General features: G+C 65.1%; 50 protein-coding genes (2 of these 50 cut by a window edge). 18 read left to right on the forward strand and 32 right to left on the reverse strand.

The genetic code is table 11. The features are described from left to right. The 4 genes in view from PCK14_RS12900 to PCK14_RS12915 are tightly spaced (at most 56 nt apart) and all read right to left on the reverse strand, a layout consistent with a single transcriptional unit that may run on beyond the window. Positions 1-209: the start of an ATP-dependent DNA helicase RecG gene (locus PCK14_RS12900; protein ID WP_269938910.1), read on the reverse strand. The gene continues 2,053 nt to the left of window position 1, outside the view; only the first 209 of its 2,262 coding nucleotides appear in the window; the start codon lies at positions 207-209; its stop codon lies off the left edge, out of view. Further along, positions 196-1,134: a DAK2 domain-containing protein gene (locus PCK14_RS12905; RefSeq protein ID WP_269938911.1), complete on the reverse strand. Its 939-nt coding sequence runs from the start codon at positions 1,132-1,134 to the stop codon at positions 196-198. Before PCK14_RS12905 ends, PCK14_RS12900 begins: the two co-directional genes overlap by 14 nt. Before the next feature lie 40 nt (positions 1,135-1,174). Further along, positions 1,175-2,191, reverse strand: a complete 1,017-nt coding sequence (gene thiL / locus PCK14_RS12910; RefSeq protein WP_269938912.1) for a thiamine-phosphate kinase — start codon at positions 2,189-2,191, stop codon at positions 1,175-1,177. 56 nt (positions 2,192-2,247) lie between these two features. Beyond that, positions 2,248-3,042 (reverse strand): alpha/beta fold hydrolase, encoded by a 795-nt coding sequence (locus PCK14_RS12915; RefSeq protein ID WP_269938913.1) that lies wholly within the window; start codon positions 3,040-3,042, stop codon positions 2,248-2,250. 57 nt (positions 3,043-3,099) lie between these two features. On the opposite strand from PCK14_RS12915, the gene PCK14_RS12920 reads away from it, so the two are divergent. Both PCK14_RS12920 and PCK14_RS12925 read left to right on the forward strand, forming a co-directional pair. Beyond that, entirely contained in the window at positions 3,100-3,465 is a 366-nt protein-coding gene (locus PCK14_RS12920) for a hypothetical protein (protein ID WP_269938914.1), read from the forward strand. Between the two features lie 64 nt (positions 3,466-3,529). Next, positions 3,530-4,318, forward strand: coding sequence for a GNAT family N-acetyltransferase (locus tag PCK14_RS12925; protein ID WP_269938915.1), 789 nt, complete (start codon positions 3,530-3,532; stop codon positions 4,316-4,318). A gap of 82 nt (positions 4,319-4,400) precedes the next feature. On the opposite strand, the gene PCK14_RS12930 is transcribed toward PCK14_RS12925, so the two are convergent. Genes PCK14_RS12930 through arsB form a run of 3 tightly spaced genes read right to left on the reverse strand, consistent with a single transcriptional unit; the run spans position 4,401 to position 7,421 of the window. Further along, a complete protein-coding gene (locus tag PCK14_RS12930; RefSeq protein ID WP_269938916.1) occupies positions 4,401-5,879 on the reverse strand; it encodes an FAD-dependent oxidoreductase in 1,479 nt (492 codons plus the stop codon). A gap of 31 nt (positions 5,880-5,910) precedes the next feature. Continuing rightward, the gene (locus tag PCK14_RS12935) at positions 5,911-6,324 is read right to left on the reverse strand and encodes an arsenate reductase ArsC (RefSeq protein ID WP_269938917.1); all 414 of its coding nucleotides are present in this window, start codon (positions 6,322-6,324) and stop codon (positions 5,911-5,913) included. Continuing rightward, positions 6,321-7,421 (reverse strand): ACR3 family arsenite efflux transporter, encoded by a 1,101-nt coding sequence (gene arsB, locus PCK14_RS12940; protein ID WP_269938918.1) that lies wholly within the window; start codon positions 7,419-7,421, stop codon positions 6,321-6,323. Before arsB ends, PCK14_RS12935 begins: the two co-directional genes overlap by 4 nt. A 115-nt stretch (positions 7,422-7,536) precedes the next feature. Here arsB and PCK14_RS12945 point away from each other — a divergent pair, with 115 nt between their 5' ends. From PCK14_RS12945 to PCK14_RS12955, 3 genes are read left to right on the forward strand one after another with little or no spacing between them, the layout of a single operon-like run. After that, positions 7,537-7,929 carry an ArsR/SmtB family transcription factor gene (locus PCK14_RS12945; RefSeq protein WP_269938919.1) on the forward strand — a complete coding sequence of 131 codons (393 nt, stop codon included), beginning with the start codon at positions 7,537-7,539 and terminating at the stop codon, positions 7,927-7,929. Continuing rightward, the gene (locus PCK14_RS12950) at positions 7,926-8,357 is read left to right on the forward strand and encodes an arsenate-mycothiol transferase ArsC (protein WP_333474358.1); all 432 of its coding nucleotides are present in this window, start codon (positions 7,926-7,928) and stop codon (positions 8,355-8,357) included. Before PCK14_RS12945 ends, PCK14_RS12950 begins: the two co-directional genes overlap by 4 nt. Next, the gene (locus tag PCK14_RS12955; protein ID WP_269938920.1) at positions 8,302-9,648 is read left to right on the forward strand and encodes an MFS transporter; all 1,347 of its coding nucleotides are present in this window, start codon (positions 8,302-8,304) and stop codon (positions 9,646-9,648) included. The genes PCK14_RS12950 and PCK14_RS12955 overlap by 56 nt, the downstream gene beginning before the upstream one ends. Positions 9,649-9,700: 52 nt before the next feature. Here the strand turns inward: PCK14_RS12955 and hutU are convergent, their stop codons facing one another. The 3 genes from hutU to PCK14_RS12970 form a co-directional block, all read right to left on the reverse strand. Next, positions 9,701-11,380: a urocanate hydratase gene (hutU, locus tag PCK14_RS12960; RefSeq protein WP_269938921.1), complete on the reverse strand. Its 1,680-nt coding sequence runs from the start codon at positions 11,378-11,380 to the stop codon at positions 9,701-9,703. A gap of 304 nt (positions 11,381-11,684) precedes the next feature. Then, positions 11,685-12,416, reverse strand: coding sequence for a hypothetical protein (locus PCK14_RS12965; RefSeq protein WP_269938922.1), 732 nt, complete (start codon positions 12,414-12,416; stop codon positions 11,685-11,687). 103 nt (positions 12,417-12,519) lie between these two features. Further along, positions 12,520-14,031 carry an AAA family ATPase gene (locus tag PCK14_RS12970; RefSeq protein WP_269938923.1) on the reverse strand — a complete coding sequence of 504 codons (1,512 nt, stop codon included), beginning with the start codon at positions 14,029-14,031 and terminating at the stop codon, positions 12,520-12,522. A 1,416-nt stretch (positions 14,032-15,447) separates the two neighbouring features. On the opposite strand from PCK14_RS12970, the gene PCK14_RS12975 reads away from it, so the two are divergent. Further along, positions 15,448-16,710, forward strand: coding sequence for a HupE/UreJ family protein (locus tag PCK14_RS12975; RefSeq protein WP_269938924.1), 1,263 nt, complete (start codon positions 15,448-15,450; stop codon positions 16,708-16,710). Positions 16,711-16,931: 221 nt separating this feature from the next. After that, positions 16,932-20,597, forward strand: coding sequence for an outer membrane protein assembly factor BamB family protein (locus tag PCK14_RS12980; RefSeq protein ID WP_269938925.1), 3,666 nt, complete (start codon positions 16,932-16,934; stop codon positions 20,595-20,597). Positions 20,598-20,716: 119 nt separating this feature from the next. Here the strand turns inward: PCK14_RS12980 and PCK14_RS12985 are convergent, their stop codons facing one another. Beyond that, on the reverse strand, positions 20,717-21,928 hold the full coding sequence (locus PCK14_RS12985) for an acyl-CoA dehydrogenase family protein (RefSeq protein WP_269938926.1): 1,212 nt from the start codon (positions 21,926-21,928) through the stop codon (positions 20,717-20,719). A gap of 207 nt (positions 21,929-22,135) precedes the next feature. On the opposite strand from PCK14_RS12985, the gene PCK14_RS12990 reads away from it, so the two are divergent. Together PCK14_RS12990 and PCK14_RS12995 are read left to right on the forward strand one after the other, a co-directional pair. Beyond that, complete coding sequence (locus PCK14_RS12990) at positions 22,136-23,596, forward strand: purine-cytosine permease family protein (protein ID WP_269938927.1); 1,461 nt, start codon at positions 22,136-22,138, stop codon at positions 23,594-23,596. Positions 23,597-23,711: 115 nt separating this feature from the next. Next, a complete protein-coding gene (locus PCK14_RS12995; protein ID WP_269938928.1) occupies positions 23,712-24,812 on the forward strand; it encodes a histidinol-phosphate transaminase in 1,101 nt (366 codons plus the stop codon). Between the two features lie 91 nt (positions 24,813-24,903). On the opposite strand, the gene PCK14_RS13000 is transcribed toward PCK14_RS12995, so the two are convergent. Next, positions 24,904-25,809 (reverse strand): DUF308 domain-containing protein, encoded by a 906-nt coding sequence (locus PCK14_RS13000; protein ID WP_269938929.1) that lies wholly within the window; start codon positions 25,807-25,809, stop codon positions 24,904-24,906. Positions 25,810-26,060: 251 nt separating this feature from the next. Between PCK14_RS13000 and PCK14_RS13005 the strand changes: the two genes are divergently transcribed. Beyond that, positions 26,061-27,362 (forward strand): SdrD B-like domain-containing protein, encoded by a 1,302-nt coding sequence (locus PCK14_RS13005; protein WP_269938930.1) that lies wholly within the window; start codon positions 26,061-26,063, stop codon positions 27,360-27,362. A gap of 37 nt (positions 27,363-27,399) precedes the next feature. Here the strand turns inward: PCK14_RS13005 and panB are convergent, their stop codons facing one another. Together panB and PCK14_RS13015 are read right to left on the reverse strand one after the other, a co-directional pair. Continuing rightward, positions 27,400-28,248: a 3-methyl-2-oxobutanoate hydroxymethyltransferase gene (gene panB / locus PCK14_RS13010; RefSeq protein ID WP_269938931.1), complete on the reverse strand. Its 849-nt coding sequence runs from the start codon at positions 28,246-28,248 to the stop codon at positions 27,400-27,402. A gap of 73 nt (positions 28,249-28,321) precedes the next feature. Further along, positions 28,322-28,939: a LysE family translocator gene (locus PCK14_RS13015; RefSeq protein ID WP_269938932.1), complete on the reverse strand. Its 618-nt coding sequence runs from the start codon at positions 28,937-28,939 to the stop codon at positions 28,322-28,324. Positions 28,940-29,068: 129 nt separating this feature from the next. On the opposite strand from PCK14_RS13015, the gene PCK14_RS13020 reads away from it, so the two are divergent. Beyond that, a complete protein-coding gene (locus PCK14_RS13020; protein ID WP_269938933.1) occupies positions 29,069-29,521 on the forward strand; it encodes an Lrp/AsnC family transcriptional regulator in 453 nt (150 codons plus the stop codon). 84 nt (positions 29,522-29,605) lie between these two features. On the opposite strand, the gene PCK14_RS13025 is transcribed toward PCK14_RS13020, so the two are convergent. The 3 genes from PCK14_RS13025 to PCK14_RS13035 are packed head-to-tail and all read right to left on the reverse strand — an operon-like array spanning position 29,606 to position 32,593. Then, a complete protein-coding gene (locus PCK14_RS13025) occupies positions 29,606-30,475 on the reverse strand; it encodes a PRD domain-containing protein (protein ID WP_269938934.1) in 870 nt (289 codons plus the stop codon). A gap of 57 nt (positions 30,476-30,532) precedes the next feature. Next, a complete protein-coding gene (locus PCK14_RS13030; RefSeq protein ID WP_269938935.1) occupies positions 30,533-31,006 on the reverse strand; it encodes a PTS sugar transporter subunit IIA in 474 nt (157 codons plus the stop codon). A 39-nt stretch (positions 31,007-31,045) separates the two neighbouring features. Continuing rightward, positions 31,046-32,593 carry a PTS transporter subunit EIIC gene (locus PCK14_RS13035; protein WP_269938936.1) on the reverse strand — a complete coding sequence of 516 codons (1,548 nt, stop codon included), beginning with the start codon at positions 32,591-32,593 and terminating at the stop codon, positions 31,046-31,048. Positions 32,594-32,928: 335 nt separating this feature from the next. On the opposite strand from PCK14_RS13035, the gene PCK14_RS13040 reads away from it, so the two are divergent. Next, positions 32,929-33,798 carry an AlbA family DNA-binding domain-containing protein gene (locus PCK14_RS13040; RefSeq protein WP_269938937.1) on the forward strand — a complete coding sequence of 290 codons (870 nt, stop codon included), beginning with the start codon at positions 32,929-32,931 and terminating at the stop codon, positions 33,796-33,798. A gap of 24 nt (positions 33,799-33,822) precedes the next feature. Here PCK14_RS13040 and PCK14_RS13045 read toward each other — a convergent pair whose 3' ends face one another. From PCK14_RS13045 to PCK14_RS13055, 3 genes are all read right to left on the reverse strand, one after another. After that, the gene (locus PCK14_RS13045) at positions 33,823-35,535 is read right to left on the reverse strand and encodes an ABC1 kinase family protein (RefSeq protein ID WP_269938938.1); all 1,713 of its coding nucleotides are present in this window, start codon (positions 35,533-35,535) and stop codon (positions 33,823-33,825) included. A gap of 5 nt (positions 35,536-35,540) precedes the next feature. After that, positions 35,541-36,083 (reverse strand): PadR family transcriptional regulator, encoded by a 543-nt coding sequence (locus PCK14_RS13050; protein ID WP_269938939.1) that lies wholly within the window; start codon positions 36,081-36,083, stop codon positions 35,541-35,543. A gap of 84 nt (positions 36,084-36,167) precedes the next feature. Further along, entirely contained in the window at positions 36,168-37,556 is a 1,389-nt protein-coding gene (locus tag PCK14_RS13055) for an FAD-binding oxidoreductase (protein WP_269938940.1), read from the reverse strand. Positions 37,557-37,739: 183 nt separating this feature from the next. Between PCK14_RS13055 and PCK14_RS13060 the strand changes: the two genes are divergently transcribed. Continuing rightward, a complete protein-coding gene (locus PCK14_RS13060) occupies positions 37,740-38,537 on the forward strand; it encodes an alpha/beta fold hydrolase (protein ID WP_269938941.1) in 798 nt (265 codons plus the stop codon). On the opposite strand, the gene PCK14_RS13065 is transcribed toward PCK14_RS13060, so the two are convergent. Beyond that, entirely contained in the window at positions 38,487-39,053 is a 567-nt protein-coding gene (locus PCK14_RS13065) for a GNAT family N-acetyltransferase (RefSeq protein ID WP_269938942.1), read from the reverse strand. The genes PCK14_RS13060 and PCK14_RS13065 overlap by 51 nt on opposite strands. Positions 39,054-39,176: 123 nt before the next feature. Beyond that, the gene (locus PCK14_RS13070) at positions 39,177-40,016 is read right to left on the reverse strand and encodes an IclR family transcriptional regulator (protein WP_269938943.1); all 840 of its coding nucleotides are present in this window, start codon (positions 40,014-40,016) and stop codon (positions 39,177-39,179) included. 144 nt (positions 40,017-40,160) lie between these two features. Here PCK14_RS13070 and PCK14_RS13075 point away from each other — a divergent pair, with 144 nt between their 5' ends. The 4 genes from PCK14_RS13075 to PCK14_RS13090 all read left to right on the forward strand — a co-directional run bounded on the left by PCK14_RS13075 (position 40,161) and on the right by PCK14_RS13090 (position 44,068). Further along, a complete protein-coding gene (locus PCK14_RS13075; protein ID WP_269938944.1) occupies positions 40,161-41,351 on the forward strand; it encodes a CaiB/BaiF CoA transferase family protein in 1,191 nt (396 codons plus the stop codon). Positions 41,352-41,371: 20 nt separating this feature from the next. Beyond that, positions 41,372-41,860, forward strand: coding sequence for a DUF3515 family protein (locus tag PCK14_RS13080; RefSeq protein WP_269938945.1), 489 nt, complete (start codon positions 41,372-41,374; stop codon positions 41,858-41,860). 136 nt (positions 41,861-41,996) lie between these two features. Then, positions 41,997-43,073, forward strand: a complete 1,077-nt coding sequence (locus PCK14_RS13085) for a hypothetical protein (protein WP_269938946.1) — start codon at positions 41,997-41,999, stop codon at positions 43,071-43,073. 377 nt (positions 43,074-43,450) lie between these two features. Beyond that, complete coding sequence (locus PCK14_RS13090; protein ID WP_269938947.1) at positions 43,451-44,068, forward strand: hypothetical protein; 618 nt, start codon at positions 43,451-43,453, stop codon at positions 44,066-44,068. 100 nt (positions 44,069-44,168) lie between these two features. Here the strand turns inward: PCK14_RS13090 and PCK14_RS13095 are convergent, their stop codons facing one another. The 9 genes from PCK14_RS13095 to murA form a co-directional block, all read right to left on the reverse strand. Beyond that, complete coding sequence (locus PCK14_RS13095) at positions 44,169-45,323, reverse strand: class I SAM-dependent methyltransferase (RefSeq protein WP_269938948.1); 1,155 nt, start codon at positions 45,321-45,323, stop codon at positions 44,169-44,171. A 126-nt stretch (positions 45,324-45,449) separates the two neighbouring features. After that, entirely contained in the window at positions 45,450-46,457 is a 1,008-nt protein-coding gene (locus PCK14_RS13100) for a hypothetical protein (protein WP_269938949.1), read from the reverse strand. Further along, entirely contained in the window at positions 46,438-47,706 is a 1,269-nt protein-coding gene (locus PCK14_RS13105; RefSeq protein WP_269938964.1) for a sensor histidine kinase, read from the reverse strand. Before PCK14_RS13105 ends, PCK14_RS13100 begins: the two co-directional genes overlap by 20 nt. A gap of 5 nt (positions 47,707-47,711) precedes the next feature. Continuing rightward, complete coding sequence (locus PCK14_RS13110) at positions 47,712-48,383, reverse strand: response regulator transcription factor (protein WP_269938950.1); 672 nt, start codon at positions 48,381-48,383, stop codon at positions 47,712-47,714. A 225-nt stretch (positions 48,384-48,608) separates the two neighbouring features. Next, entirely contained in the window at positions 48,609-50,816 is a 2,208-nt protein-coding gene (locus PCK14_RS13115; RefSeq protein WP_269938951.1) for an alkaline phosphatase family protein, read from the reverse strand. Positions 50,817-51,236: 420 nt separating this feature from the next. Next, the gene (locus tag PCK14_RS13120; RefSeq protein WP_269938952.1) at positions 51,237-52,373 is read right to left on the reverse strand and encodes a D-alanine--D-alanine ligase family protein; all 1,137 of its coding nucleotides are present in this window, start codon (positions 52,371-52,373) and stop codon (positions 51,237-51,239) included. 3 nt (positions 52,374-52,376) lie between these two features. Then, positions 52,377-53,414: an NAD(P)H-dependent glycerol-3-phosphate dehydrogenase gene (locus tag PCK14_RS13125; protein ID WP_269938953.1), complete on the reverse strand. Its 1,038-nt coding sequence runs from the start codon at positions 53,412-53,414 to the stop codon at positions 52,377-52,379. Then, positions 53,411-54,214, reverse strand: a complete 804-nt coding sequence (locus tag PCK14_RS13130) for a lysophospholipid acyltransferase family protein (protein ID WP_269938965.1) — start codon at positions 54,212-54,214, stop codon at positions 53,411-53,413. Before PCK14_RS13130 ends, PCK14_RS13125 begins: the two co-directional genes overlap by 4 nt. A 44-nt stretch (positions 54,215-54,258) precedes the next feature. After that, positions 54,259-55,602, reverse strand: a complete 1,344-nt coding sequence (murA, locus tag PCK14_RS13135) for a UDP-N-acetylglucosamine 1-carboxyvinyltransferase (RefSeq protein ID WP_269938954.1) — start codon at positions 55,600-55,602, stop codon at positions 54,259-54,261. A gap of 351 nt (positions 55,603-55,953) precedes the next feature. Here murA and PCK14_RS13140 point away from each other — a divergent pair, with 351 nt between their 5' ends. Then, positions 55,954-57,159 carry a S1C family serine protease gene (locus PCK14_RS13140; RefSeq protein ID WP_269938955.1) on the forward strand — a complete coding sequence of 402 codons (1,206 nt, stop codon included), beginning with the start codon at positions 55,954-55,956 and terminating at the stop codon, positions 57,157-57,159. Between the two features lie 105 nt (positions 57,160-57,264). On the opposite strand, the gene leuD is transcribed toward PCK14_RS13140, so the two are convergent. Next, positions 57,265-57,671, reverse strand: the 3' portion of a protein-coding gene (leuD, locus tag PCK14_RS13145; RefSeq protein ID WP_269938956.1) for a 3-isopropylmalate dehydratase small subunit. It continues 193 nt past the right edge of the window; 407 of the gene's 600 nt are visible here — the last part of the coding sequence; the start codon falls outside the window, past its right edge; its stop codon occupies positions 57,265-57,267.

A 57,671-nucleotide genomic window follows, 5' to 3' on the forward strand; every position in this document is an offset into this window, starting at 1 on the left:
TCGCCCACCTCCAGCTGGTCCAGGTCCGTCAGCTCGCCGCGGGGAATGTAGCGGCGGGGGAACTGGTGGATCATGCCCCCCACAGTGGTAATTTCCAGTGCCTTGGCCACCTTCGTGGCCGAGGACTTGCCCACCAGCCGCGACAGATCCTGGTCCAGCGCGTGGTAAGGCTGTGCCGGCCCGGGCGCGGGGTTGCTAGAGGAGGTCATGGGCGTCCTCTGCTGCGTGTGCGGTCAGGGCCGAAATGCTCACGTTGCTGGGATCACCCACAGCCTGGATCGCATCCAATGCCACGGCGGCCGTGGGCACATGGACGTGGAGGCGCCACGGGTAGGCGCCCATGGCGTCTGCCTGCTCGGAGACAGCGCTCATGATGACCGAATCCCCCAGGCTGTCCAGCTCCAGGCGCAGCCCGGCGGCCGCGAGCGGGGTGAGGGTGATGGAGCACATGACTTCGACACCTTCCTGCTCGGGCATGTCCAGGGCAATGTTGGGGTCCTGGACCTTGTAGCCGGAGAGCCCGTCCAACAGGTCCTCCTGCATGGGGTCGCCCAGGATGACGGAGCGCAGGCAGTCCAGGATGAGCAGCAGGCCCACGCCGCCGGCATCCACCACGTGCGCGTCGGTCAGGACGCCCAGCTGGGATTCGGTCAGCACCACGGCCTCGCGGGCCGCGGCGACGGCGCCGTCAATGGTCTCGGCCAGGGCCAGGTTGGATTCATCCCCGTGCAGATTGGACTCCACGGACGCGGCGCCGCGGGCTGCCGCCTCGAGCACGGAGAGGATGGTGCCGGGCATGGGCTCGCTCAGCGCGCTCCAGGCCCGCAGCTGGGCACGGTGCAGTGCGGCAGCCAGCAAGGGGCCGTTGAGGCGCTGGGCGCCGAGCAGGGGTTCGGCCATGGCGGCGACGGCCACGGCCACGAGGGTGCCGGAATTTCCGCGGGCCTGCTCCATGGCGGCCCGGCCGGCAATGGACAGGGTGGCGCCCACGTCGGTGGGGTCGGATTCGGCCACTGCGTGGGCGGCCGCGCGGACCGTCAGGTACAGGTTGGTGCCCGTGTCCGCGTCTGCCACCGGGTAGATGTTGATGGCATTGAGGCGGTCGCTGTGGTTGGCCAGTGTTTGTTCGGCCATGGCCAGCCAACGGCGAACCACGGGTGCAGTTGCGGTGATCTTAGACTGCAAAGTGATCCCATCCCAGGGCGCCCTCGAGGGCACCTTTTACGTTCTGTCCATCCACCGTCACGGGCTCGCGGCCTGCTTCCGGGGACACTACTGAGCCTATCCCAATGAAGCCTTCCGGGAGTGTTGCGCCCGCCGGGAATGTGGATAACAGGCCGTGGTCCTCCCCGCCTGTGAGCACCCATTCCAGCGGATTTTTGCCCAGCGCCGCGGCGGTGTCCCCCAGCTTGGCAGCCAGCCCCGCCAGGACCGCGCCGTCCAGGTCAAGGCCCGCACCGCTGGCCCCGGCAATGCGGGTGGCGTCGCGCAGCAGGCCGTCGGAAATGTCCATCATGGATGTTGCGCCGGCCTTGGCTGCGGCGGGCCCGGCAGCCAGCGGCGGCTCGGGCCGTGCGAACAGTGCCGCGGCGGCGGCCATGGCGGGGGTCTGTGCAGCGGGGACAATGGAGCTCTCCTGCACGGCCCAGCCGGCGGCAGAAACCCCAACGTTCCCGCAGACAGCCACCTGGTCGCCCACGCGGGCGCCGCTGCGCAGCACGGGGTCCAGGCCCTCGAGGGAACCGGTGACGGCCACCGTGACAACAATTTCACTGCCGCCGGACAGGTCCCCGCCGGCGATCGAGCACTGGGGCGCACCGAGCGCAACTGTTGCCGCGCTCAGGCCCTCGGCGAACTCCTCAACCCAGCGCACCGGCGTCGTGCCCGGCAGGGTGAGGCTGACAACCATGGCGGTGGCGACGGCGCCCATGGCATTGATGTCGCTGAGGTTCTGTGCGGCTGCCTTCCAGCCCACGTCATGGCCGGAGGATGCGGTGCCGTTGGGCCAGAGAAGGCGGAAGTCGCGGTCCTGCACCTGGGTGTCGATCGAGATGACGGTGCGGGAGTCGGGTGCGGCGATGATGGCGGCGTCGTCCCCGGGGCCCAGGAGTGTGGTGGTGCCGGCGTTCAGGCGCGGGAAAATCCGTGCCAGGAGCTCGGATTCGGAGAGTTGGGCCACGGTGAGGGTCATGCTTCAACCGTAGCGGAGGCGTGCGACATTGCTGGTGCCGGGCGGCCTGGACTGCATCAGGCGAGAGCGCGCAGGAACGCCACGGTGTCCGCGGCCACCCGGTCCGGGCATTCCCAGAGGACCAGGTGCCCCACGCCGTCGTAGACCTTCAGCACTGCGCCGTCGAGCTTCTCCAGCAGGGCGTCCTGCTGCGAGCGCGGTAGGACGTTGTCCGCGCCGCCCCAAAGGACCAGGGTGGGCGCCCCGATGGACCCCGCCTCCGTGGGCGGGATGGCGGCACACAGCCCGGCCATGATGTTTTTCCAGGCGTGCGCCGGCATGGCGGTCCCGTCCCGCACCCGGTCCTCGAGAAACCACTGCGGGATGTGGTGCAGCAAGGGAAACCAGGCGAGCGATGCCCTGACCCAGTCCTCCGAAATGGGGTCGGCCAGGGCCTCGACTTCTGCCGCCATGCCGGGCCTGCCGTTGAGGGTCTGCGGTGCACCGACCAGGACAAGTCCCGCCACCATCCCGGGGTGCATGACGGCCAGCTGCTGCGCCACATAGCCGCCGCTGGAGGAACCCAGGACAAAGGCGCGCGGCACGCCGAGGGCGGAAAGGATGGCTGCGGCGTCTTCGGCCTGCCCGGCCAGCGAATATCCGCCGTCGGGCTTGTCTGCCCCGCCCTGCCCGCGCAGGTCCGGCGCAAGGATGCGGAAACCGCGCAACAGGGGCACCAGGCGGTCAAAGCTGCGGCCGGACTCACCCCACGCGTGCAGCAGCAACAGTGGCGGAGCACCGGGGTCGCCCACCTCGAGGCACGGGACGGTGATACCGGTCCCCAGCTCCAGCCTCCTGACAGCGGATTCCATGCAAACAGGCTACGCCTGCGGCCTGCCGGGCGCCCGCGGCGGTGCTAGTCTCCCAGCATGACGAGTTCACCGCGCCGCTACACCATGAACCACAGCTGGGTGTGGGGGCCTGACAACCCCCTGCTGGAGAAGGCGGCAAGCCTGGAAATGGAGCTCAGCGGCGCAGACGAGTCACAGCTTGGGCCGCTGCTGGACGGGTGGCTGGCAGGGCTCAGTCTCGACCCCGACACCGGCCACTACTTCTGGGGCGGCTGGAGCGTGGAGGTGGTGGCCCGGGGCGGCGGATCGGCGTCTATGGTGTTCACCTCCGGCGGGCAGGACGTGGCCGAGTCCCTGGAACACGGCGTCGACACTTTCTTTGAACAAGTACTTGAGCCGCTCTCAATGGGCAGGGTGGAGTGGACCGAACTGCCGCTGCGCTGAACACAGCGGCGACGGTGGCGCGGGTCACTTGCCCCGGGCGTCCGTGCCTGACAGGCTGAACCCAATGACTATCAAAGAGCGCTACCTGCAGGCCTACGACGAACAACTCCGCACCGAGGCTGAAACGCCCAGTGCGCTCAGCGTGACACTGCTGGGTCCCCTGCGCCTGGCCACGTTTGCCGGCGGGCTCGGCTTCATCACCTACCGGGACCTGGGCGGCGCCCAGGCCGCGGACATGCCAGCCCTGGTGTCCGGCGCCCTGGAGCACTACCGGGCCGATCCCGGGATCGAAAAGGTTGAGTGGAAGGTCCGCCTGCACGACGACTCCCCCGGTCTGCCGGAGGCCCTGGTGGCGCACGGCTTTTCCGCTGAGGAGGCCGAATCCATCATGGTGGGACCGTTGGAGGGCCTGTGCGCCGATGTTCCCGAGCCCGACGGCGTGGTGCTGAGAAAGGTCACCTCCGACGCCGATGTGCGGGCCATGAGCGCCATGGCCGATGAAGCCTTCGGCGAGGCAGTCGACATGCGCCAGGCCGATGCCCTGATCGCCAGGCTTGCCCGCAACGACGGCATGGAACTCTGGGTGGCCGAGATTGACGGACAAATGGTCAGTTGCGGACGGCTCGAACCCGTCCCGGACTCCGACTTTGCCGGCATCTGGGGCGGCGCCACTCTGGAGGCCTTCCGGGGCCGCGGCATCTACCGCGCCCTGACCGCCGCCCGGGCCCGCTCCGCCATGGCCCAGGGCAAGACGCTGGTCCACAGCGATTCGTCCGAATTTTCACGCCCGATCCTGGAACGCTCGGGCCTGCTGAAGGTCTCCACCACCGTCCCGTACTTCTGGCGCCGCTAAACCACTACGCCGGCCTGGCCGTGACGTCGCATTCGTTGCCCTCCACATCGCCTCAGGTGGGCAACGAATGCGACGTCACGGACTAGGACCCCTCTGTTGCCAATTCCTTGAAACCGTGGAGGGTGCCCGTGGCGAAGCCGATGGTCACCGGTTCCGGGGTGCCGCAGCAGCCGGACTCTGCAACGGGAGCAGGCTCCGCACCGCAGCCGGTGGGTTCGGGCTCCGCGCCGCAGCCGCCTGCCGCAGAGGCCGGGGCTGCAGCCGGGGCGTCGCAGGAACCGGCAAGGTCGGTGGAACAGACACCGGTTTCGGGCAGCTCCAGCTCAACAGCATCTGCCGCCGCGCGGTCCCCGGCCAACGCCGCTGCGATGGAGCGAACCTGCTCGTAGCCCGTGGCCATCAAGAACGTGGGTGCACGGCCGTAGCTCTTCATGCCCACAATGTAGAAACCTTGTTCCGGGTGGGCCAGGACGCGTTCGCCGTGGGCCTCCACTGTTCCGCAACTGTGGAACTCGGGGTCGATCAATGGCCCCAGTGCCCGCGGTGCCTCAACGTCGGGGTCCAGGCCCAGGCGCAGTTCGGCCAGGGGCGCCAGGTCGGGGCGGAAGCCCGTTGCCGGCACCACGAGATCTGCGGCCAGGCTGCGCCCGTCGGCAAGGTTCAACAGCAGCTGCTCGCCCTGTTCCATGGAGGCAACGGCAACGTTTTCGACAATCGTGATGTCGCCGTTTTCCACGAGCCGGCGCAGGCTGGAGCCCAGTTGCCCGCGGGCCGGGAGCTCGTCCGCGGCACCTCCGCCATACAACCGGACCGGGTTGGCAGTGCCGCGTAGTCCCCACAGCACGGTTGTGCCAGGTTCCTGCTGGCGCAGCCGGCCCAGGCTGATCAGGGTGTTTGCGGCCGAGTGCCCGGCGCCAAGCACCAAGACGGTCTTCCCGGCAAAGCGCTCGCGTTCGGCGCCCAGGACATCGGGCAGGGGTGAGGTAACCACACCGGCTGCCCGGGCCTCGGACTCACCGATGGCCTCGATGCCTGAGCGGCCCACGGGGTTGGGGGTGTTCCACGTTCCCGAGGCGTCGATGACGGCCCGGGCAACCATGTCCCGGGGACCCGCGGCGGTGTCGGCCCGCACCAGGAACAACGACTCGCCTCGCCCAGCGGTGCGGGTCTTGTCCACCCCGGCCCCGTCTTCGTCGATTCGGCTGACATTGGTGACGTGGTGGCCGTAGCTGATCCTGCCTGCGAGCGCAGGGTGGGCAGCGAGCGGCTCAAGGTACTCATCGACCATTTCTGCACCCGTGGGCAGGCGGGTTTCGCGCGGTGCCTGCCAGCCGCCGTCGTACCCGGGAACACGGGTCTCCAGCAGGCGGCGGGCCGCGGCGTCGATGTTGTAGCGCCACGTGGAGAACAGCTTGATGTGGCCCCACTCGCCCATGGCGGCGCCGGCACTGTCGCCTGCTTCGAGGATGCGGACGTCCTGCCCTCGCTCGATGAGCTGGGCGGCGGCTGCCAGGCCAATGGGTCCGGCGCCGATGATGATTACGGGGTGTTGGGAATTCATGGTGTTGCAGCTCCTGGTGTGGATGGAAGTGTTACGCGGCGCCTGGCAGCAGTTCGGAGATGAGCGTTTCGATGCGGGCACGGATCTCGTCGCGGATGGGCCGTACAGCCTCCACGCCCTGGCCGGCCGGATCCGCCAGTTCCCAGTCCTCGTAGCGCTTGCCGGGGAAGATCGGGCAGGTGTCGCCGCAGCCCATGGTGATGACGACGTCGGATTCCTGGACGGCCGCCGTCGTGAGGATCTTCGGGACCTCGGCTGACATGTCGATGCCCACCTCCGCCATGGCGGCCACGGCAGCGGGGTTCACGGAGTCGGCGGGGGCGGATCCGGCGGAGCGGACTTCGATCTGTCCGGCCGAGAGGTTGCCCAGGAAGGCGGCTGCCATTTGCGAGCGCCCGGCGTTGTGGACACAGACGAACAGGACGGAGGGCTTGGGGTTGCTCATGCGGAGGCCTTTCGATTGGGGAGGGCAGGGCGGGTGAAGAACTTGCGGGACCACAGGGCCACATAGACCAGGGCAACCAGGACGGGCACCTCGATGAGCGGGCCCACCACGCCGGCCAGCGCCTGGCCACTGGTGACGCCGAAGGTTGCAATGGACACGGCAATGGCGAGCTCAAAGTTGTTGCCGGCGGCGGTGAACGCCAGCGTCGTGGTGCGGGCGTAGCCCATCTTCAGGGTCCAGCCAATCACCATGGACGCGCCAAACACCACCACGAAGTAGACCAGCAGGGGCAGGGCAATGCGCACCACGGAGAGCGGCTGGGCCAGGATGGCGTCACCCTGCAGCGCGAACAGCAGAACAATGGTGAACAGCAACCCGTACAGCGCCCACGGCCCGATCCGGGGAAGGAATGAGCCCTCGTACCAGTCACGGCCCCTGGCCCTCTCCCCCAGCGTGCGGCTCAGGTATCCGGCCAGCAGCGGGACGCCCAGGAACACCAGCACTGAGAGCGTGATGGCCCAGAAGGAGAAGTCGGCACTGGTGGTAGGCAGTCCCAGCCATGACGGCAGCAGTTGCAAGTAGAACCAGCCCAGCGTACCGAAGGCGACCACCTGGAAGACCGAGTTGACTGCCACCAGCACTGCCGCAGCCTCACGGTCGCCGCAGGCAAGGTCGTTCCAGATGAACACCATGGCGATGCAGCGTGCCAGCCCCACAATAATGAGCCCTGTCCGGTACTCCGGGAGGTCCGCCAGGAAGATCCACGCCAGCACAAACATGAATGCCGGCGCCAGCAACCAGTTGATCACCAGGGAGGTGACCATCAACTTCCTGTCGCGGAGCACGTTGCCGGTCTCGTTGTAGCGGACCTTGGCCAGGACCGGGTACATCATGACCAAAAGTCCCACGGCGATGGGCAGCGACACTCCTGCCACCTGGATGGCTCCCACCACCTCGCCCAATTGCGGGACAAGGGCGCCCAGCCCCAGGCCAAGCGCCATGGCGGCCAGGATCCAGAGGGCCAGGTATCGGTCCAGGGTGGACAGCTTGGCTGTCAGTTGGCCCGTATCCGCAGATGCGGCGGTGGTGGTGGTCACGGCGAGTGTTCTCCCAGTTCATACATCGACGACTTTCGATGTTTCGAGTATGGTTGAATATATTGAAGATTGTCAATCTCCCGTGGGGGAGTCGATGGAGAGGCGTGCAAAGGCAATGACCACACAGCTCGCAACAGACGGCGGCGTCCAGGTGGACGAAGCATGCGCCACGAACACGGGTGACGGCTGCTGCGTTCCGGCAAAGGGCGCGGACATCCTGCAGCCCGGTGATGCCACGGCGCTCGCAGCCCGCTTCAAGGCAATTGCCGACCCCAACCGGCTGCGGATTCTTTCAATTGTCTCCTCCAGCCCCGAGGCCGAGACCTGTGTCTGCGACATCACCGAGCCACTGGACCTTGGCCAACCCACGGTTTCGCACCACCTAAAGATCCTGGTGGAGGCAGGGATGCTCACCAGGGAAAAACGGGGCGTGTGGGCCTACTACTCCCTGGTGCCCGGCGCGCTCGAATCCCTGGCTGCCACCCTGTTGCCGGAGGTGAAGCCGTGAACGCCGAACCACGGGCAACGCGCCCGGCCTTCTTGTTTGTCTGCATCAAAAATGGCGGCAAGTCCCAGATGGCCGCCGGGCTCATGAACCTTGAAGCCGGCGCGGACATCACAGTCACCTCCGCAGGCACCCACCCAGGAAAGGCCGTCAACGCCTTGTCCGCCGAGGTCCTGCTGGATCTGGGCGTGGACATCAGGGACGAGAAAACCAAGTTGCTGACGAAGGACGCCATGCGGGCCGCCGGCCACGTGGTGGTGCTGGGCACCGAGGCGCACGTTCCCGCCGTCGACGGCGTCACGGTGGAAGTGTGGGAAACAGACGAACCCAGCCTGCGTGGCATCGAGGGACGGGCCCGCATGGAGCTGGTCCGCGATGACATCCACGCACGCGTCAAAGACCTCAAGCAGCGCCTGCTGGCCGCCGGCTGAGCTGACTGTGCCGCTCCCGCAAAGGTTCGCCGTAAAGCGTGGCTATGTGGTCACCGGCCTCGGCGTGGGGCAAATCCTCTCGTGGGGGTCCACGTACTACCTGCTGGCCGTGCTCGCGGGCCCAATCGCGACGGACACCGGCTGGACCAATTCCCTGGTGGTGTCCGGCGTGTCGGTGGCGCTTGTGATCGCCGGCTTGGGCTCGCCGCGGGTCGGATCCCTCGTGGCCGGCAACCGCGGACGGGCCGTCCTGGTCACGTGCGCCCTTCTTTTGGCACTTGGACTGGCAACGCTGGCGCTCGCCCCCAACCAGTGGGTCTACCTGGGCGCGTGGGCAATCCTGGGCCTCGGCATGAGCGGCGGCCTCTACAGCGGGGCATTCGCGGTGCTGGGCCACACGTACGGGGTGTCGGCACGGTCCACCATCACCATGTTGACGCTGTTCGGCGGATTCGCCAGCACCATTTGCTGGCCACTGAGCTCCTTGCTGGTCAATGAGTTGGGCTGGCGGGGAACCGCCTTCATCTACGCCGCAGCGCACCTGCTGATCACCGCGCCCCTCTATGCCCTGACGGTCCCCCGGAAGCCGGAGGCGCCGGCTCCTGATGCAACGCCGCATGCAACGTCTACGGCGGTCCGGCCCGGCTCCATCGGCGTCGGCGCTGCACGGCCCGCTGCACCCCGATGGCCCGTCATCGCGTTGGTCGCCGTAATCTCCACGCTGTGCACGTCAATTGCCGCGTTGATGTCGGTCCACATGTTCTCGCTGCTGGCGGGCATCGGCATTGCCGGGGCGGCCGCCGTGGTGCTTGCCTCAACCATTGGACCGTCGCAGGTGGGCGCCCGGTTGATCGAGCTGCTCATCGGCCGCAGGCACCACCCGCTGTGGACCATGCTGGCGGCAACCCTGGCCATGGCCTTGGGCATCACGTTTCTGGGTGCGGGAATCTTGGCGCCTGCGGTTCTGGTGATCGTCTACGGAATCGGCATCGGGCTGACATCGATTGCCAACGGCACCGTTCCCTTGGCAATTTTTGGCCGGGAGAACTATGCGCGCATCATGGGGCGCATCGGTTTGCCGTCGCTTCTGGGCCAGGCGGCCGCACCCATCGTGGGCTCGCTGCTCATCCACAAGCTGGGCCCCAGCGACACGCTGGTGGTCCTGGGGCTGGCGTCGCTTCTCGCATTCGGCCTGGCCGTCTGGCTGCTGCTTCTCCAGCGCCGAGGCCACAGGCCTGCGGCGCTTGGGCCCGGAATGAAAAATGACGCCGATACGGCCTTGCGCCGGTGACAATTCACCAGCGCAAGGCCGTATCGGCGTCGTTCTTGTGTAACTGGGGGGCCTACTGCTCCTGCATGGGGATGCGCACGCCGCGCTCGGCGGCGACGTCGAGCGCACGGTCATAGCCGGCGTCGGCGTGGCGGATGACGCCCATGCCGGGGTCGTTGGTCAGCAGACGCTGCAGCTTCTCGGCTGCCAACGGGGTGCCATCGGCGACGGAGACTTGGCCGGCGTGGATGGAGCGGCCGATGCCGACGCCGCCGCCGTGGTGCAGGGAAACCCAGGTGGCGCCCGAGGCGGTGTTGAGCATGGCGTTCAGCAGCGGCCAGTCGGCGATGGCGTCGGAGCCGTCCTTCATGGACTCGGTTTCGCGGTACGGCGAGGCAACGGAGCCGGAGTCGAGGTGGTCGCGGCCAATGACGATGGGAGCCTTGACCTTGCCGTCGGCAACGAGCTGGTTGAACAGCACGCCGGCCTTGGCGCGTTCGCCGTAGCCGAGCCAGCAGATGCGTGCCGGGAGGCCTTCGAATTCAACGTGTTCCTGGGCGGCGTCAAGCCAGCGGTGCAGGTGCTCGTTCTCGGGGAAGAGTTCCTTCAGGGCTTCGTCGGTGACGCGGATGTCCTCGGGGTCGCCGGAGAGGGCGACCCAGCGGAACGGGCCAAGGCCTTCGCAGAACAGCGGGCGAATGTAGGCCGGGACAAAGCCGGGGAATTCGAACGCGCGGTCATAGCCGCCCTTGCGGGCCTCGTCGCGAATGGAGTTGCCGTAGTCGAACACCTCGGAGCCGGCGTCCTGGAATTCCACCATGGCCTGGACGTGGCGGGCCATCGCGTTCTGTGACTTCTTGGTGAAGCCCTCGGGGTCGGCCTCGGACTCGGCCACCCACTGGTCGACCGAGAATTCGGTGGGCAAGTAGGAGAGGGGATCGTGCGCGCTGGTCTGGTCGGTGACAATGTCAACGGTGAACTCGCCGGCCTTGTGGCGGCGCAGGATTTCCGGGAACACCTCGGCGGCGTTGCCGACGACACCCACGGAGAGCGGGGTCTTGGAGGCCTTGGCCTCGAGGACGCGGGCCAGGGCGGTGTCCAGGTCGGGGGCCAGCTCGTCCAGGTAGCGCTTGCCCACGCGGCGCTGCAGGCGCTCGGCGGAAACGTCGACGATGAGGCAGGCGCCGCCGTTGAGGGTGACGGCCAGCGGCTGTGCGCCGCCCATGCCGCCGCAGCCGCCGGTCAGGGTCAGGGTGCCGGCCAGGGTGCCGCCGAAGCGCTTCTCGCCAATGGCGGCGAAGGTCTCGAAGGTGCCCTGCAGAATGCCCTGGGTGCCGATGTAGATCCAGGAGCCGGCCGTCATCTGGCCGTACATCATCAGGCCCTCAGCCTCGAGCTTGCGGAATTCGGGCCAGGTGGCCCAGTCGCCCACCAGGTTGGAGTTGGCCAACAGCACGCGCGGTGCCCACACGTTGGTGCGGAAGACACCCACGGGCTTGCCGGACTGCACCAGGAGGGTCTCGTCGTCGTCGAGCGTCTTGAGCGTGGCAACAATGGCATCGTAGGCCTCCCACGAGCGGGCTGCGCGGCCGGTGCCGCCGTAGACAACCAGGTCCTCGGGGCGCTCGGCAACCTCGGGGTCAAGGTTGTTCATGAGCATGCGCAGGGGCGCCTCGGTCTGCCACGACTTCGCGGCGAGGTCGGTGCCGCGGGCTGCGCGGATGGTGCGGGAGGGGTCATGCATCGTTGCCATGAGGGGTCCTTAGCTGTGGGTACGTTGAGGCGGGATCGCCCGGCTCGTTTGCCTATGTATCCATCAAAGCCCCGGCGGGCAGCCATTCCTAGGGGTTCGCGATTTGGGCTGTCTGTGATCCAAGACAATCCGGACGTGGGGTGCGCCGGCTGGAGGCAAGCCCGAGCGCTGGCACCGCTCGCACGGCTATTGACTGCGATGCACGACATGACACTTCACATGCCACGGAGAATTTCTCCCAAAGGAAAACCAAAAGTCGATGCATATTGAATAAAGTCCGAGATGACGGCCAAGAAAACCGCAACTATTTCCCCAGACTGGCCGAGAGATGCTCCAAGCTACAGAATTCTTGGTCTCCAGAGAGTGCATTCAGCAGCACCGCCTCCCAATTGTTCACCGAACTGACGGAGACGATCGAATCGGCAAGAAATCTCAAGTAATCCGAAACTGCAGAAAAGCCGCCATTCGAAAAGACCACTTTCAGCATCCTATTTTGCCTATTGATATGTGAGGCCGCACGTTTGCCATACCTCTCCAGGAGATGAAAATGCTCAAACATGACTTTTATACAAGTCGTCGCATCCTCATCTATTGAATTATCAAATTCTAGATCAAAATGAAAACTAATGGATCCAGATTTCTCGATAACGCATTTCGCGGTCAAATACTGAGAATGGTTAAAATTGCTAAAATAGGGATGCAAATATAGTGCGGTGCCATCTTTTCCGTATCGAGCACTCTTGAAATGATTGCAACGATGGCAAGATGGAATCAAATTGGAAAGATGAATTGAAAATTCAGGCCAACGATTTTTCGGCAAAAAATGATCAATTTCTATGCAGTCGTCCATGTCGCAATACGGGCACTCAACGCGAAGCAAAAGGTCACCCCTCAGGTCAGGGAATAACGCCTTGCCCGAATCGAGATTGGAATAAAAAGCCCAAAAGACCTTCTTTTGCTCGTCTGACAAATCAATAGGCTGTAAGGACGAAGCAGTGGCTCCGAGGCGGTCATACTCGGAATACTTGATACCCACACTGTTAAGAAGTATATTGACTTTCGCTTGATCCAATGAATCCAGCAGAGAATAGTGAGATTGAAGGTATCCAAATGAATCTGCGTGGATCACAGCAAGCCCACTAGGCACCGAAATCGACACCGTTCTGCATCAGAATTGCCAGCGCCTGACTACTGACACCCAACGGAAATAAATCACGGATTTCCTTTGGTGAAAGACTCTTTGATATTTGCTCAAGTTTTCCCACAAATGTTGAATCATCTGCATTTAGATTGAAAACATCTTCCGTTAAAACACCCAAATCTTCGCCGAACGTTTCTCTTGATGGTCTTACAAATTCACGATTTCCGCCAGCCCATCGAACGATATGAATTTGCTGAGCGGGGATTTCCTGCAATACAATGGGTGAATGTGTTGCGATAAGCGCGTAGGACTTTGCGTCTGATAGCAATGCCTGGAGCGCCTTCATCAGGGCCGCGATCAAGGTGGGATGAAGATGCGTCTCAGGCTCGTCCAATAGCACGAGCGATCCAACCTGCAAAGAAGCTGAGAGATGGATAAGTATTGAAATACTTATCTGATGCCCGCTACTCAATCGCAGAAATTCTTCACCCCATGACTCGGAGTAGAACTCTAGCGCAATACCCAATCGACGAAACGACGGCTCGGCAAATAGGATATTAGCGGCACGGGTTAGTTGCGTGAGCTTTTCAGTGCCTCCTATGGATTTCACGAGTTCTTTAAGCTCTTCGAATCTTTCATCTACTGATTTCAGGACAGCTGAAGAATCATTGTCGGAAGTGGGGTTAAACTTTCTAAGACCTGAGTAGTAGTATCCGAACCGGGTTTCTTCCTTCGATTTCCATGCGATCGGGGCCCTCGCTGGCGGTACATCGAATGAATCAAATGCGCTATATGAAACTGCAACTGTTCTAGGGAATCTATGATCTGTGTCTGAGAATCTTCCGAATTTCCAAGCTAGCGATGAATCTGAGGAGAATCCGTCGGAAGTCGAAACATGGGCAATATCGGCCAATAGCCTGGTCTTGCCAACACCATTGTAGCCAATCACAGCGTTTATTCTGCCATCCAACACACTGTCGGTTTTGTACTCTAGATTCAGATTTGCCCCGTCAATCGCCGTATATGTTAAAGCAAGAGACCCTTGCACAAAATCAATATCGTTCATGAGATATTTTGCGTAAGATAAAGCCGCTGTTGCGGACGGCGATCTGAGTAATGACGTTTCGAATCCTGGACGGTCCTTGAATCTTTTCTTGATTTCGTCGGAAAATGCGGCATCGTTCATCCGTTGCAGAAATTCTGAGCGTATTGATTCGGGAATCTCACTGAGTTTCTCATAGAAATCCAACCCATCGCCCAGTGAGCAATAATTGCTCGGCAATTGCCGAAACGTTTCCGGCAGTATAGTTCGGGCGGAATCAACTGGATAATTGTAGTCTAGGATCTTGACAGCTCCTAGTTCTATTTCCTCGGTTTGAGAGAGTTTGACTATTGCAGTGAATGTAGTCTTGAATGCGTAGTCATCCCAATTGTTTTTGATAAGATGTATCTCCGGATATGCTTGTGGCCAATTTGTTCTGGCATTGATTTCCCTAACTACAAATTTCATTTCTTCTCAACTCCGGGTCTCACTCGCTATGACGGCTGACATTCGTGGCTAGGTGACGACAATCTAGATATTGAATACCTTCTGGGGCAGATGGACTGAACGACATACGTATCATATCCGGTCGCTTTTCGTAGCCCCACTTCCTTCGGTAGCTTCTCAGTCGCATATGAAACGGCTCGTTGTTCTTTCAATCCTGAGATGGTCTGTATTACCCGGCGCTGATTATCCGTGGACTGACCTGGATTCTATGGGGTGTCTAGCGGATCGCCAGCTTGAACCGGGCCAATGCCGCATGCCAGGGCCACGACTCGTCCGCACCTAAATTTTCCGAAGCGTGCGACGGACGTGCAATGGCATTGATAGTTGCAAGAATAGTATTCTGGATATTTATGTGGTCAAGTAGAAGTCAAATGTCGGGTGTATCTCTGGCATTGACGTCTTAGGACGGCTGTCGTCGTCAACTGCCAGTTGACATTTGCCTGTGACCATTCGTCGGCGCAGGACGAGGACGAAAAGGGTTCCAAGATCGGTCGGTTGAGGGCCATAGCACCCAGCGTTGGCCTTCGATCAGACTTCCACCATCGGCGCCGTCCCGGTCGCTGTAGCCGCCTCTGTAGGCATCGTTGCTAGGCATTCTCCCTATTGCTGATTCCGCGCATCGTGTACCAACCGTTCAGTGAGGTTTTGACTCAATGCCCAGATGCTGTGTCTGTGGCGTGGCTCGCGACATCTCATGCGCTCAGGCCAGGTTCCAACCTTGTCACCTGTGCGCGGGCTGCCAAGTTCCCCTTGCCGTGTGGTTTTGACGTGTATCTGACCAAACAAGTTTGAGCACCTTCCAATTGGCCGCACATGCTGTCCAGCCAAAGCCTTCCATCGCTTGGTCGTGATTCTCGGCTCCGGTGGGTCATTCGGTGAACCTCTATCTTCTGACCGCTCTATTTTCACCAAACAAGGTCCGAACGCCAGCCAAGCCTTGGGGATCGACTCTTCTGGACCGGCAGACAACTTTCACCATGCAGCACCGGGCCGCCGATTTGATCGCTATCCCAGCCCGGTAGTCCTTAGCAGGCCCCGGTTCGAAATCCTCCGACATTATCGTAAGGATGAGATCCCGCTCCGGGTTGCGCCGCGGTGCCCACACGCAATGACTCGTGGCGGAGATTTCCGTGAATCGCCAGCCACGTCACCCTACCAAGGCCAATAAAATCGCGAGACGCCGGCTCAAGTTCGACACGCACAGAGAGGGCAACTAGTTCAACGGAGCCACGGTCACGGCAGGGTCTTCAACGCACCGTTCCCAAACCGAGCGTTAACCTCCCGGCCCCCGCACGCTCACCCAAAGTTCCCAGCCCATCCATGGCGCCGTGTCTCAATTTATGGTGACCCTTCCCGGCCGAACCGTTGGAGCTTTTTGTGCGCCGCCTCTTGTTGATCCTCATTGCAGTCCTTGCCCTGCTCATTCCCGCCACGGCCGCCCAGGCCCATCCGTCCGGCACCTCCGGCGTTCTCGTGGAGATGACCGAGCAAGGGGCTGAATTGACCCTGCAGCTCCAACTCGACCAGTTCAACAAGGCAACGGGCATGAACCTCACGGCCACCAAGAGAATCCCCGTAGAGGAGATCGACCAACTGGTCATGGAATCCGTGCAGCTTTCAGACGAAAGCGGAGACTACGCCACCAGCATCACGGACACCGGAATTAAGAAGGTCAACAACGTCGACGCACTCGTGGTGACTCTCGACGCCGTCGCACCCGGAGAAGCCGGGCCGTTCACCCTGAACTACTCCCTGCTGACGCACCAGCTCACCGACCACCTGGTCTATGTCTCACGCATCGAGGACGGCAAGGAAACGGATCTGCTCGGCGTCATCTCGGCCAACCAGCCGGGCCTCACCATCGATGAGGCGGCCCCGAAGGCCGGCGTCGCCACCATGATTGGCGAAGGTATGCACCACATCGCCGACGGCTACGACCATCTGCTGTTCCTGGCGGTTCTGCTGCTTTCGGCCCCCCTGCTGGCCACCCGGACCGCTGCCGGCCGGCGCTGGAGCCCCCGCGCGGACGGCCTGAAGTCCTCCATGAAGCGCATCCTCTCCATTGTCACCGCCTTCACGGTGGGCCACTCCGTCACGCTGCTCGTGGTCAGCCTGGGATGGATCACTCCCCCGGTCCAATACATTGAAACTATCGTGGCCCTCTCCATCGCCGTCGCTGCATGGAACCTGGTCCGCCCCATCTTCACCAACGGCGAGATCCTCCTGGCCGGCATCTTCGGCCTTGTCCACGGCATGGCCTTTGCCACCACCATCCTTGAGCTGAACCTCAATACCCAGGACACGCTGCTGGCCGTCCTTGGCTTCAACATTGGCATTGAGCTGGCCCAGTTGATCGGCGTCGCCGTGACCGTGCCGCTGATCCACATCGCCGCAACCGGGAACTACTACCGCCAACTCCGGGCGGCCGTCGCGGGATTCGCCATCATCGCCTCGCTGGCCTGGGTGGCGGGCATCTGGACGGATTCGGATTCATTCATGACACCCATGTTCGACGCCGTCGCCGCACACCCGCTGCTCTCTTACCTTGTTTTCGCCGCGGCAATGCTCCTGCTCGGACTTGCTGGACCCAAGTCAGGCATCAATGCTGGTACCCCGTCCCGCGCCAAGGCCACGGTCTGACAGCCGTCACAATCAGGATCCGCCCGACACACTTCAGGTGAATTCGAGAACGGCACCCCGGACTGACACGACATCCCATGTTATCCATACCCAAGTCGGGAAGCGTTTACCCGGAGTACGCCAAACCGACACATGGGCTCGCTACGTTTTCCCCCGTGAGAATTCACGCGCAAGGCGCTTCCCGAAACTTCCGCATCATTCTCGCCGTGTTCGCGGCGACAATGACACTCCTACTATCCGCCGTGGGTGCAGCATCGGCCCACGACAGCCGCGAACACGGCGAACTCGTCCTCACCACAAGCGACTCCGGTGCACAAGGACGGCTCATTCTGGGCAGCGAGATTGTGCCCGTCGACCAGGCCGGAGCGTGGGCACAAGACGTCCTCGCCTCTGGATGCCCGCTCAACGCCAAGGGCGTTGACGGGGCAACAGGCGGGGCCCCCGGCAACGTCGTGATTGAACTCGCCTGGAGCTGCAACGTCAGCGAGCTGGACCTTTCCGCCCTGCTGAAGGCCGCAACCCTCGAGAACCTGGTGGTTGAATTCGACAACCACTATTCCGTGGCCCGGGCCTCCACCCCCGTGGTCGACGGCAGCGGCGCGCACGCCGCACCGGTTGCCGGAACCCCGGCACTGCTGCCCCTGGTCTTCTTCGCCGGTGCCTTGGCCGTGGCAGCCGCCTTCCTCCTGACCCGCCGCAAGAAGGCCGCGTCACCGGACGCCGGCTCAGCAGCCCTGACCCCCAAGCGCAACGGCCGCGTCCGCAAGGCCATCAGCGGAGGCCTCGCCCTGGCAGTGCTGGCACCGGCCCTGGCGGTCCTGGCCCCCGGCGCCGCCATGGCAGCAACCGGCAGCCTGAGCCTCACCACTGTGGACCCCTCCGTGGGAGCGCAATTGACCTTCCACTACGCCACCGACGCCCCCGCCTCGAACAACTGGGTTGGCATCTACGGCCCCAACGACCAGCCCGGCCCCATCGCCGCCCGGACCTGGAACTACGCCCCCAAGGCCGACGGCACAGTGACCCTGGGCAGCGGCGGCCTGAGCGCCGGCACCTGGACCGCGCACTTCATGGCCAAGGACGGCTATGACCCGCTGACCGCCCCCATCACTTTCAAGCTCAAGAGCGTCAACACCACCGATTTGGTCATCGTCAAGGGCTCGGTGTTCAGCGACACGAACGCCAACGGCAAGCGCGACGCCGGCGAATCCGGCATCCCCGACGTCTCCATCACGGACGGCAAGATCTGGGGCAAGAGCACCGCCGACGGCAGCTACAGCGTTGAGATGGACCGCGGCCGCCGCGAAACCGACCTGCTCTCCGTGGTCTCCCCCAACGGCTACACCCCCGCACTGCGCGCCGACTCCGTGCCGCAGTACTTCCAGAACATCCCCGCCGGACCGTCACCCCTGACCGGGATCGACTTCGCCATGGTGCCGGACAAGAACGCGGCCAACCCCACTGAGAAGTGGTCAATGGTCTCCGACGTGGAGGTCAGCAACACCTCCGACGCCGCGGCACTCTCCTCCCTTCCCCAGTGGACGGGCCGGGTCAAGGGCATGTCCGAGGTCGCAGAGACCACCATGACCATCACGACCGGTGACCTCACCGTCACCGACTACGCAGCAGAGCCGCGCCGCCAAAAGGGCTACGACATCCTGCGCGGCGGCCTCACCGAAGGCAAGCTGGGCCACGCCTTCTACCCGGTGGTGGGCAACCACGACGTCGGCGGCACGGCAACGTCCGTGGGCTACGGCGGAAGCCTGGAGTACTGGCGCAAGAACATGGGCCCGGAGTGGTACAGCTTTGACCGCAATGGCCGCCACACAGTGGTCCTGGAAGACAACTACGACGGCTCCGGCCTGGCACCCCAGCTCGAGTGGCTTCGTGAGGACCTCAAGCGCCACGCCGTTGGCAAGCAGGTCATGGTCTTTGCCCACCGCTCACTCTTCACCAAGTGGGGACCGGGCGCCGGCATGCAGCCCACCATCGACGAGCTGGCCAAGTATGACGTCCGCCTGTTCGCCGCCGGCCACAACCAGCAGGCCGAATACCGCCGAGGCGCCTTTGCCCGCTCCGTGGAAATCAACAACATGGGCATGTACGGCCTGGACTCCGCACGTCCCGACTTCAAGATCATGGACTTCTCCGGAATCTACGACGACCCCGCCACCACGGCCAACGAGGACACCGGCTACGTGGCCGGCACGCACCGCCAGTTCGGCGTGAACGACGACGTTGCCCTGGTCAGCCCCGCAGCCGGCAGCACGCATGGGCACAAGTCCGGCGTGCCCGTGCAGGTGTTTGCCGAGGACGACGGGCGCAAGCCCGCCACGGCGTCCCTGGTCATCACCCGCAAGGAAAACGGCAAGGTCATCTGGCAGGACGGCGCCATCGAGTTCGGCAAGAATGCCGCCCCCACCGGGATCGTCAACTGCTACACGCCGCCCGGCGGCACCCCCGAACCGTGCCCCGAGGTCAAGACCTCATGGACGCGGGCCGGCGCCCACATTGACGGGCTGAACCCCGGCAACTACATCGCCACCATGACAGCTGTGGACACCGCAGGCAAGAGCTGGCCCGCCGTGGTCAACGACTTCACCGTCCTCGCCGACGCCCGCGTCTCCAAGGCCACACCCGGCCAGGACTGGCTGCGCCAGGGCGGCGATGAAACGGGCGCATCCTCCAGCACGGAGGATCCTGGCGCCAAGCTGGACCTGCGCTGGTCCGCCAACACGGGCGAGCAATTCCACCTCAACGGCGCAGCCGTAGTGGACGGCAAGGTCATCGTCGCCTCCCGCGCCTTTGACTCCCCGTACAGCATGATGCTCTCCTACGATGCCCGCACGGGCGCCGAAGTCTGGCGCACCTACCTCGACGGCGACGCCGAGTCCGCACCCACCGTCCACAACGGCAAGGTGTACCTGACCACCGGCGTTGGCCGCATCTACGCCCTCGACGCCAAGACCGGCGCCGTGAGCTGGGAATCCATCATCGGCGAGGAAAAGCGCGGCGACACCGTCCGCCGCTACGGCCGCGCAGGCGGACCCGTGAGCGTCTTCAGCCTGCCTGACCGCCCCGCAGTGGCCGTGTTCCAGGAGTGGGGCGAGGTCCAGTGCCGCAACGCCGAGACCGGCGAGCGCCTGCCCGGCGGCTTCGGGGCACCCGCAGGCTGGGGCCAGTTCCGCAGCACGGCTGTTCGCCAGCCCGGCTCCACCACGGCGTACTTGCACTCCAGCTCCAGCCAGACCCTCATTGGCATGGACCTGACCACGTGCAAGCAGGTTTCCAGCGTGGACACCGGCGGGGACTTGTTCAGCCAGTCCAGCCCCGCCTTCACCAAGCCCAGCACCGGCGCACCCCAGCTGGTCACAGGCACGGTCTCCGGCGTCCGCGGCCACAACCCCGCGGCCGGCGGCGCCACCACCTGGCACGCCAAGCTGGGCACCTCCAGCATTTGCGAGCCCGGCCCGCCGCCCATCACGAGCCCGGCGACTTTTGGCAACATGGCCTATGTGGCCAGCCAGGACGGCATGGTCCGCGCCTACGACACCACCTCGGCCACGCCCGCCGTCCCGGTTTGGGAAACCCCCATGGGCTACCTGCCCGGTGAAAGCCCCATGGAGGACCCGTTTGAGGTTGCCGGCGGCTGCAAGGCGGAGGGCCCCGGCTCCCCCGCTGCGCATGCACTGGCCACCGACTCGGTTGTCTACGCAGGTACCCGTGACGGCCGCGTCGTGGTCCTGGACCGCGCCACCGGCAAGATCGTCTCCCAGTACAACCTGGGCGGTGCGGTCACCTCCGCCATGTCCGTCAGCGGCAACACCCTGTTCGCCCTGACCGACGACGGAACGCTGCACGCACTGGCTGCGACCAAGACCCAGTAGCCCGGCAAGAAATGCACAAGGAAGCGGCTCCCACCAACCAGGTGGGAGCCGCTTTTGCGTGCCCGGCAAGGCAGCCGGGGGCGTGCCGCCCACGGTGGCGGGCCGGGCGCCGTCGTGCTTTAGATGAACGCGGCGATGCCCGTGATGGCGCGGCCTGCCACGAGCGTGTTGATCTCATAGGTGCCCTCGTAGGTGTAGATGGCCTCGGCGTCGCAGAAGATCTTGGCCATCTCGTAGTCCACGGACACGCCGTTGCCGCCCAGGATGCTGCGGCCCAGCGCCACGGTCTCCCGCATGCACTTGGTCACGAAGGCCTTGGCCATGGCCGAGTGCTCGTTGCGGGTGGTGCCCTCATCCTCCATCTGGGCCAGGCGGACCATCATGCCCATGGACGCCTGCGCGTTGGAAAGCATGGTGACCAGCTGCTCCTGGATGAGCTGGAAACTGGCAATGGGCTTGCCGAACTGGTGGCGCTCCACGGCGTACTTGCGGGCCACGTCGAACGCGGCCATCTGGATGCCCACGGCCTGCCAGCCCACCGTGGCGCGCGTGGTCTTGAGGACCTTGTTGGTGTCGCGGAAGCTGTTGGCGCCGGCCAGCTTGTTGAAGTGGGGCACGACGACGTCCGTCAGGACAATGTCGGCATTCTGGACCGCGCGCAGGGCTATGCGGTTTTCAATGAGGGTTGCGCTGAAGCCCTCCCGTGAGGTCTCCACGAGGAAGCCCTTGACCTGGCCGTCGGCCACATCCTTGGCCCAGATGATGACGTAGTCGGAGAACGTTGAGTTGCCGATCCAGCGCTTCTCGCCGTTGAGGATCCAGTTGTCTCCGTCGCGGACGGCGGTGGTCTGCGTTCCGCCGGCAACGTCGGATCCGGCCAGCGGCTCGGTGATGGCAAAGACGCCGGTCTTCTTCAGCGAGTAGATGTCGGGCAGCCAGGCAGCCTTCTGCTCCTCGGAGGCGAGGAGTTCGATGGAGCCGGTGAACAGGCCGTCGTGGCCGCTGAAGAAGGTGCCGAAAGAGGCATCCACGCGATGGATCGCGGCGGTGACCATGCCGGCCAGCAGGTGGGAGTGGCCCTGGCGGCGGACGGGGCTGATCATGTCCAGCTCCGCAACGCGCGGGATCAGGTGGACGGGGAACTCGCTGCGGTTCCAGAAGTCGCGGGAAATGGGGCGGACGTTGTGTTCCATCCAGTCGCGGATCTCGTTGAGCCTGGCCAGTTCGTTGGCGGGCAGCAGGCTTTCGAAGGCGAAGAAGTCGCCGTCCGGGTAGGGCAGCGTAGCTTCACCGGAAATGGCGGCGGCAAGGGCGGGGGCGGCAACGGTCATGGGAACTCCTCCAAGGATGGTCAGGGCGGGATATTGGAACCATAGCCCGGGTCGATTGGCAAATATGGCCCACATCACGGGATCTGGCCCCAAGTCTCGGATGGCAGACGGCATAGGTGAAGCCGATCACGACAATCCGTGCATTCATGCTCTGATGGATGAAGGAAAAGTGTCCCCCTGCCACAGTGATTCCAACGGAGGAATGCCATGTCAAGAATTCAAACCGTGCGAAAGAGCGGGCCCGCCATTGAGCGGCGCTCGATCGACTTCGTGCCGGCCGGCGAGCGCCACGGCAAGCCCTTCGGCCAGTTCACACTGTGGTTCGGCGCGAACATGCAGATCACGGCCATCGTCACCGGCGCCCTCGCGGTGATCTTCGGTGCCAACGCGTTCTGGGGCATCATCGGCCTGTTCGTGGGCAACCTGCTGGGTGGCGCCGTCATGGCCCTCCACGCCGCACAGGGGCCCAAGTTGGGCATGCCGCAGATGATCTCCAGCCGCGCGCAGTTCGGTGTGTTCGGCGCCGTGATCCCGCTGGTCCTGGTGATCGTCATGTACCTGGGCTTCGCCGCCACCGGTGCCGTGCTGGCCGGCCAGGCCGTGGAGCAGATTGTCCCGACGGGCAACCCGGCCTTCGGCGTCATCATCTTCGGCGCCCTCACCGTGCTGGTGGCAACGCTGGGCTACAAGTACATCCACATGATGGGCCGGCTGTCCACGATCGTTGGCATTCTCGGCTTCACGTACCTGGCCATCCAGCTGTTCCTCAAGCACGACGTCGGCGCCGTCCTGGGTGCCGGTGGCTTCGCCTTCCCGACGTTCCTGCTCGCCATTTCCCTCAGCGCAGGCTGGCAGCTCACCTACGGACCGTACGTTGCCGACTACTCCCGCTACCTGCCGGCCAACACCCCGGCCCGCAAGACGTTCCTTGCCTGCTTCTCCGGTTCCGTGCTGGGCTCGCAGTGGTCCATGACCCTCGGTGCACTGTTCGCCGCCATCCCCATGGCTGCGGGCCACGAGTTCCTTGACGGACAGGTGGCCTTTGTTGGTGAACTGGCCGGCGGCGGCGCCATCGCCGTGCTCATGTACATCGTGATCGTGGTGGGCAAGCTGACTGTGAACACGCTCAACGCCTACGGCGGATACATGACCATCCTGACCTCTGTCAGCGCCTTCACCCGCCAGCTGCGCTTCGCCCCCTGGGTCCGCTTTGCCTACGTCATCGGCTTCATCGCCGTATCGGTCATCATCGCCCTGGTCGCCAGCGCGGACTTCATCGCCAACTTCAAGAACTTTGTGCTCCTGCTCCTGATGGTCTTCATCCCGTGGAGCTCCATCAACCTGGTGGACTTCTACTTCTCCTCCAAGGAAAAGGTCGATGTCCCGGCCCTCTACAACCCCAAGGGCCGCTACGGCGCATGGAACGTGCCGGCACTGCTGACCTACGCGCTTGGCGTGGTCATTCAGATCCCGTTCCTGGCCCAGCACATGTACACCGGACCCATCACCCCCCTGCTGGGCGGTGCCGACATCTCCTGGATCGTTGGCCTGGTTGTCACGGCAGCCGTCTACTACCCGGTGGCCAAGCGCTACAACAACCCGCCCAAGGAAATGGTCTACCCGGCCGACGACGAGGTCTCCCCCGATCCCGCCTCAGCCACCGTCTAGTTCCCCGCCCCGGCGGTCGAGCCCGTCGAGACCCCGCCCCGGTGGTCGAGCCTGTCGAGACCCCGGTGGTCGAGCCTGTCGAGACCCCGAACACCCATCCCGAAAGGACCCACGCATGACCACGCACCAGGCAACCGAGGCCCCCGCACTGCCCAGGCCCAGGGACTTTGTTGCCACGCTGCCCGTGTACTCCAAGGCTGGCGGAACGGTCCCGCCCACGTGGCGCGCGTCGTCGAACGAGTCCTTCCTGCCGCCGTCGGCCGCTGTCCTGGCAGCCATCGACGAGGCGGGCAGCCGTTGCCAGAAGTACCCCACGCTGCAGGGTGATCCCCTGATCGAGGCGCTCAGCGCCAAGTTGGGTGTTGAGGCGGAGCAGATCGTCACCGGCGGCGGATCGCTGGCGGTGCTGCAGCAGCTGCTGACGGCGTTCGCCGGCCCCGGCCGCGAGGTGGTGTTTGCGTGGCGCAGCTACGAGGCCTACCCCATCCTGGTGCGCCTGACCGGTGCCGGCGACGTGCCGGTTCCCCTGGATTCAGGCCACCGGCACGACCTGCCGGCCATGGCCCGCGCCGTCAACACCAACACGGCAGCCGTGCTCCTGTGCAGTCCCAACAACCCCACGGGCACCGTGCTGGGTGCGGCCGAGCTGGAGGACTTCCTGGCGAGGATTCCCGCCCACGTGCTGGTGGTTCTGGACCAGGCATACATTGAATTCACGGACGACGCCGAGGCCTCCTCCCGGCACAGCCTCGCCTTGCTCTCCGCGCACCCCAATCTGGTCCTGTTGCGGACCTTCTCCAAGGCGTACGGCCTGGCCGGGCTGCGGGCCGGCTATATGGTGGCCCACCCCGAGATTGCCGCCTCGGTCCGTGCGGTCTCGCCGCCGTTTGGCCTGAACGCGGTGGCGGAGTCGGCTGCGGTGGCCGCCGTGGCGGACACGGCGGCTCTCGACGCCAACATCGAGACCGTCCGCGAAGGCCGGGCGGACCTCCACACCGAATTGGCCGGCCGCGGCATCGACGTCCCCGCCAGCGGCGGCAACTTCCTGTGGCTTGCCGTGGGCCAGGAATCGTCCGCACTTGAATTGGCCTGCCTGGCGGAAGGCGTCAGCGTGCGCAGCTTCGCCGGCGAAGGCGTCCGCGTCACCGTGGGCTCCCGCGATGCCGAGGATGCCGTGCTGCGCGGGGTGGATGCCTGGCTGGCGGGCCAGGACTAGAAACAGCAAAGCCCGGCCACCGCACCAGTGAAGGTGTGGTGGCCGGGCTTTGCTGTTTCACATGAAAGTTACTGGATGCTTCAGGCGACTGCTACTTCACTGCGACAAACACCTTGTCGCCCAGCATGCCCGGTGTAATCGCAATGACACCTTGGTCCGCTGAGGCGCTGGGCACCTGAACAGCTTCATTTCCCGTTGCTGTGGCATCTTTGTAGAGCGTGCTCATGGAGTCGAAGATCTCCGGTGCAATGACGAGCTTGTCGAGTCCATTGACAGTCTTGCCGTCGGCCGTGACGTATTCGACGGAAACGAAGGCCGGCATCTGACCATTGGGGTCGTCGCCAAGGTACGTCACCGAGTAGTTGTACATCATGTACTGCGACCCTGCATCGGGAGCCTCATTGACAGCGCTGGCTGCGACAACGGCATCCGTGGCATTTACGGTCACGGAGTTGATGACGACGCGCCACTCATCATTTTCAATGACGGAGCCGATCGGGTAGGGCTTCTCACGGGTACCAACATCGCTAGCCGGCTTCTTCTCGTCCACCGCCTCACCCTTGGCACCCGCGTCCTTGGATGGCTGGACAACGACTGTGTCCCCACCGCCGAAGGCACTGTCAACGGACGATGCAACGACTGCAAAGAACACGACGAACCCGACGATCGTGCCTACGACTGCCAAGATCAATGCAGCGATGCCCATCCCCTTGCCCTTGTCCTTGAGGAACAGGGATACGAGGCCCAGAACGAAGGCGGCCGGCAACAGGATCCAGCCAACAATGAGTGCGCCGGGAATGCAAGCGAAAATGAACCCGAGGACGCCGGCAATCAGGGCGATCAGCCCGACCACGTTCAATTGCTTCTTCGCCTGCGGCGGCTGCGGCGGGAGCATCTGTGTCGGCGGACCATAACCCGGCTGCGCGAGAGGGACCTGCGGTTGATATTGGGGGGCAGTCTGCTGTGAGCCCACCCCAGGGAGCTCTGGTGTTGTCATGTCACGAGTATTGCAGAATTGATATCGATCACTTGAACTCTGCCATCATGTGACTCCTGCGCCAACGGATCTGTCGTTGGCAACTTCCGGGCGGGCCGACGCTGTGTCTCCCGAGGGAGCTTGGCCCGCAATGGTGCGCGGAATAAGGGACTGCTTTTGCTAGATTGGTACTCATTCTGACGGATATCCGCATCCCCACGTTTGGATGCGCATCCGCCGCAAATGATCCTGGGGGAACATTGAAAAAGTACTTGACTGCCCTTGCCGCAGCCAGCCTTGTGTCCGCGCTTGCACTCGGTGCATCATCCGCCGCGCAGGCGGACGTCAGCGACGGCGGCGCGGGTGGCTACGGATCGTGGCAGCTCACGGGCCAGTCGCCTGCCTTTTCCGGCACTGTGGAGCTGGGCGGCGGCTTCCCACAGACCACATTTACGGCCGCCTCGCGGACGGCAACCCTGCAAACCGGCGCCTCAGTATTCCTCCCCGCAGGCAGCCCTCCCGGCTCGAAATTTGGATCCAGCCAGGGGCGTGGCTACATCAACCAGCGGCCGGTGCGGGACACACTTACGGGCCCCGGCATCACCACATACACCTTCGCCACACCGACGCCGTCGAGTGCCTGGGGTTTTGTCCTGGGCGACATCGATGCCGACAAGGCAGTCGTCACGGCACAGGATGCCAATGGGGCACCGGTGCCTGTTGCAGATCTCGGCTTCCAAGGGGTCTTCAACTACTGCATGCCCACAGACCCGCCAACCACACGGTCTTGCAGCGGGGATAAGGTGGACAACGTTTGGCAGTTTGACCTGCCCACCTGGGATCCCGCCACTGCAACGCTGCTGGGCAGCGGATTTGGAACCAACAAGGACACGATCGGTGCATCGGGCTGGTTCATGCCGCGGGTGCCGCTGAGCAGCCTCACCATCACCTATACGCGGCTCACAGGACTTCCCGTCTACCAAACCTGGTTTGGCACCGTGGCCCGCGACATTTCAGGAACAGTCAGCGGATGTAACGTTTCCGGAGTTGCTGTGGAGCTCAAGGATGGCTCAGGAAAACGAGTCGCCTCGACAACCACTGATTCCCAGGGCAACTACGCCTTCACCAACTATCTGGCCCTCGATTCCTACACCGTCACGGCAACTGCAGCGGCCGGCTGCGCCTTGACAGGCGATACAGACCAGCCCGTTGACATCAGTCTGAAACACGCCACAGGGGTGAACTTCCAGCAGGATGTGGCCCCCACGCCAACGGCGACGCCCAGCGTGAGCCCAAGCCCCGACCCGACGGACGACCCGACCAACGACCCGACCGACGAGCCCACTGAGGAACCCACGGGGACGCCCACCAAGTCCCAGACTCCGGGCCCCTCGCCAGCAACCACACCCGCCACAACGCCAGCAACCCGCCCCACCCAGGGCTCAACCACCCCGGCTGCAGGGCTGGCGACCACCGGTGTAGCCGGCGCCACCCCGGCACTGCTGGTTGCGGGCGGACTCTTGGCAGGTGGCTTGGCCCTGGCGGGTGCCTCCAGGCGCCGTCACAAGCACTAGGCCCCACCCGGCCCCGCAGTGGCTCTCCCGAATCAGGCTAAAACGAATGTTCCGGCCCTGGGAAGGTTCCTGCGGTTACGTCGGCCGCATAGTCCTGGGCGGCCTGGCGCAGGACCCCATGAACGTTGGCGTACTGCTTGACGAAGCGCGGCAGCTTGCCGGTGCGCAGACCTGCCATGTCTTGCCAGACCAACACCTGCGCGTCGCAGCCATTTCCCGCCCCGATCCCGATCGTGGGGGCGGCCAGCGCCTGGGTGATTCCGGCGGCGACGTCCCCGGGAATCATTTCCATGAGCACGGCAAAGGCACCAGCGGCTTCGAGTGCCTTCGCGTCCGCCATCAGGCGCCCGGCGTCGTCTCCGCGACCCTGGATGCGGTAGCCGCCCAGGTTGTGTTCCGCCTGGGGTGTGAATCCAATGTGCGCCATGACGGGGATGCCGGCCCTCGTCAGCAGTTCCACTTGTGGCGCCATGGTGGCCGCACCCTCGAGCTTGACGGCATGGGCGTTGCCTTCCTTCATGAAACGGACCGCCGTGTGGAAACACTGCTCCGGGGAACCCTGGTAGGAACCGAAGGGCAGGTCCGCAACCACCAGCGCACGCCGCGAAGACCTTGACACTGCCCGCACCAGCGGGATCAGCTCATCGACCGTGACCGGCAGCGAGGACTCGTTGCCAAAAACGTTGTTGGAGGCTGAATCTCCCACCAGCAGCACCGGGATGCCGGCGTCGTCGAAAATTGCTGCCGTATACATGTCGTACGCGGTGAGCATGGCCCATTTCTCCCCGCGTGCCTTCATGTCGCGCAAGTGGTGGATTCGGACCCGCTTGCGGGCGGGTGCAGCATCGGCAGCGGGGGCACCGTAAGGCGCGGGTTGTTCTGTCACGGCGGGTGTTCCTCTTTAATCGTTGAAAGCTAGCTGGTGATACCTGAGGGCAGGTGGGGACGGGCCGGTGGTTCTAGTGGATGAATTGCTCAGCCAGCAGGAATGCGCCGATGGCAACCATGGCCGCGCCGGAGAACCGGGTGACGGCGCGGGCCGCGGCTGGACGTGTTGCGAGCACCGCCCTGGCCCCTACCCCCACACCGGTGTAGACAATGGCGCAGTTGGACACATGGACCAGGCCAAGCGCCATCATTTGGGCGGGAATTGGCCAGCCCGCGCCAGTGGACGTGAATTGGGGCAAGAGCGCCAAAAAGAGGAGGAACACCTTGGGGTTCAGTCCGCTGATCCCAAAGCCCTTGAGGCCCTGCCGGATCCAGGATCTGCTTGCCCGGGACACTCCGGCTTGGGGAATCGACGGCCGCCTCAACATGCCCAGTCCAAGCCACACAAGGTAGGCGGAACCCGCAATGGTCAGCGCCGCCAGTGCCACGGGCTGGCCCTTCACCAGTACGCCCACCCCAGCGGCGACGACGGCGGTGGCCACCAAGTGACCGGCCAGCATTCCGCCCACGGCCGGCGCCACGGTTTTGTGCTGGAGGCCGGCAGTGATGGCGTAGGCCCAGTCCGCACCCGGCGTCAGTACGAACAGCAGGGAGACAACCCAGAACGCTGCGATGTTCCCGATGTCCATGGTTTCTCCCTCATTTCCGGGATCCTCGGAGCTTCGAAGGACCCTGCATGGGAAAGATTAGGGCAAAATCGGCAAAATGTGCTTCCAACTATTTCCGCTTTCAAGCACCAATGAGGGAGAATCTTCCCCATGGACAACATTGACCGGAAGATACTTTCTGAGCTTCAACAGGACGGACGGCTTTCCCTCACCGAACTGGCCACACGGGTGGGCATGAGCCTCTCCCCCTGCCACCGCCGGGTGCGTGCCCTGGAGCAGTCAGGGGCCATCAGCGGCTACCGCGCCCAGCTCGACGCCGACATCCTGGGTCTGACCTTTGACGCCATCGTCTTTGTCACCATGAACAGCGCAGTCCGCGAAACGCTTGACTCCTTTGAGGAGGCCGTTTCCGCCATCCCCAACGTCCTCCAAGCACAGCGGCTCTTTGGCACACCCGACTACCTGTTGCACGTCATGGCCAAGGACCGTCAGGCATTCCAGCAGCTATACGACGACAGGCTTTCCACCCTCCCCGGTGTCCAAAAGCTCAGCTCCACCCTCGTCATGAAAACCATCGTGGAGAACAATCCCCTGCCCCTCTAGCCAATGTGCCTGATGAAACAAAAAGCCCGGCCACCACACCAAAAAAGGTGCGGTGGCCGGGCTTTTCGCGAACCGAAACAGAAACTACGCCCCGGTCATCTCCACGTAAAGGCGGCTCGTGTGCAGCGCAAGGTAGGACACCTCGTCGTCGCCCAGTTCCCGCTTTAGGGCCAAACCGATCAGCTTCGCCACCTCGAGCGCGGCTTCCGCAGCATCGGGGTAGGCCTGCCGCACGGACGCCAGCACATCCAGCTTGATGGTGGTGGGAACGGCCGCCTCGCCGGACCGGGCAAACAGGTACCGCAGGTGCGTGACGAAGCGGGCGGCACTGAGGCCGTTCTCGTCGATGTTCGTATCCCACCGCACCGAAAGCAGCGTGAACACCTTGGCGATGGTTTCCGTCATGGACACCGTCTTGGAGAAGTCGGCCTTGCCCCACTGCTGGTTGACGAAGTGCAGCGCGAACGCCACCCATTCCTCATCCTGCAGCTGCACGCCCAGCTTCTGCGCAATCAGCTCGACCACGCGGCGTCCCAGCTTCCCCTCGGCGGGATACAGCTGGGCCACCTCCCACCGGAGCGGGAAGTCAACCTTGATGCCGTCACGGGCGCGCTGCACGGCGAAGACCAGGTGGTCCAGCACAGGGACCATCAACGACTGCCGCGGCTCGAGCTTCAGCTCGGCCTGGGCCATCGCCAGGATCTCCTGCACCAGCTCAATCTGCTCCAGCGGGGCATCGCTGAGCACGCCGGCCACATGGCTGGCGGCGTAGCTGCCGTCGGGCACAAACCGCTGGTCGGCGATCGCCAGGTCAACGGGCTGGCCCGCCTTGTGGTTGAACCCGATTCCCTTGCCAACAAGCACCATCTCGCTGCCGTCGCCGAGCTCGGCCAGCAGGACGTTGTTGTTGTAGACCCGCTTGATGGTTGCGGGGCCTCCGCGGCTCACGTCCATGGCGACGCGGTCCTGGCGGCAGTTGGGGCGCAGGCAGCGCCCGTGACGGGCACCATGTTATTTCTTCCGGACGGTGAGAACCGGCTGGCCGCTGGCGGCACCGATCTCGGTTGAGGCAATGGCGAAGTCCTTGCCGTTGGTCACCAGGACCGGGGTGACCATTGACGGCACCAGGGGCGCCATCTCGGCCAGCTCGCAGCTGATGACCAAATCGCCCTGCTTGACGCGGTCGCCCTTGGCGCGGTGGGCCGTGAAGCCCTCGCCCTTGAGCTTCACGGTGTCCATGCCGATGTGGACCAAGATCTCGGCGCCGGCATCCGTGCGCACCGCGAAGGCGTGCAGGGTCTTGGCCACCAGCACCAGTTCCCCGTCAACCGGGCTGACAAAGTTTCCCTCGGAAGGCTCGACGGCGAATCCCTCGCCCACCGCTCCGCTGGCGAACACGGGGTCCGGCACATCGGCCAAGGCCATGACGGTTCCTGCCGCGGGGGCGAAGACCTGCTCGCCCTTCTTCTTGAACATTTTCAGCATGCGTGTGACTCCTGTGTTGGAACAACTGTGGCCAAGGACTTAGTCGTCAATGCCAAGGCTTTCATTAATGGCGCTTTTGTAAAGGACTGCCTTGCCGCCAAAGACGGCCTGAACGCCGCCGCTGACCTCAAAGACGCCCGTGGCGCCGAGCTTGCGGAGCTTGTCCTTGTCCACCTGGGCCGGGTCCTTGACGGACACGCGCAGGCGGGTGATGCAAGCGTCAACCTCTTCCAGGTTCTCCGCACCGCCCAACGCAGCCAGGACCTGTGCGGCCTCGCGCTGGATGGGCGTGCCCTCTTCTGCGCCGCCAACCAGGGCCGGAACCTTCTCGGCGTCGCCCGCGGAAGCGGCGTCGTCGTCGTTCCCCAGGGTGTCCTCCAGGTGTCCGGGGGTGCCGAACTTGAACTTCTTGATCATGAACTTGAACGTGAAGTAGTACAGGAAGAACCACACGATGCCCACGGGGATCACCAGCAGCCAGTTGGTGCGGTCGTTGCCCTGGAACACGCCGAACAGCAGGAAGTCGATCAGGCCGCCGGAGAAGGTGTTGCCAATGCTGATGTTGAGCAGGTCGGCAATCAGGAAGGACAGGCCGTCGAAGATTGCGTGGATCACGTAGAGGATCGGGGCCACAAAGAGGAACATGAACTCGATGGGCTCGGTGATGCCTGTGATGAAGGAGGTCAGCGCAACCGAGGCGAACAGGCCCATGTACTTGGCGCGGCGGCCCTTGGGGATGACGTGCCACATGGCCAGGCAGGCGCCGGGCAGGCCGAACATCATGGTCGCGAAGCGGCCGGCGAAGAAGCGGGTGCCGTCGGTGAACAGGCCCACGTGGTTGGGGTCGGCCAGCTGGGCGAAGAAGATCTTCTGCGCGCCAACAACCTGGACGCCGTTGACCATCTCGGTGCCGCCCAGCGGGGTGTACCAGAACATGGGGTAGATCATGTGGTGCAGGCCGGCCGCACCGCTCAGGCGCAGCAGTGAGCCGTACAGGAAGGTGCCAAAGGCGCCCATTCCGGCAATGCCCTCACCGGCACTGACCAGGCCCTGCTGGACCGGGGGCCACACGATGAAGAACACGGCGCCGACCACGATCGCGGCGAAAGCCGTGACGATCGGGACAAAGCGTGAGCCGCCGAAGAAGCCAAGGATGGCCGGCAGTTGGATGTTGTTGTAGCGGTTGTGCAGCATCACGGCCACACCACCCACCACGAGCGCGCCCACAACGCCGGTGTCAATCGCTGCGGCGTCGGGGGTGAAGATGCCCAGCAGCGCCTTGATGGTGGCCACCATGACCAGGTAGCCAACCACGCCAGCTAGTGCAGCCGTGCCCTTGTCGCGCTTGGCCAGGCCAATGCAGAGGCCGACGGCGAGCAGGATCGCCAGGTTTTCGAAGACCGTGGCGCCGGCGGCGGACATGACGCCGAAGATGCCCTGCAGCACGTGGTTGTCCAGGAACGGGTACGCCTTGACGGTGGTGGGGTTGGACAGGGCCCCGCCAATGCCCAGCAGCAGGCCGGCTGCCGGCAGGATGGCGACCGGCAGCATGAAAGCCTTGCCGATCTTTGAAAGTTGCTTGAACACGTGTGTTCCCTTCGCTCGCAGCCTGACGACATCGTCAAGCCAAGATCTGAGCCGATGGGGACCATGCAGGAGGAACGCATTGGGGGCGGGGCGGCAGCGTTGGCGGCCCACGCGTGGTGCGCGAATCGTGGATGGACCCTCGGACAAATACAGACGGATAGCCCCTGCAAGGTGATGCGCGGAGCGTGGCGTCCCAGGTTATTGCCGAAAGTTACAATCCCGATGACAGTCGCCATAGTGGCAACTGGACAAGAATACACCTGCTGCAGGATTCAATGCCAAATACGTCCTACCTCCGCAGGAAACAGCCAGCGGCGGCCCGTAACATTGGCTTCATGCTTAGATCCGGCACCGAATCCATGATCCTGCTGGGCATTGGATTGCCCATTGCGTTGTTCGCCGCCTATCTGATCGGCCAGGTCACCCGCTGGCTGGTCCGCCGCCGGGTCTCGGTGCGCACCTCCACCACTGTTGTCCTGGCCGTGATTGGCCTGTCCCTCGGCCTGGTGCTCAGCAGCCTGATTTTCCGCGACTCGGAACCGTGGAGCCTGGAGGTGCTGCTGCTTTCCATAGCCTGCACGGCCGCCCTGCTTGGCCTGTTTGCGCTGGTGGCCCGCCGCTTCCAGCCACCCCGGCCCAGGATGTCCATCCTGGAAGTCGCCCGCAGCGGGGAGTCGCAGCTCGTGGAGTTCAAGTCCTCGGCCCGCTGGAACCTGCATACCCAGCAGCGCGACGAGCGCATGGAGCTGGTGGTTGCCAAGACCGTGGCGGGCTTCCTCAACGCCGACGGCGGCACCCTCCTGTTGGGCGTGGACGACGACGGGCAGTCCATTGGGCTGGAAAACGACTTCAGCCTGGTCAAGCGCCCCGACACGGACCGCTACGAGCTCTGGCTGCGCGACCTGCTCTCCACAACCCTGGGCCAAAACGCGGCGGCACTGCCGGTCATCGACTTCACCCCAGTTGAGGTGGACGGCAGGCCAACCTTCCTGTGCCGGCTCTCCTGCCCCAACTCCCCCAGGCCCGTGTTCCTGGAACCGTCCCGCAACGAACGCACCGAATTCTGGGTACGCAGCGGCAACTCCACCCGCCAGCTGACGCTCGAAAATTCCATTGACTACATCACCGTCCAGTGGCCCCTGGGCGTTGGCCGCACCCTGGCCGCACAGCTGCGCTCATCCTTCCGTGGGTCCCGCGCGGGCTGATCCTGCATGGGCGGTCCCACAGGCTCAGCCACGACGGCGTCCCGCCACAAGGCCCAACAGCAGCGGCAGCACCGAGGCAACCATCAGAACATTTCCCAGCGTTTCGTCGCCGGCGCGCACCACGGCCCCTGCAATGAGCAGCGCGCCGAACAAAAGCGCCGCCACCGCCCACCGGGCAGTGCGTTGCAGCCGTGCAAGCTGCCGCTCCAGTCGCGGGTTGGAAAACTGCAGCGAGCCCTCCTCGATGCGGTCCAGCAGCCCATCCAGCCGCTTGGGCAGGCGCAGGGCCACGGCGGCTATGTCCACCGCCTGGGCGGCCGCATCCTTCACCAGGTTGCCGCGCTCGTCGCGCAGCAGCTTCGCGGCGTAGGGCTCCACGGAGTCCCACAGGTTGAACTTGGCGTCGAGCGAACAGCACACCCCCGAGGTCAGCGACATGGCACGGATGATCAGCAGGAAGTTCTCCGGCAGCTGGAACGGCAGAGACCGGACAGTGTCCCCAAACTCCGCGGCAAAGTCGCGGAACTCGCGCGGGTCCACGTCGCGCAGCTCGGCAAAACCCATGCCGCCAAAGCGCGCAAAAAGCTGCGCCATGGCCCGCTCCAGCGAGGCGGTCTCGGCCGAGCGCACCAGCACGCCCACCTCACCCATTGCCTCCACAAGCCCCTTGCCATCCCTCGCAGCCGCCGCGATCAGCAGCTTCCGGAGGCCGCCACGCGTCGCCGGGCCGGCCTCGCCCATCATGCCGAAGTCAATGAACGTCAGCTTCCAGGGCCGTTCCCCGCCGGCATCCGGGGCCGGGGTGACAAAGATGTTGCCGGGATGCGGATCGGCATGAAAGAAGCCGTTGCCGAACAGCTGGTCAAACATGACGGCAGCGAACACCGGGGCAACGTCCACGGGGTCAATCCCGGCCGCGAGCAGGCCCTGGGCGTCGGTCACCTTGATGGCCGTGACGTCCTCAAGTGTCAGCACCCGCCGGGTGGTCCGCTCCCAGACCACGCCGGGCACCGCGACCCGCTGGTCCCCTGCGAAGTCGGCGGCGAAGCGTTCGGCATTGGCTGCCTCGTTCAGGTAGTCGATCTCCTGAAGGCTGGTCCGGGCAAATTCCTCCACCAGCGCCGGCGCGTCCACGCGCCTGGAGACGAGCCGGATCCGGCTGAGCCAGCCGCCCACCTTGCGCAGCGCCGCAAGGTCCACGTCCACAATCGCGCCGATGCCCGGCCGTTGCACCTTCACCACCACGTTTTCGAGCCCTGTGTCTGCGGCAATGCCGGGCAGGAGCCGGGCCCGGTGTGCCTGACCCAGCGAGGCTGCGGCCAGCGGCACCTCCTCGAAGTGGGAGTACACGGCATCCAGCGGCGCGCCCAGCTCCGCCTCAGCCAACGCCCGGATGGCGGGGAAAGGGACGGCAGGCACCTCGTCCTGGAGGCCCTCCAATTCTCTTGTGATCTCCGGCGGCAGCACGTCCAGCCTCGAGGACATGTACTGGCCCACCTTGATCATGAGCCCGCCGAGGTCCACCGCGAGCACATGGAAGCGCTGCGCGAAGGTGCGCATGCGCCGTGCCCTGCCGCGGTCGGCGATCCTGCGCAGCCCGATGCGGGGCAGGAACAGCTCAAACCACCACGTCACTGCCAGGTTGCGGGCGGCAAAGCGCAGGATGCGGCGGTACCGGGCACGGGTTTCACCGGCGCCGGGACCCGGATCTGCCCGGTCCCGGTGCACCGTTGCCACGTGTGTCAGTCCTGGGCGAGGATGGAGTACAGCCGGCGGCGTGCCTCTTCAAGCACCTTCACAGCCTCCTGCACCTGCTTGCTGGTGCCGGTGCGCCCCACCTGGGCGGCGGCCTGGGCCAGTTCCATCCCGGCCTTGGGCAGCGCCCCGAAACCGGAACCCTGTGCCGTGTCCGCCGAGTCCCAGGGAGCCTGGGTTTCAGCACTGGCGGCCTCATCACGCCCGGCCTCGGTCAGCGAGTAGATCTTGCGCCCGTTGGACTCCTCGGCGCTGACCAGCCCTTCGTCGGCCAGCAGCTGCAGTGTGGGGTAGACGGAGCCGGCACTCGGCTTCCAGCTGCCTCCGCTGCGCTCCTCGATTTCACGGATGATCTGGTACCCGTGCATGGGGCGCTCGGCAAGGAGGGCCAGCACGGCCGAGCGCAGTCCGCCGCGGCCGGCCCGGGTTCCGGAGCGCTTCTCAAACCGCGAACGGAAGTCTTCAACGGCCTGCCACACGCCGTCAAGGTTGGCTCCCATGAATCCGCCTGAAGGGAATGAATCATGCATTTTGGCTCACCTCGGTTGATCGCGAACGATACTAAACGATAGCTAACGATATACCCGCAGGGAGGCCCGGGACAATGGTTTTTACTACCCGGCAAGCACCTTTCCGGGGTTCAGGATGCCCTGCGGGTCCAGTGCCTTCTTGATGGCGGCCATGACCGGAATGGCCGAGGCATGCTCCTTGGCCAGGGAGCCGGTCTTGCCCAGCCCAATGCCATGCTCACCCGTGGAGGTGCCACCCATGGAGAGCGCCCGCTCAACGAGTCGGTCGTTGATGGCAGCCGCCTTGGCCCGCACGCCGTCGTCCCCGGGAGGGAGGACAAAGGCGAGGTGGAAGTTGCCGTCGCCCACATGCCCCACGATCGGCGCCAGAACGCCTTCGCTGTCGGTGTCGGCCTTGGTCAGGGTGATGCATTCGGCCAGCCGGGAGATGGGCACGCAGACATCTGTGGACCAGGTGCTGGAGCCGGGCACCAGGGCCACATAGGAGGGCAGGGCGTCGTGCCGTGCCTTCCAGATGCGCCCGATCTGCTGGGGGTCGGACGCGTAGTTCCAGCCGGTGCCGCCGTTGCCGGCGACGAGCCTGCGGACAGTTTCTGCCTGCTCGGCAATGGTCGCCGCGGGGCCCTCGAATTCAAAGATCAGGGTTGGCTGCACGGGCAGGCCCAGGCCGCTGTAGCGGTTGACGGCGTCCACCGTGACGTCGTCGAGCAGTTCAACGCGGGAAATGGGCACCCCGGATTCCAGAGTGGACGCCACCACGGCCGTGCAGTCCTCCAGCGCCGGGAACGAGCAAATGGCCACCCCGGTGGCCTCGGGGATGCCGTAGACGCGCAGGGTCACCTCGGTCAGGACCCCCAGCGTGCCCTCGGCCCCGACAAACAGGTGCGTGAGGTCGTAGCCGGCGGCCGACTTCCGGGAGCGTCCGCCGGTGGTGATGACAGTGCCGTCGGCCATGACCACCGTCAGGCCCAGGACGTTTTCCTTCATGGTCCCGTAGCGCACGGCGGTGGTGCCGCTGGCCCCGGTGGAAGCCATGCCGCCCACGCTGGCATCCACGCCCGGCCCCACAGGGAACGTGAGCCCGTGGACTGCGAGCGCGGCGTTGAGCGAGCTCTTCATGACCCCGGCCTGGACCGTGGCATCGAGGTCGGAGGCGCCGACCCGCAGGATCTTGTCCATGCCGGACAGGTCCAGGGCGATGGACTCGGCGGTGCTGTTGGCGCCGCCCTCCAGCCCCGTGCCGGCGGCGATGGGCACGGCCGGAACACCGTGCCGGTGGCAGATGGCCAGAGCGGCGGACACGTCTTCGGTGCTGGCGCAGTGCACCACGGCCTGGGGCGCCTCCCACGGCAGGTGCGAGCTGTCGTGCCCGCGGGCTTGGCGGATTCCGTGGTCGGTTGAGACCTTCTCCCCCAGTGCTTCCCGCAGTTCATGAACGACGGCGGTGGTGGTCTCTGCGGGAAGTGCTGTCATCGCGGTGGTTCCTTCGTAGCTCACGGGTGTGTGGCGCAGCGCACGGCTGCCGATTTAGAGCCACATTACCCACGCCTTCCCCGCTTCGGAGCGTGGCGGGGTCCTCCGGCCTCTCGGATCCGAGACGCAGCCGGAAGCCTCCACTCGGTGACAACCTTCCCGTTCCATCTTTAGGATGTTGGCATGGAGCAACGTATCAACGGCGCTTTGATTCACTACGTTGACCACGGCGACGGTGTGCCGCTGGTTTCGTTTCACGGCGCCGGCGTTGACCACCGCGAAATTGAGGCCGCCATCGAAGCCCTGCTGCCCATCGCGAGCTGCCGGCGAATTTATCCTGACTTGCCGGGGATGGGACACTCCACGGTTGAGGGCCTGGGCTCCAACAACAACGTGGTGGCGCAAATGGCGGCATTCATCGAGCAGCTGCAGGCTGGGCCTGTGCTGTTGCTTGGACATTCCTACGGGGCGTACCTGGCACGCGGCGTGGCGGCCCGGCGGCCGGACCTGGTTCTCGGCCTGGCGTTGTTGTGCCCGCTGGCCGGGCAGGCCCACCCGCTGCCCGAACACCAGGTGGTGCAGCAGGATGCTGGCGCGTACAGCGAACTTGAAGCCGGGCAAAGGGAGGGCTTCGATGAGTATTTCGTGGTGCGCACCCGGGCCACGGCCCGCCGCTATCGAGACCATGTGGTGCCGGGCGCGGCCCTGTTGGATGAAGACGGACTGGGCCGCATCTTTTCGGATTGGACGGTCGACGTCGGTTCGGGCCCCTTCCCTGCCCCGACGCTGATCGTGGCCGGGCGGAGTGACTCGACTGTTGGGTACCTCGACGCGATGGACTTGCTCGGGCAGTACCCGCACGCAACGTTGGCAGTGGTTGACGGCGCCGGTCATGCCCTCATGCATGAAAGGCCCAGGCTGCTGGCTGGACTACTCGGAGATTGGCTGGACCGGGCCGGGGTGCCCGTTGCGCAAGATTGAAAAGAGGAGGGAGTCCCGGCGCACTCCCCGAACCAGGCGGTGGGATCGAAGCCGCCCTTCCAGGGTGAAGCCGCTCTTTTCCAGGACCCGGATTGAGCCCGCATTTCCGGGGTGGCAGGTGGCGCTGATGCGTTCCAGCCGGAGCGTTTCGAAGCCAAGGCTCAGGAGCCGGCCCACGGCCTCGGTGGCGTACCCCTGCCCCCAGTGGGCACGGTGGAAGGTGTACCCCAGCTCGCCGTTGCGGTCATGGGGATCCGTGGTCCAGACAGCCACCGAACCAATCGGCCGCCCGTCCAAGACGGCAGCGAGCGAGTACGCCGACCTGTCCGGCTCCCCTTGTGCCCGGGAGGCACCTTCAACGAACGCAGCTGTCTGGTCCAGGGTGTTTGGGCCCCATGTGGACCAGCGGGTGACCTCAGCGTCTGAGGCGTAATCATGAACGGCCGGTATGTCCGCCGGGGTAAATTCACGGAAGCTCAGCCGGGGCACGCGCGGATAGGGCGTTGAAGTACTCAAAGTTCACCTTTCAGTCATTTGCCTGCTTCGATCCTAGGGCCCTGGCCGGCAGCACCCAGGGGTTGGCCAGCGGGTCGGGCGGCGGCGCATCCGCAAGGCTCCGCACCCGCCGACCCGCCGCCGTCAGCCGGTGGGGCGCAGCCTGCGGGAGATTTCCGCGGCGCAGCGCTTCACCTCAGGCAGCCACTGCGTGGCGAGGTCCTCGAGGTGGACTGTGCGTTCCTGCACGATTCCCTCGGCGGCGTTCCGGGCTGCGGCCGCCGGGCTGAGCGCCGGGCGGTTGGCAACGGTCAGGGTCACGCTGGCCACTGCCATGCCGCTGTGGTCCAGCACGGGAACGGCAATGCTGGAGAAGCCGTCGGTGACCTCGTCCTGCTCCCAGGAGAAGCCGCGCTCCCGGATTCTCCCCAGCAGCTCGTTCAGTGCCGGCACCGAGTGCACACCTGTCTCGTACCGGGTGGGAAACGCCTCCGGGCCCGGGTACAGGGCGGTTAGCTGGTCCGGCGTCATGGCCGCGAGCATGGCCCGGCCACTGGCGGTGAGGTGGGCCGGCAACCGGACGCCCGGGTTGGTCACCAGCGTGCTCTGCCGCTTGGCCCGCTCCTCAATGACGTAGATGACCTCGCGGCCATGCATCACCGCCAGGTGGGCCGTGCGCTTGGTGCGTTCCACGAGCTGGGCAATGGGGAAGCGGGCCAAGCGCTGCAGCGGCACCTGGCGCGTGTAGCCCGTGCCGAGTTCGTGGGCCGTGACGCCCAGTGCGTACTTGCGCTCCTCGGGCAGGTGGACCACAAAGCCGTCCTCGATGAGGGCCGTGAGCAGGTGGTAGGTGGTGGAGCGCGGCAGTTCCACGTCCCTGGATATGGCTGCGGCACCCACGGGCCCGGCTTGTGCGGCAATGTAGCGCAGCACCGACAGCACGTTTTTGGCTGCCGGGACCTGCGGCAAGTTCTGAGTTCCCATGGGGCAATGGTAGCCCCTGGCGCGTCTGTGATCCCAGACGAAAAGAACGGCGCCCACAGGGCAGGCCCCGCCGTTCGGTGATGTGATGGCAATTACACGCCCCGGGCTGCCGGGTCGCCATCGTTGAAAAGGACTGCCTTCACCATGAACACCGCACCTGTCCAGGAGACCGCCACGGCACCCGCCGCCATGAACCGGCCCGGCTCACTTGAGGGCCTGCGGGTCCTGGACCTGTCCCGGGTGCTGGCAGGCCCGTTCTGCGCCATGATCCTGGCGGACCTGGGCGCAGAGGTCATCAAGGTGGAAAGCCCTGACGGCGACGATTCGCGCCACTTTGGGCCCTGGTACAACGGTGAGTCCGCCTACTACCGGCTGTTCAACCGCAGCAAGTACGGGGTCACCATGGACCTGAAGGATCAGGCCGAACGCGAGCGGCTGCTCGCACTGGTGAGGCGCTCCGACGTCGTCATTGAAAACTTCAGGCCCGGTGTCATGGACAGGCTGGGCCTCTCCCCCGCCAGCCTGCTGCAGGAGAACCCTCGGCTGGTGCTGGTGAGCATCTCCGGGTTTGGGCAGGACGGGCCGCTGCAGAAGGCCCCGGCGTACGATCTCATTGCCCAGGCCATGAGCGGGCTGATGTCCGTCACGGGCTGGCCGGGCGGGGAGGCCACCCGGATCGGGATCAGCATTGGGGATGTGATTCCCGGGCTGTACGGCGCCATCGCGGCTCTCGCCGCCATCAATGAGCGCAACAACACCGGCCGCGGGCAGCACATTGACGTGGCCATGCTTGACAGCCTGGTCTCGGTGCTGGAATCCGTGGGCATGCGCGCCCTGCACGGCGAGGAGCCCGTGGCCTGTGGCAATGACCACGCCATGTCCACCCCGTTCAGCACCTACCTGACCGGCCGCGGCTCCATCGCGATCGCCATTGCCGGGGACCGCTTGTTCCCCCGGCTCACCGAGGCCCTCAACCGGCCACAATGGCTTCAGGATGAGCGCTTCCGGGAGCAGACGCGGCGCAACGAGTTCCCCGTGGAATTCCGGACGGCACTTGAGGAGGCGCTGCAGCCGTTCACCGACGACGAGGCAATCGAGCTGCTCACCGCCCACCACGTGCCGGTCTCCAAGGTTCAGACGGTCAACGAGGCCCTGAACAGCGAGCACTCCCTGCACCGCGGCACGGTGGCCACTGAATCCGACGGTTTCAGGACGCTGGCTTCCCCGCTGCGCCTGACCGGCTCTGTGGCGCCCTCCCCCGCTCCGACGCTGGGGCAGCACAATGGCCTGCTGGGCGAATGGATTGCGGGGCCGGTGCGCACAGGGCACCCATGATGGGCCGCTAGGCTTGAACCATGCGTTTTCTTGCGTCCCCCGCCGTTCGTTGCACCTCCATCGCCGCCGCCGCACTCCTTGCCCTGACGGCGTGCGCGCCTTCCGTGACCATGACAGAGGCCAAGGACGCGAACAATCCAGCCTGTGCACCCATGATGGTTGCCCTGCCGGACTCGCTGGCCGATGCAAAGCGCCGCACCACCACCGCACAGGCCACGGCCGCCTGGGGCGATCCATCAGTGGTGGTGCTGCGCTGCGGTGTGACTGTGCCCGGCCCCACCACTGACAAGTGCGTCACAGTCAATGGCGTGGACTGGGTGATCAAGGAAGGTGACGGGTCCTGGACATTCACCACATACGGCCGCACCCCCGCCACTGAACTGATCATGGAGGAGAACAAGGTTCCCTCCGACACCGTCCTGACGCAGATTTCCGCCGCCGCGTCCAAGATCCCCGCCAAGGGTGGCTGCGTGGGCCTGGACGACGCCAAGACGGCACCGGCGGGCTAAAAGCAGGGCAGTCGAAATTTCTGTAACCCAAAAGGGGGACAAAAACTGAAGTAGTGGGTTTCGATCTTTCAAGGATTTATCCTCCCAAGTAGCATGGCGGAAAGTGTTCCCGGCGCCTTCCAGAACAGAGAACTCCATGCACAATCGAGCAATTAGATTCAAGCCTTGGGTTCTCCTGATTTCGGCCGCTTCGGTAATCGCAACAATCGCGTTGTGCATTTCCATTGTCATTCCCTTGATGAACACCAACAAAACAAATTCATCATCGGTTGAAGTCAATTCAGGCGTCCAAGATGACCCGCCGGCAGCCGGACTCCCGGTTCCACCCACAGCCTTGGCCGGGGCAGCAGCAAAGTTGGCGGAGCACGTACTTGACAACAGTCAGGGCCTGGATGATTTAGGGCAGCACTCACCGGTCAGCGAAGACCGGCCAGGGGAGGGAATGTGGGTCGTCGAACTGTCAAAGCCATTGGCCGATTTTCCGCTCGAGCTCGACGCCGTCGAGCAACTGTCCTGCATTGGGAAAGGGCCAGATTGTCTCAATCGCCCGGCGTGTACCGATGCCCAACTTGAATGGTTGACAAAGAATGCCAGAAAGGCAGGGATTTGGGCTTTCAACGATACGTTGTACCTCGCCGCCTCGAGGATCCGGAACACCGCAACTAGTGGATCGGTCCTGACGGTGAGCGACTTCAAATTGGATCTGATTGTGGAAACAATCTCCGACGATTCCATCTACATTTCATGCCAGGCCTACACAAACGCCGCATTTGGAGCTGCAACCGGTTCCAGGGTGTCACGGCCGGCGCTGTTCACTTTGGGCAGTTCGTCAACTGCCCTGTTTGGCGGGTTTTCACAGTTCGGCGTGGACGCAACGCGCCAGGTGCCGGAAGGCCAGCCGGCCACGGTAAATCTTGAACCAGGCCAGGATGTGCTCTTGGATTTTAGTGCGTCGATCCCCCACGCCATGGCAATTGAGGGATCAATTACCGCCATGGCATCCTCCGGCGGAGAGTCCGTGCCGGTAAAAATCAGTGATGAGAAGTACGGTGCTGGAATCTCCGCCGCCATCCCTGGGCGTCGAGACGTGATTTGGACGATAGTTTCAGGCGCACCGTGCCCCACTCCCGTCAACGTCAACGGGAGTATTCGCTACGGGGACTCTAAGGACTGCACCCTCGAGGCCATGCTGACCAACCACGGCTTGAACTAGTTTGGCCACCAAATATGCTCGTTGGACCTGAAAGGGGCATGAATTCAGTGGAGCCACCGGAACAGCCTCAAGGGGCGGCATCCGCCACCCCCTCACAACCGCCAGCGCTTCACGACGCGAGCCCCACCTCCCAAGCCGTTGACGTGGCCTTTGCCCCAGTCCCGGAAATGCTGGCCCTGCCACCGGCAGAGCCCGGCAAGCCCTGGTGGCGGCGACTTGGGCCAGTGCTCACGGCAGGTGCCGCGGTCCTGGGTGCGGTCATCGGCGTCATCCAGGTGTGGCCCCTAATCTTCAGCGACTCATCGAGTTTGGCTACGTTGGAAACAGGCGCCAAACCCTACCGCCCAGACGAAGTGGCCCACTACGTTCTGCCCCTCATGACCGACTTCACGGACTTTCCTTTCGCGGCTGCCCAGTGCGGCGACGAACAACTGAATTGGCTGGATTCCAAGGGCCGGCGTTTCCAGCGCGACTATGTCGTCCAAGTACGCAACACTGCCCGGAGCGGCTCGATCATTGCGCTGCAAAACTTTCACGCAGAAGGTGAACTGGCACAGCAGACTGAGGGAATGATCCTTGAATGCGATCGTCTTGAAGGCAGTGGTGTGGTGACAGAGCCAGCACAGCTCCGTCTGGACACAGATGTGGCCGCCTACTTCGACAAGTCAAAGTTGGGCAATGCAGGAACCGGCCAGCCCAACATGCCGCTGGGCTACAACTTGGCTCCGGGTGAGACGGGCCAAATTGTCATGTCACTGTCCTCCATTGCAGATTTCAGTGGGAACTTGATGGTCTCCGGTGCCGTTGGGAAAGAATCCCGCGACTTTCCCATTGCCCTGGAAGGTGGGGAACAGAACATCAATTTCCTTGGGGCCTCCACGAGCCACCAAGTCATGCTTCGCGTTGCAGCGGGTCGACTCGAATGCGACGTGATTTCCACCAAGGAATCATTTGTTTGCGACATTTCCCGGCTCACCGTGGGCACTCCTCCGTAGCTGGACTGGCTTCAGGCGTCGTCCATGGCCACAATCGATTGGCCAGATTCCTCACCTGTCCGTCCATGTCGACGAAGTCGCCGCGGCGGTGCGGACGCGCTCAGGCCTTGACGCCCAGCTTCCACAAGGACGTGACTTCGCGGGCGCGGGCGTCGTGGAACGGGTCGCTGCGGTCCATGGAGCGCGGGTGGCTCGACTGGGTGTCCAACCGGTCAAGAACTTCCAGGCCGGCCTGGGCAATCCAGCCCAGCAGTTCCTCGCGCGAGCGCAGGCCGAGGTGCTCGGCCAGGTCCGAGATGATGAGCCAGCCCTCTCCCCCGGGCTCCAGGTGCTGCGGCAGCCCGGCCAGGAACGCCTTGAGCATGCGGCTCTTGGGATCGTAGACGGCGTTGTCCAGCAAGGTGTTGGCCGTTCCCGGCAGCCACGGCGGGTTGCACACCACCAGTGGCGCGCGACCTTCGGGGAACATGTCCCCCTGAACAACCTCAACGATGTCTGACAGGCCCAGGCTTTCCAGGTTTTCCGCGGCGCAGGCCACGGCGCGCGGCTCACTGTCCGTGGCGACCACGCGCTTGACGCCGTGCTTGGCCAGGATGGCCGCGAGCACGCCAGTTCCCGTGCCGATGTCGAACGCCAGGGACGCGGGTGCGCCACCTGCCGCGGGCAGCGCCGCCTGTGCCACGAGGCCCAGATATTCACTGCGGATGGGGGCAAACGTGCCGTACTGCGGGTGGATCACGGCGTCGAGTTCCTGCACAAACAAGCCATTGCGGCGCCATTCGTAGGCGCCCACGGCGCCGAGCACGTCCTGCAGCGGCACCACCGTGGGCTCCTCCACCGGCCCCGCGGCAGCCAGCCAGGCCTCAGAAACATCGGGTGCCCGGCGCAGCGCCACGGCCGGCCCGGGTTCGAGCGGCACCAGCAGGAGCCCCAGCATGCGGGAGCGGTGGGCACGCCCCTGGCGGAAGCGGTAGAAAGCTTTGGCGACGTCCTCGCCGTCGTTCCTGGAAAAGGCGGGCAGGCGCCGGGCCATGGCCGAGAGCAACTGGCGGGCATTGTGGTAGTCGCCCTGCCACAGCATGGCGGTGCCGTGCGCGGCGAGGCGGTGGGCGTCGTCGGCCGTCAGCGAGTCATCCACGGCCTGCACCTTCTTGGGCGCGGAGGCACCGCTGGCGGAGAACCACAGCGCGGTCCGTTCGGCATCGCCCTGGGTCCAGGCCACGGTGGTGGCTGGCTGCGATGGCTGCGTGCTCATGGTGAAGGGGCTCCTCAAAGAGTGCCGGCAGCCTGGCGTTGCGCTGGTGCCCGCGGGTTGGTGAGTCCCCAGTTTATCCCGGGAGCGTGGGCGGCACGGCCTGAAGCACTGCGCCCCGGGCCAGCCTCAGGAACTGCCCGTCCGGGCGTGAAGGGGCCCGTGGATCTCGGCATACGTTTCGTTTTGTTCCTCGGTTCCGTCAAAGGCAAGGATGGTGACCTGCGGCCGCTCGCCCACAGGAAGGGCCCGGGCGCGGACCACGCCGGACTGGGCCCGCTCCAACACGGCCACAAGCTGCCGCGCTGCATCCGCCAGGACGGCAGGGGTCAGGTGCGCCTTGCGGTCATCCAGGAGGTCCACCTTGACACCACGCACGCGGGCGGCCCGGCTCGCCGCCAGCACCTCCGGTGTGGCCAGGACCCGGCCGCGGATCTGGTCCCGCAGCCCGGCCTCCAGCAAGGCCAGTTCCCGGCGCTGCGCCTCGGTCACATTGCCGGCGGCAATGGTTTCCAGGGCCGGCCGGGCCAGTTGGTCCAGTTCCCGCATGCCCTGCTCGCGGTAGAGGCTGCGGGCGTGTTCCCGGGCCAGGCGGGTGGCCGACTCCCTGCTTTGCTGCGTGTAGGCCGCGATGTTGCTGCGGCTGCGCCCCAGCATGGAGAGCACCGCCGTGGCGATGACCATCCACATCACAGGTGTCAGGACCAGCGCCAGCGCATCCACCAAAGGCAGCCCATGTGCCAGTGAGGCCCTGAAGTCCAGGACGGCAAACAGGCCCATGCCGAACCATGCAACCGCCAGCCGGTTCCGGAAGGCCAGCGCCACCAGCAGCATCTGGATGGCTCCGTTGTGCCATGCCGTGTAGCCCGGGTGGATGCCGACGGGCAGCACCCCCGTCACCAGCAGATCCATGGCAGCCACGCCGGCCAGCACGGCCAAGGCGGCCGGGAACGGGAGTGTCCGCTGTGCGGTGCGCCAGCAGATGGTGGCCATCAGGGCAAGGCAGATGGCCATGGCCGTGAGCATGGGCCATGCGGAGGTTGCCTTGTGCAGGTTGGCAAGGCCCAGCACCACGTGCACGGCAGGCATGGGGATGGCGAATGCCAGCACCAGCCAGCTATTGATCTTCTGGTCCATGGCCGCCCCTCCCCTGCCGCCACTGCAGCCTCACCAGGGTGCCAGTCTCCGGGGTTGAAATGATCTGGGCCGAGCCGCCAGCACCGTGCATGCGCTCAATGATGGACACCTTCACGCCCATCCGCTCCAGGGGAATGGCGTCGACGTCAAAGCCCGGGCCGCTGTCTTCGACCTCCACGACCACATGGGCCAGTTCCCCGCCGGCCGGCTGGTGGCCTGGAAAGTGCACGCTCAGGCGGATGCCGGCCCCGGGGGCGTGCTTGGCGGCGTTGCGCACAGCCTCCGCCGCCGACTGGTTCAGGGCGCGTGCCACGGTAACCGGAATCGACGCCGGCACGGGCTTGCCCTCACCCGGGGCTTCCACCACGACGGCGGACCCGGCCACCGCGCCAGCGAGCCGTCCCAGCCACTCGTCCAAGGTGACGGAACCGCCGTCGGACGTGCCGTCGTCGTGCGCCACGGCCTCCAGCTGGGCCAGCGCGGCCACGGCGGCAACACGCGCCGCGTCTGCCACCTCCTGGCTGCTGGCCTGGGAAGCCACGATGAGGGTGCTCAGGACGATGTCGTGGGTCAGGGCGTCCAGCCGTGCACGTTCAAGGGACATCGCCTCGAGGCGGGCGGCGCCGGCAAACTTCTCCACGGCATCCACGGCGGCGCGGTCCTGCGCGCGCACGGCCACGCGCAGGGCCCAGATGGGGGCCACGATGACAAGAGTCATGGCGATGGTGAGCAGGGAATCCTGCCACGAATCCGCCCACTGGCGCGAGGTTCCGGCCGGCAAAACCGGAATGATGAACACCAGCACGGAGAAGAGCAGACCGTAGCCCACGGCCATCTTGTTGTTGCGCGCCACGGCCGCAAGCCCCACGCCGGCGCCGGCAATCCCCCACGACCACGGGCGGGCGTCCGGGCTCAGGCCGTTGCCGATGACACCCAGGTGCCAGAGCAGGAAGCCCAGCAGGATCATCCACGCCACGGCCCCGGCGAACAGGCGGCGCAGGTTCCCGCGTTTTTTCGGGACCATGGTGGCCACTGTCAGCACCGGGATCAGGACTACGAACACAACATAGTCAACGCCCATCCGGTTGCCGCCGCCCTGGAGCAGGTCCGGCAGGGCAAGGGCAATCAGCAGCAGCGCAAAGGCCCCGATGGAGCGCGCCAGCACCAGTTCGGTCTGGTCCTCGGTGTTGGGGGTGATGGCGGCCGGGGAGGTCCCGGCACGGCGGGCCTTGCGCGACCGCTCCTGCACGGCGGTCAAGGCCGTGGCACCTCGGCGGTGACGACGCCGTCTTCCAGGGCGCGGTGGTAGAGCTCCAGCTTGGTGGGGGCGAAGCGGCCCGCCGCGGCGTACTTTTCGCGGATCCGCTTGATGTTGGTCCCCACGGTGTTGGCCGAAATGTTCATGCGGGTGGCAATCTGCCCCCGGGTGAATCCGGTGGCGTAGTACCGCAGCGTTTCCCGTTCCCGGTCACTGAGTTCGGCGGCGAGGAAGGCCGGATCGGCGGAAATTGCGGCGGCCAGCTCCTGGTTGTCAATTGTCTGCCCGGCGGCCACAAGCCTGACCAGTTCCAGGGTGGTGCGGATTTCCTCCGACTTGCGGGAGATGCCCGATGCCCCGGCTGCGAGGGCCTCGCGAATGTCATCCGAGTTGTCCCCAATGCTGAAAACCAGCACGGGGTAGCCGGCGGCCAGCACGGCCCTGACGTTCTCCCCCGGCCGCGAACCGTCCGACAGCGAGAGGTCCAGCACCACGACGTCGAACATGTTGGGCGGGCCCTGCAGCAGGGCCCTGACGGTCGAGGCCTCCCCAATGACTTTGACGGGCTTGGTGGAAATCTTCGCCTCGAGGGCAGCGCCTGCCGAGAAGCCAATGCGCACCACTTCGTTGTCATCAACAATGCCAACACGAATGACGTTGCCAGGCATCGGGCCCCCTTCCGCAGCGAAACCAGTAGTGGACAGCCTAGGTGCGGAAGGTCACATTCCCGCTGTCTGCGCCGGTCCCCGCGGAATGATTACGCCATTCGATGTTTTAACTGATCCTGGCCTTCTTTGTTTTTGTCCCGTGGAAACTGGGCAGCTTGCCTCGACAGGCTCAACCGCTGCCGTGGCCGGTGGTTGAGCCTGTCAAGATCGGCCGGAGCCGGCCCGCTATGCGTGGGCGCGGCGGCGGATGCGCAGGGCGATGCCGCCAACCAGGAGCAGCAGGGCAGCCGATGACATCAGCAGCATCCCGCTGGCGCCCGTTGAGGCAAGGCCATCCTGGGAATCGCCGGCGGCTGATCCCGCCGGGGCGGTGGTTCCGTCTGTGGGCGTTTCACCCGGCTGGGTTGAGGGCGTTCCACTGGGCTGGGTGCCCGGTCCGTCGACGGCGGCAAATGCAAGCTCCTGCTGGGCAGTGACGTTTCCAGCCACATCCGACGCGCGGAACAGGATAGTTGCGGCGTTGCTGCCAACGGCAACCGGTGCCGTGTAAGCCTGCCAGGTGGCCCCGGCATCGCTGCTGAACTCCAGTGCCGCGATGCCTGAACCGGCGTCCGTGGCCGTTGCCTTCGCAGTGCGGCCCTCTGCCATGGCGCCCAGTTCGGGTGCGGCCGTGTCCACCTTGATGGTGCCCAGCGTCTTGGTTTCCTCGGCAGTGCCTCCGCCGTTCACGGAGCGGTAGTCCACCTTCGTCTCCCCGTCGGCAAGGGTGACGGGACCTGAATAGGTGACCCATCCGCCGTCGTTCAGCTGGTACTCGGTGCGGGCACCTGACTCCGCCGCCAGGGCTGCGGCACCTTCCTGGACCGTGAGGGTCAGGGTGGGGGCGGAGGTGTGCCAGCCGCTGGCGGCCGGAGCCGCGATCTGGGCCGTGGTGACGGGGACGGCCCACGCGGCCTGCGTGAGGTTGACCTGGTCAACGGTCCAGAAGGCGCTGTTGGTGCCGGTGTACTTGAAGCGCAGCTGCGCTTCCTTGGCGCCGGCGGGAACGTCCACGGGCAGGGTCTCGAACTTGTTGGTGTTCAGCTTGTACGCCTTGACCAGCTGGGGTTCCCCGCCGTCGAAGCTGATGAAGACCTCGCCGGACTGCGGGCCGTCGATCTGGTAGTTGGAGGCGAAGTTCACCGAAGCGGTGGGCCGGCCGTTGAGCGGGAAGGCGGGGCTGACCAGGGTCGAATCGAATTTGCCGGGGGCGTGCGCCTTGTCATCCCACTCATCGGAATCGGCCACCGCGAAGACGTTGCGGTTGCGCACGCTGGTCTCGCGGCCCTGGTTGCGGTCAACGTTGGACCAGAATTCGTCCGTTGCGAAGGACCAGCCATTCCACTCCGTGACCCCTCCTGTGGGCATGGCCGAGTTGTCGATGCTCCAGCCGTCAGGGGTTTCCCGGGTCCAGCCCAGGACATCGGCGGCGACTGCTGTCTCGTCGGCACGGGTCGTGAGCTTCCCGCGGACGCTGTCAAAGGTGTCGGGGACCACCTCGTCGATCGGCTTGCCGTCCAGGTTCCAGGCGGGGTCAATTGCGACGCCCTGGTGCTTGAGGACGGTGGGGGCGATGTCGGTGACCTTGATGTCATGGCGCGTGGAGTTGGCGGGGATGCCGGCGCCCTGGGCGATCACGAAGGACTGGCGTTCCAGCTGGGTGCTGCCGCCGTGTCCGCCCGTGGGCGTGTGGCCGTGGTCGGCGGTGATGACAATGAGCCAGTCCTCCGCGGCGTAGCTGGGGCGGGCCTTGACGGCTGCAAGAATCTCACCGACTTTGGCGTCGGTGACCTTCAGCTGGGCCTGGTAGTTGGCGCTGCTGCTGCCGGAGCTGTGACCGGCGCCGTCGACGTCGTCGAGGTGGACGAACGTGCTGTCCGGGTTGCCGTTCTTGAGGTAGTCCACGGCCTTGGCTGTGGTGTTGTCATCCGAGCCCGGTGCAAGCGCCAGGTCCGTGCCGACGGAGAATATGATTTCCGGAATGGGGCCCCAGGTGCCGGCCACCAGGGTGGAGGTGGCGGGGTCGTTCTGTTCCAGGCGGTCCTGGAAGTTGGTGAACGTTTCCAGATTGTTGCCGCCAAAGCCGTTGTCAACGACGCGGTGCTTGTCGGGCCAGGCGCCCGTGGCGATGGTGCTCCATCCGGGGCCTGACACCGTGGGGGCCATGGGGCTGGCGTACAGGTTGCTGGCTGCCGTCATGCCCGCCGCGCGGACCGACTCGATGGCTGGCAGGGACGTCTTGTCCATGACGCTCACCGATGCCCCGTCCAGGCCGATCACGAGTGACTTCTGGATCTTAGTGCCGGCCGGCAGGCCTTCGTAGGGGGCGCCAGCGTCTGCGGCGGTGGCTGCGGGCGTGAACGTCATGGCCGCCACTGCCACTGCGGCAGTCACTACAAGTGGGCGGACTGCGCGATGTGATGAACGCATGGTCTCTTCTCCGTCTCTGGTGCCCTGGTTGGCACCCTTGAAACGGTATTGAGCCAAATCAACGCCCCCATTTCCGCCGGGTGTGCGCGGCGTGAACACTTCTTGTCAATACAAGCTGTTCACGTTTACCGCCCACGGCTGCCGCCCCGGCCCCGGACATGAACGCCCCCATGGACGCGGCATCACCTGACGTCGCTTTTTCGGCGACCCGGCACCACCTGACGTCGCTTTTTCGGCAACGCGGCACCACTTGATGTCGCTTAACGCCAAACGCTCCAGCACCCGTGTGAACGAGTGCTGGAGCGTTTGTCTTTTCACAGCATCTGCTGATGCGGCGTTGGGAAAAACACGACGTTAAGTGATGCCGCGTCGGGGTTGGTGGGGTTAGCGGAGGCCGACCTTGCGGTGCAGGGCCAGCTGGATGAGCTCGTCGATCAGCTCCGGGTAGTCCAGGCCCGAGGCGCGCCACATCTGCGGGTACATGGAGCTGGGCGTGAAGCCGGGCATCGTGTTGATCTCGTTGATCACCAGTTCACCCGCTGCCGTGTAGAAGAAGTCCACGCGGGAGAGGCCCTCGGCGCCCACGGCGTCGAACGCCAGTGCGGCCTGCTCCTGGATGCGCGCCACGTCGGCCTCCGGCATGTCCGCCGGGCAGCTGAGGTTCACGGCGTCGCCCTGGACGTACTTGGCCTCGAAGTCGTAAAACGCATGGTGGTCGCCGTCAACCATGGCAATCTCGCCCGGCAGCGAGACGCGCGGGGCGTCACTCCCCCGGCCCTCGAGCACGGCGATTTCAATTTCGCGGCCCACGATGCCGGCCTCAATGACGAGCTTGAGGTCGTGCCTGCGGGCCTCGGCGATGGCGGCATCCAGGCCGTCAAGCGAGTCCACCTTGGAGATGCCCATGGAGGACCCGGCACGCGCAGGCTTCACGAAAACGGGGAAGCCCAGGGCTGCAACGCGTTCGCGAACGAGCGCGGGGTCAACCGTCCAATCGCGGTCGGACACGGCAACGTAGGGGCCCACGGCCAGTCCGGCAGCCTCGAAGACCACCTTCATGTAGTGCTTGTCCATGCCAATGGCGGAGGCCAAAACACCGGCACCCACGTAGCGGGTGTCGGAAAGTTCCAGCATTCCCTGGATGGTGCCATCCTCACCCCACGGGCCGTGCAGCAGCGGGAACACCACGTCGACGGCGCCCAGTTCCTGCGGCACGGCGGCCGCTTCCGAGACAACCAACTGGTGGCCGCCGCCCAGGTGCGCCAGCGAAACCGTGGCCTCCCCCGCCGCAACCTCCGGCAGGGCACCCCCCGTGAGGGACCAGCCTGCGATCTCTTCCCCGGCCAAAACCCACTGGCCGTTTTTCGCAATGCCGATCGGGACGACGTCGTACTTGTCCCGGTCAATGGCACCCAGCACGCCGGCAGCGGTCACGCAGCTCACGGCATGCTCGCTGGAGCGCCCACCGAAGAGAATGGCGACGCGAATGGGCGCAGTGGTGGCGGGGGAATCAGTAGTCACGCGTCAGTCGCCTTCGGATTTCAGTTGGCGGGCCAGAAGCAGCGGGCCCAGATCATCGACAGTCAGTTTACCTTCAAGCACGCCCACCACGGCGTTGGTGATGGGCATATCGACGCCCACCTTGGCCGCAAGATCGGACACGGCGCGCCCGGACTTGATGCCCTCGGCGGTCTGCGTCATGCGGTTGTTGACCTCATCAAGGGTGAGGCCCTCGCCCAGCATGCGCCCGGCGGTGTGGTTGCGGCTCAGGGACGAGGAGCATGTGGCCACGAGGTCGCCCAGCCCTGCCAGCCCTGCCATGGTCTCGGCCTTGCCGCCCAGCGCCAGCGCCAGCCGCGTGGTCTCAGCCAGGCCGCGGGTGATGACGGAGGCCTTCGTGTTGTCGCCAACCTTCTGGCCCTCGCAGATGCCCACGCACAGCGCAATCACGTTCTTCACGATCCCGCCGATTTCCACGCCCACCACGTCATTGACGGTGTAGGGGCGGAAGTACTTGGGCTTGCAGATCTTCGCAACCCACTTGGCCGTGTTCTCGTCGGCGCACGCCACCACGGATGCCGTGGGCTCCTGCCGCGCGATCTCCATGGCCAGGTTGGGCCCGGAGACCACCACGATGCGTTCCGCCGGCAGGTCCAGCTCCTGTGCAATGACCTGGGACATGCGCTGGTCCGAGCCCAGCTCCAGGCCCTTCATCAAGCTCACGACGACGGCATCCTGCGCCAGGTGCCCGGCCCACCCGCGCAACTGCTCGCGCAGCGTCTGGGCGGGAACGGCCAGGACCACGAGCTCGGCGTCCGCCAGGACCTCCAGGGCGTCGGTGGAGGCGGATATGTTGGCCGGAAGCTCCGTGGTGGAAAGGTAGCGCGGGTTGCGGTGTTGGTTGTTGATCTGGTCAACAACCTCCTGCCGGCGGCCCCACAGCACAATCTTCCGGTCGGTTCCCGCCGCGGCGTCGCCGAGGATCTTGGCGAAGGTGGTTCCCCAGCTGCCCGCGCCCAAAACCGCGATCTTGGCCGGTGCGTTGCCATCCACATAGCTCACTGGAGGTCCCCTGTTTCTGTTGTGCCGGCGTCGTTCTTGGTCTGTGGCGCTTCTTCACCCTTGGCGCCGCGCTCCACGAAGCGGCCATGGCTGGCCTGCTGGTGGGCGCTGGGGTCCCAGAGTTCAGCCGGGGCCTTCTCTCCGCGCAGGTCCTCGAGCATGGCCGTGATGGCCTTCATGATGACATCCGTCATGGCCTCGAGCGTGGCCTTGTCGGCAGTGCTGCCGGCAAATGCGCCCAGGTCGATGGGGTCGCCCACCACCACATGGACCTTCTTGCGGGGGAAGATCTTGAAGCTCTTGGCGTAGCGCGGGAAGGCCTCCTGCGCGCCCCAGTGGACCACCGGGACCACCTTGGCGCCGGTGCCCAGCGCCAGGCGGGCGGCACCGGTGCGGCCCTTCATGGGCCACAGCTCGGGGTCGCGGGTCAGCGTGCCCTCGGGGTAGATGACCACCGCGCCGCCGCCGTCGAGCACTTCCTGGGCGGCGATGAGCGACTTGCCGGCACCGGCGCCGCTGCGCTCCACCGGGATCTGCTTGGCGCCGCGCAGGGCCGCGCCGAGGACGGGTGTCCGGAACAGGCCGTCCTTGGCCAAAAAGTGCGGCATGATGTTCTGGTTGTAGAGCATGTGCCCCACCACGATGGGGTCAATTTCGGTGCAGTGGTTGGGGACCACGATGAAGCCCTCGTCGCGCGGGAGCTTTTCCAGGCCATGCCATTCCTTGCCCACCACAACGTTCATGAGGGGGCGGGCCACGCCGGCCAGCAGCGCGAAGAACATGCGCGTGCCCAGGGACATGCCCTTGGGCTTGAAGGGGCGCTTGGGCGCACTGCCCTGCCCGGTCATTTGCGCCCCGCCTTGCCGTTGGCCTCAATCACGTCGAAGTCGGCGCCGAGGCCGTCAAGCTTGGCGGTGAAGTGCTCGTAGCCGCGGCTGATCACGTCGATGCCTGTCACGGTGGAGGTGCCCTGGGCCGCGAGTGCGGCGATCATGTGGCTGAAGCCGCCGCGGAGGTCCGGGACGTGGATGTTGGCGCCCGTGAGCGGGGTGGATCCGGAGATCACGGCCGAGTGGGTGAAGTTGCGCTGGCCGAAGCGGCACGGGATGCTGCCCAGGCATTCGCGGTGCAGCTGGATGCTGGCGCCCATCCGGGTGAGTGCCTCGGTGAAGCCGAAACGGTTCTCGTACACGGTCTCGTGGACGATCGAGACGCCCTCGGCCTGGGTCAGGGCCACCACGAGCGGCTGCTGCCAGTCGGTCATGAAGCCCGGGTGCACATCGGTTTCCAGCACGAGCGGCTTGAGTGCGCCGCCCTTGTGGAAGAAGCGGATGCCGTCGTCGTGGATGTCCATGCCGCCGCCGATTTTGCGGAAGGTGTTCACGAACGTCATCATGTCGCGCTGGCTGGCACCCTCGACGTAGATGTCGCCGCCGGTGACGAGTGCGGCCGAGGCCCAGGACGCGGATTCGTTGCGGTCCGGCAGGGCCGTGTGGTCGTAGCCGCTGAGTTCGGTGACGCCCTCGATGCGGATGGTGCGGTCGGTCTGCACCGAGATGATGGCGCCCATCTTCTGCAAGATGGCGATCAGGTCAATGATTTCCGGTTCCGTGGCGGCACCGGTCAGTTCCGTGATGCCCTCGGCGCGGGTGGCGGAGAGGAGAACCTGCTCGGTGGCCCCGACGCTGGGGTACGGCAGGGAGATCTTGGTGCCCTTGAGCCCGTTGGGGGCCGTGATGGAGGTGCCGGAGCCGGTCTTGTCCACGACGGCGCCGAACTGGCGCAGCACTTCCAGGTGGTAGTCGATGGGCCTGTCGCCGATCTTGCAGCCGCCCAGGTCGGGGATGAAGGCGTGCCCGATCGAGTGGATCAGGGGCCCGCACAGCAGGATCGGGATGCGGGAGTCGCCAGCGTGGGTGTTGATCTCGGCGCTCGAGGCCTTCTTGGCGTTGGCCGGGTCCATGGTGAGGTCGCCCGTGACGGGGTCCTTCTCCACAGTGATGCCGTGAATCTGCAGCAGCGAGGTGACCACCTCGACGTCCTTGATTTCCGGGACGTTGCGCAGCGTTGAGGGCGTGTTGCCCAGCAATGCCGCAACCATGGCCTTGGGGACCAGGTTCTTGGCGCCGCGCACCTGGACGCGTCCCTTGAGTGGAACACCGCCTCGGACTGTCAGAATTCTGCTCATCGTCACCTAATCCTCTGTTCCACCTACACGTCCCGAAGCTGCCGGGACCTCAGACAAGCATAGTTTCTCGGCTTCGGATGCCGAAATGATCCCGCACCGGCTGTGGTGCACGCCTCACGGACCCGGATCCGGGGCTGGCCGTAATGTTGCCGCGATCGGGCCGCTTCGCTGTGGGCCGAGGCTACGATGGGCCTACTCGCGGGGGCTTGGCGGTTGCCGCGATTCATGGACTGGGTCTCACAGGCAAGCGAACCTTTCCGGGCTGCTGGGGCGGCCCGGGGAAACTGCGAGTTTCGAAGGCGGGCTGTCATGAATTTCCAGCGGGACAAATTACGGCGAAGTGGAATGGCCATGGTCCTTGCGGCTGCCGTGGCGCTATGCACGGCCTGCAGCCTGCTGGGCACAAGCCCGGACACCCCCGGCGGACCGGCGGCTGCGCCACCGCCACCCACTGCCACATCCACACCCTCGCCCACCCCAACGGCAGCCGCAACACCGCCGCCGCCCACCTGGGCGGAAACGCTTGGCGCCCTGAAGCCGGGCGTGGCCCGGATTTCCGTCACCGGCTGCGACTTCGCCGCCGTCGGCACGGGCTTCCAGGTGGACGACACCCATGTGGCCACGGCGGCGCACGTTGTTGAGGGCGCGGCCGGGATTACCGTGGCCATCAACGGCCAGGTGGTGACCGCCACGATTGCCGGCATGAATGCCGATGAGGACCTGGCGCTGCTGGAGACCGCGGCGGCTGTGACCGGACACCATTTCAGCTTTGCGGCGCAGGATCCGGCCGAAGGCACGGACATCAGCGTGCTTGGCTATCCCCAGGGCGAGAACTACACGGCCGACAGGGGCGTGGTCAGCGGACTGGACCGCCAAAACGGTCCCGTCTTCAACGGGGTGGGGCACATCCTGCAAACCAGCGTCACCATCAATGGCGGCAACAGCGGTGGGCCGCTGGTTGCCCTCGACGGCAGCGTGGTTGGCATTGTCCGCGCCACCCGCACCGGTGTCGTCGACAACGGGCAGGTGTACAAGCAGTCATTCCAGGGCACCAACTACGCCGGTTCCGGTGCCGCGGCCGGGCCCCTGGTGTCTGCGTGGCAGAAGGAGCCGGCACCCGTTTCGCTGGCCCGGTGCAACAACACGGGCGTGGCAACGAACAACCAAATCACCGTCAAGGTCGACACCCCGGATGAGCGCGGCATCCAGGTGGCCCAGAGCCTGCTGATCCACGGCCAGGCCATCAACAGCGGCGCCTACCAAATGGCCTACAACGTTTTCACGCCCCAGGCCCAGGTGGACCAGCACGGCTACGCCTACTGGAGCAAGGACATGAACTCCTCCTATTGGAAGGACATTGAGGTCGCCGACATCAGAAGCACCGGCCCCGGCGTGATCACGGCGAATGTGAGCCTGCGGACCACCCAGGACCCGGCCCAGTCCAGCGGCGGGCAGCAGGCCTGCTCCATCTGGCACATGCAGTACACCATGGAGTGGGCCACTGTGTGGTGGGAGATCTCCGAGGCCAAGGCCACGTTGCCGGCGGAACCCTGCTGAGGGGCACAGCACCCAAGGCGGCCGCACGGCGTCGAACGTGCCGCGGGAAACAGCAAGGCCGGCCCGTCCCGCAAGGGGACGGACCGGCCGTGGGATGCCGTAAGGCTAGAACTTCGCCGGCAGGGTGGTGGGCTTGTACGCCGGGCGGGTTGCCTCGTAGGCGGTGATGTCGGGCTCGTTGCGCAGCGTCAGGCCAATGTCGTCCAGGCCCTCCAGCAGGCGCCAGCGGGTGTAGTCGTCCACCTGGAACGGGGCCACAACCGTGCCTGCGGTGACCATCTTGGCCACCAGGTCAACGGTGATCTCGGTGCCGGGGGCTTCCTCCAGCACCTTCCAGATCAGCTCGATGTCATCCTGGGCCACCTCGGCGGCAACCAGGCCCTGCTTGCCGGAGTTGCCGCGGAAGATGTCGGCAAAGCGGCTGGAGAGCACGGCCTTGAAGCCGTAGTCCTTCAGCGCCCAGACGGCGTGCTCACGCGAGGATCCCGTGCCGAAGTCGGCGCCGGCAACCA

The sequence above is a fragment of the Arthrobacter sp. HY1533 genome, from assembly GCF_027568515.1.
GTDB lineage: Bacteria > Actinomycetota > Actinomycetes > Actinomycetales > Micrococcaceae > Specibacter.

Coding starts and splice junctions, on each gene's coding strand:
- PCK14_RS12905 (WP_269938911.1), bottom strand. CDS start 1,134: ATGGCCGAACAAACACTGGCCAACCACAGCGACCGCCTCAATGCCATC.
- thiL (WP_269938912.1), bottom strand. CDS start 2,191: ATGACCCTCACCGTGGCCCAACTCTCCGAATCCGAGCTCCTGGCACGG.
- PCK14_RS12915 (WP_269938913.1), bottom strand. CDS start 3,042: ATGGAATCCGCTGTCAGGAGGCTGGAGCTGGGGACCGGTATCACCGTC.
- PCK14_RS12920 (WP_269938914.1), top strand. CDS start 3,100: ATGACGAGTTCACCGCGCCGCTACACCATGAACCACAGCTGGGTGTGG.
- PCK14_RS12925 (WP_269938915.1), top strand. CDS start 3,530: ATGACTATCAAAGAGCGCTACCTGCAGGCCTACGACGAACAACTCCGC.
- PCK14_RS12930 (WP_269938916.1), bottom strand. CDS start 5,879: ATGAATTCCCAACACCCCGTAATCATCATCGGCGCCGGACCCATTGGC.
- PCK14_RS12935 (WP_269938917.1), bottom strand. CDS start 6,324: ATGAGCAACCCCAAGCCCTCCGTCCTGTTCGTCTGTGTCCACAACGCC.
- PCK14_RS12945 (WP_269938919.1), top strand. CDS start 7,537: ATGACCACACAGCTCGCAACAGACGGCGGCGTCCAGGTGGACGAAGCA.
- PCK14_RS12955 (WP_269938920.1), top strand. CDS start 8,302: ATGACATCCACGCACGCGTCAAAGACCTCAAGCAGCGCCTGCTGGCCG.
- hutU (WP_269938921.1), bottom strand. CDS start 11,380: ATGGCAACGATGCATGACCCCTCCCGCACCATCCGCGCAGCCCGCGGC.
- PCK14_RS12970 (WP_269938923.1), bottom strand. CDS start 14,031: ATGAAATTTGTAGTTAGGGAAATCAATGCCAGAACAAATTGGCCACAA.
- PCK14_RS12980 (WP_269938925.1), top strand. CDS start 16,932: ATGACACTCCTACTATCCGCCGTGGGTGCAGCATCGGCCCACGACAGC.
- PCK14_RS12985 (WP_269938926.1), bottom strand. CDS start 21,928: ATGACCGTTGCCGCCCCCGCCCTTGCCGCCGCCATTTCCGGTGAAGCT.
- PCK14_RS12990 (WP_269938927.1), top strand. CDS start 22,136: ATGTCAAGAATTCAAACCGTGCGAAAGAGCGGGCCCGCCATTGAGCGG.
- PCK14_RS12995 (WP_269938928.1), top strand. CDS start 23,712: ATGACCACGCACCAGGCAACCGAGGCCCCCGCACTGCCCAGGCCCAGG.
- PCK14_RS13000 (WP_269938929.1), bottom strand. CDS start 25,809: ATGACAACACCAGAGCTCCCTGGGGTGGGCTCACAGCAGACTGCCCCC.
- PCK14_RS13015 (WP_269938932.1), bottom strand. CDS start 28,939: ATGGACATCGGGAACATCGCAGCGTTCTGGGTTGTCTCCCTGCTGTTC.
- PCK14_RS13020 (WP_269938933.1), top strand. CDS start 29,069: ATGGACAACATTGACCGGAAGATACTTTCTGAGCTTCAACAGGACGGA.
- PCK14_RS13025 (WP_269938934.1), bottom strand. CDS start 30,475: ATGGACGTGAGCCGCGGAGGCCCCGCAACCATCAAGCGGGTCTACAAC.
- PCK14_RS13030 (WP_269938935.1), bottom strand. CDS start 31,006: ATGCTGAAAATGTTCAAGAAGAAGGGCGAGCAGGTCTTCGCCCCCGCG.
- PCK14_RS13040 (WP_269938937.1), top strand. CDS start 32,929: ATGCTTAGATCCGGCACCGAATCCATGATCCTGCTGGGCATTGGATTG.
- PCK14_RS13050 (WP_269938939.1), bottom strand. CDS start 36,083: ATGCATGATTCATTCCCTTCAGGCGGATTCATGGGAGCCAACCTTGAC.
- PCK14_RS13055 (WP_269938940.1), bottom strand. CDS start 37,556: ATGACAGCACTTCCCGCAGAGACCACCACCGCCGTCGTTCATGAACTG.
- PCK14_RS13060 (WP_269938941.1), top strand. CDS start 37,740: ATGGAGCAACGTATCAACGGCGCTTTGATTCACTACGTTGACCACGGC.
- PCK14_RS13070 (WP_269938943.1), bottom strand. CDS start 40,016: ATGGGAACTCAGAACTTGCCGCAGGTCCCGGCAGCCAAAAACGTGCTG.
- PCK14_RS13075 (WP_269938944.1), top strand. CDS start 40,161: ATGAACACCGCACCTGTCCAGGAGACCGCCACGGCACCCGCCGCCATG.
- PCK14_RS13080 (WP_269938945.1), top strand. CDS start 41,372: ATGCGTTTTCTTGCGTCCCCCGCCGTTCGTTGCACCTCCATCGCCGCC.
- PCK14_RS13085 (WP_269938946.1), top strand. CDS start 41,997: ATGCACAATCGAGCAATTAGATTCAAGCCTTGGGTTCTCCTGATTTCG.
- PCK14_RS13090 (WP_269938947.1), top strand. CDS start 43,451: ATGACCGACTTCACGGACTTTCCTTTCGCGGCTGCCCAGTGCGGCGAC.
- PCK14_RS13095 (WP_269938948.1), bottom strand. CDS start 45,323: ATGAGCACGCAGCCATCGCAGCCAGCCACCACCGTGGCCTGGACCCAG.
- PCK14_RS13100 (WP_269938949.1), bottom strand. CDS start 46,457: ATGGACCAGAAGATCAATAGCTGGCTGGTGCTGGCATTCGCCATCCCC.
- PCK14_RS13110 (WP_269938950.1), bottom strand. CDS start 48,383: ATGCCTGGCAACGTCATTCGTGTTGGCATTGTTGATGACAACGAAGTG.
- PCK14_RS13130 (WP_269938965.1), bottom strand. CDS start 54,214: ATGTCCCTGGGCACGCGCATGTTCTTCGCGCTGCTGGCCGGCGTGGCC.
- murA (WP_269938954.1), bottom strand. CDS start 55,602: ATGAGCAGAATTCTGACAGTCCGAGGCGGTGTTCCACTCAAGGGACGC.
- PCK14_RS13140 (WP_269938955.1), top strand. CDS start 55,954: ATGGTCCTTGCGGCTGCCGTGGCGCTATGCACGGCCTGCAGCCTGCTG.